Below are 56,893 nucleotides of genomic sequence, written 5' to 3'. Positions count from 1 at the left end.
ACCCGGTGGCCGACAACCGGTCCCCGGTGCTCCCGAAGAGCCACCGGATCGCCACCGAGATCGACATCAAGAAGGTGCGCGCCTACACCGCCGAGGACGGCACGTTCAGGTTCGACGTCAAGCTCGCTGACGTCACCGAGGAGTTCCCGGACTTCCCGGAGTTCCCGTTCCGGGCCGACGGCAAGTTCGTCGGCGCCGACCGTGCCGAACCGCTGATCGGGCCCGGGACCGGCATCCGCCCGTTCTGGGTGAAGCTGACCCTGTGGCAGGGCGGCGAGCGCACCTTCCGGTACTCCTTCGGCTCCTTCGGCTGGCGAGTGATGGAGGCGCGGCAGCCGGACGGCAGCTGGGCGCCGGTCGAGGGCCCGGGCACGTACTCGGGCATGGTGACCGACCCCGAGCGGAACATCTTCACGATCACGTTGTCGCGTGAGGTGCCGAGCGCGAGGAACTTCGACTTCCGACTCAAGTCCTGGGGGGCCGTCGACGAGCTGGACAACCCCTACTACGACCGCACGAAGCGCTTCGGCCGGGTCAAGGCCCGCTGAGCGAGCACCTCGAGCACGACGTCGGGCTGGTCGGTGATCACACCGTCGCAGCCGGCGTCGAGGACGGCCCCGGCCTCCGCGGCGAGACCGCGCGATCGGCCGGGGCCGTCCGGCGCTCCGGCACTCCTGAACCGGGTGGGCAGGAACCGGTCCTCCGCCCGCAGGGTCCACACGTGGACCGTCAGCCACTGACGGTGCGCGTCCCGGACCAGGCTCGAGGGTCCTCGCGCTTCCCCGGTCGACGAGCGCGGCAGCACCAACGACGTGTGCGCGGCGACCCCGTCGGCGTACTCGTCGATCTCGGCCAGACCGGCCGGGGTGCACAGGTCCGCGTAGGTGCGGTGATCGCCGTCGGCGACCAGGTCGGCCGGGCGCCGGTCGGCCTCGTCGAGCAGCTGGACGACCTGGACCGTGGTGCGTCGGGCCAGCCGACGCAGGACCCCCGGCTCGAACGACATCACCGTGACCCGCGACCGCGCGTGGTCCAGGCCGTGCCGGCCGAGATCCCTCAGGAGCGGCTCCTCCAGCGGTAGCCCGGACGCCGCGAAGTGGGCGGCGTGCTTGAGCTCGAGCATGACCCCCAGCGTCCGCCCGGACCGGGTCGACTCGGCGTGCACCATCGCCAGCACCTCGTTGAGGGTGGGGATCCCGAACCGGCCGTCGTACGCCGCACTGCCCGGCCGCAGGTCCGGGAACCGCTCCCGGGCGGTGAGCGTCTTGATCTCGGCGAGCGTGAAGTCCTCGGCGAACCAGCCCTCGAGGGTGACGCCGTCGACCCGGCGGGCGGTGCGCCGATCGGCGTACTCCGGGTGGTCGGCCACGTCCGTGGTCGCGCTGAGCTCGCTCCCGTGCCGGGCGACCAGCACGCCGTCGCGGGTCGGGACCAGGTCGAGCTCGATGTCGTCGGCGCCGAGGCGGGCCGCGAGGCGGTACCCCTCGAGCGTGTGCTCGGGCCGGTACCCGCTCGCGCCGCGGTGCGCGACGACGGCCGGGGTGACGACGAGGCTGGGGTGCGGCCGGTGCGGGGCGTCGAGCTCGGTCATGCCCCATCGTGGTCAGGTGGAGGTGTCCACCCGGTGACGTCCGGGTGGCCGGGCGTCGAGGGCTCGGCGTCGGGTTCGCGGGGATCGGTCCGGCGGCGCGCACCGACTGGCCGAAGAGCCGCAATTGCGGCCGTTCGACATGTTCTTGCGCCGAAAACATGTCAGACGGCCGCAATTGCGGCCCTTTGACACCATGGCCGGCATGACCCAGCTCGTCTTCTCCCCCGCCCTGGACCGCCCCGACCTGCTGGCCGCGCCGGTGGCCGAGCTGCTCGGCACCTGGCCGCATGCCGGCGAGGTGCAGGTCGCCGAGATCGACCCGGGTCACGCGGACACCGCGGCGATGACCGAGGCGTACGGCCTGCCCCTGACCGACAGCGCGAACTGCGTGGTCGTCAGCGGCAGGCGGGCCGGCGAGGAGCGGCTCGCGGCGTGCCTGGTCCGCGCCGACACCCGCGCGGACGTCAACAACCTGGTCAAGCGGACCCTCGACGTCCGCAAGGCGTCCTTCCACCCGATGGAGCGTGCGGTCGAGGAGACCGGCATGGAGTACGGCGGCATCACGCCGCTCGGCCTCCCCGAGGGATGGCGGCTGCTCGTCGACGAGCGGGTGCTCGGGATCGCGCGCGCGATCGTCGGCAGCGGCGTACGTCGGTCCAAGCTGTTCCTGCCCGGCGCCCGGCTCGCCGATCTCCCGGGCGCCGAGGTCGTCCCGGGTCTCGCCCACCCGTCGTGACTGTCGGCTCCTGACCCCTCGACCGTCGCTCGTGTCGAGAGAGCAGGGCGCCGAGGCCGACACAAGCGACGGGTCGGCGATAAGGGTTGGCGGATACACGTGTCTGCTCCGTAGCGTGGGGCGGTGCGCACCCTTCCCCTCACCGATCCCGGGACGGCCGACCACCGCTCACCCGGCCGGTTCCTGTGGTGGATGGCGCGCGGCCAGTGGCACACGCTGCTGGCGGGGATGGGCTTCGGCATCGTCTGGATGGGCTCCCAGGCCGTGCTTCCCGCGGTCATCGGGCGGGCGATCGACCGTGGCGTCGCGGCCCAGGACACCGGCGAGCTGGTCCGCTGGTCGGGCATCCTGCTCGCGATCGGGCTGGTCCAAGCCGCGAGCGGGATCATGCGGCACCGGTTCGCGGTCACGAACTGGCTGACCGCGGCCTACCGCACCGTGCAGCTGATCGGCCGGCAGGTCGTGCGCCTGGGCGGCACCCTGCCCCGCAAGGTCTCCACCGGCGAGGTGGTCGCGATCGGCACCACCGACCTGGCCAGCATCGGCCAGGTGATGGACGTCAGCGCCCGCTTCGCCGGGGCCGTCTTCTCGTTCGTGCTGGTCGCGGTGATCCTGCTGCAGACCAGCGTCCCGCTGGGCCTGGTCGTCCTGCTCGGCGTCCCGCTGCTGATGCTGCTCATCGGCCCGCTGCTGGCGCCGCTGCAACGACGCAGCGCCGCCCAGCGCGCCCTCATGGGCGGGCTGGCGAACACCGCCAGCGACATCGTCGCGGGGCTGCGGGTGCTGCGCGGCGTCGGCGGCGAGGCGGTCTTCCTCGACCGCTACCGCCGCGAGTCCCAGGAGACCCGCCGGGCCGGGGTCGCCGTCGCCCGGCTGCAGTCGGTGCTCGACGCGCTGCAGGTCTTCCTGCCGGGCGTCTTCGTGGTGATCGTGGTCTGGATCGGCGCCCGGTACGCCGTCTCCGGCCGGATCAGCCCCGGCGAGCTGGTCGCGTTCTACGGCTACGCGGCGTTCCTCATGATGCCGCTGCGGACGGCCACCGAGTACGCCAACAAGCTGATCCGCGGCCGGGTCGCGGCGCGCCGGGTCTGCGCGGTGCTGGCCCTCGAGCCCGAGCTGCGCGACGTACCCGACCCGGCCCCGTCGCCACCCCGGGGCTCCGAGCTGTACGACGTGCGGTCCGGGCTCCGGGTCCGCCCCGGCGTGATGACCGCCGTCGTCGCCGACGACCCCGACCAGGTCGCCCACCTCGCGGACCGGCTGGGCCTGTTCGCGGCCGAGCCCGACGACGACGTCCGCCTCGGCGGGGTGCCGCTGACCCGGCTGGACCCGACCGAGGTACGTCGTCGGATCGTGGTCTCCGACACCGGGTCCACCCTGTTCTCCGGTCGCCTCCGGGACCGGCTCGACGTCGCGGGCGCCTCCGACGAGCGGGTGCTCGCGGCGCTGCGCACCGCCAGCGCCGAGGACGTGCTCGACGCGCTCGACGGAGGGCTGGACGGCGAGGTCGCCGAGCGGGGCCGCTCGTTCTCCGGTGGGCAGCGACAGCGGCTGGTCCTGGCCCGGGTGCTGGCCGCCGACCCCGAGATCCTGGTGCTGGTCGACCCGACCAGTGCCGTGGACGCGCACACCGAGGCCCGGATCGCGGGGTCGCTGCGGGGCCACCGGGTCGGCCGGACCACGCTGGTCGCCACGACGAGCCCCCTGGTCCTCGACGCGGTCGACGAGGTGGCGTTCATGCAGGCGGGTCGGGTGGTGGCGACCGGGAGCCACCACGAGCTGCTCGCGGGCGACCCCGGCTACCGCCGCGTGGTCGTGCGCGAGGCCGAGCCCGAGGGGCCCCTCCCGGCCGGGCGCGGCGAGACGGAAGCCGCCCGATGAGGCAGGTGCTGCCGGTCGCCGGGACCCGCGCGGTCCGCGCCTACGCCGTCTCGATCGCCCGCAACCACCCACGGATGCTGTGGACGGCGCTGTCGCTGCACGCCCTCGCCGCGCTGGCCGCGCTCGCCGCGCCCCGGCTCATCGGCGAGCTGGTGGAGGCCGTGGAGACCGGCACCACGGTCGGTCACGTCGACGACGTGATGCTGCTCCTGGCCGGGTTCCTGCTCGTGCAGACCGTGCTGACCCGGCAGGCGCGCTACGTCTCGCAGTCGCTGGGCGAGGAGGTGCTCGCCGAGCTGCGGGAGGACTTCGTCGACAGCACGCTGGCGCTGCCGGTCGGCGTGGTCGAGTCCGCGGGCTCCGGAGACCTGCTGACCAGGACCTCGCGCGACGTCGACCAGCTCGGCTGGTCGGTGCGCTGGGCCCTGCCGGAGTGGACGATCGCCGTGGTGACGGCCGTGCTCACCTTCGCCGGTGCCCTCTCGGTGGGCTGGTGGGTGGCACTGCCCTGCCTGCTCGGCGTCCCGCCCCTGGTCCTCGGCCTGCGCTGGTACCTCGCCCGCGCCAAGGACGGCTACCTGCGCGAGAACGCGTCGTACTCGCAGATCAGCGCCACTCTCACCGAGACCACCGAGGGTGCGCGCACGGTGGAGTCGCTGGGCCTGGCCGGCGAGCGGGTCGCCGCTCTGGACCGGGACTGCGCGGACTCCTACGTCGCGGAGCGCTACACGCTGCGCCTGCGCACGGTGTTCTTCCCGAGCGTCGAGATCGGCTACCTGCTGCCGACGGTGGCCACCCTGCTGTTCGGCGGCTGGCTCTACACCCGCGGGCAGGTCAGCCTCGGCGAGGTCACCGCCGCCACGCTCTACGTCCAGATGCTCATCGACCCGGTCGACCGGATCGTCTCGATCCTCGACGAGCTCCAGGTCGGCGCGGCGTCCCTGGCCCGCCTGCTCGGCGTCGGCCAGGTGCCCGACGACCGGGTCGCGACCGGGGCGGTCCCTCAGGGCGAGAAGCTCGACGCGCGCGACGTCGTCTTCTCCTACGTCGAGGGGCGGCCGGTGCTGCACGGGATCGACCTCTCGGTCGGCGTCGGGGAGCGGATCGCCATGGTCGGCCCGTCCGGTGCCGGCAAGTCGACGCTGGGACGCCTCCTGGCGGGGATCCACCCGCCGGACGGGGGGTCGGTCACCGTGGGCGGTGTCGGCCTGACCGAGCTGCCGCTGGACGACCTGCGCGGGCACGTCGCGCTGGTCACCCAGGAGCACCACGTGTTCGTCGGGACCCTGCGGGAGAACCTCGCCCTGGCGGCGCCCCCGGGCGCCGGCGACGACGCCATCTGGTCCGCCCTGGCCGCGGTCGACGCCGACGCCTGGGCCCGGGCCCTGCCACGACGTCTCGACGAGGTGGTCGGGTCGGGCGGTCGGGCCCTGACGGCGGCCCAGGCGCAGCAGGTGGCGCTCGCCCGGCTGGTCCTCGCCGACCCGCACACCCTGGTGCTCGACGAGGCGACGTCGCTCATCGACCCGCGAGCGGCCCGGCACCTGGAGCGGTCCCTGGCGGCGGTGCTGGAGGGGCGCACCGTGGTCGCGATCGCGCACCGGCTGTTCTCGGCCCACGACGCGGACCGGGTCGCGGTGGTGGAGGACGGCCTGGTGACCGAGTTCGGGACCCACGACGAGCTGGTCGCCGCCGGCGGCTCCTACGCCGCCCTCTGGCACTCCTGGAACGGCGACCCGTCGCCACTGTCCACCTGAGAGCCCTCGACCCGTCGCTTGTGTCGGGCCAGCCTCCGACACAAGCGACGGGTCGGCGGTCAGAGGCCGGAGATGCGGATGCCGGAGCGGACCTTGTAGGCCTTGTTGATCGAGATCAGGACCGCGGTGAGGGGCTCCAGCTGGCGGGCCATGCGCAGCGCGCCGGCGTCGACCCCGATCCGCGAGGTGACCGCGCGGGCCAGCTCCTGGGCGACCGCCTTGCCCTCGGCGGAGTCGCCGCACACCAGCACGTCCTCGTGGTCGAGGTACTCCACCTCCGACCAGAGCGAGACCGCCGAGACGTGGTGGAAGGCGCCGATCACGGTCGCCCCGGGCACCAGCGTGGCGGCCGACTCGGCCGCCGAGCCGTCGATGTCGAGCCCGTAGGGGCCGGTCTTGTCGAAGCCCAGCGGATTGACGCAGGAGATCACCACCTTGCCGACCAGCCGCTCGGCCAGCGAGGCGACCAGCTGGTCGTGGCCGGCGTACGGCACCGCCAGCACCACGACCTCGGCGCCGTCGGCGGCCTCGTCGTTCGTGGCCCCGGTCACCGCGGGCGAGCCGCCCTCGTCGGCGACTCGCTGCGCGATCTGCTCGGCGACGTCGACCGCCTTCTCGCTGGCCCGGGAACCGACCACGACCTCGTGGCCGTGCCGGGCCCAGCGGTAGGCCAGTCCCTTGCCCTGCGGGCCGGTCCCGCCGATCACTGCGATGCGGTACGTCGTCACGGTGGAGCCCTTCTTCCGGTGGCCGGACCCATGCTTGCGATGGTGACAGCGATCCTGTCACAGTTGCCGGGTCGCGAGCCGTCCGGCCGCCGGATGCCGAGATCGTGAGGATCCACTCCATGAAGCTCTCCATGTCGCTGATGTACAACGGCAACCCGCGCGAGGCCGCCGACCAGGTCGGGCAGCTCGAGCGCGCCGGGCTGGACACGATCTGGGTCGCCGAGGCCTACGGCTTCGACTCCCCCACGCTCATGGGCTACCTGGCGGCCAAGACCGAGACCATCGAGATCGGCTCGGCGATCCTCAACGTCTACTCCCGCACCCCCGGTGCGCTGCTGCAGACGGCGGCGGGGCTCGACAACGTCTCCGGCGGCCGGGCGATCCTGGGGCTCGGCGCCTCCGGCCCCCAGGTGATCGAGGGCTTCCACGGCGTGCCGTACTCCAAGCCGCTCGCCCGCACCCGCGAGGTCGTCGACCTGATCCGGCGCGGCCTCCAGCGCGAGCCGCTCACCAGCGACGGGATCTTCAAGCTCCCGCTCAGCAAGGAGGACGGCGCCGTGACCGGCCTCGGCAAGCCGCTGAAGATCCTCACCCACCCGGAGCGCTCCTCCATCCCCGTCTACATCGCCGCGCTCGGCGAGAAGAGCGTCCAGCAGACGGCCGAGTACGCCGACGGCTGGATCCCGCACCTGTTCCACCCCGAGCGGGCGGACCGCGTCTGGGGCTCGGCGCTCACCGCCGGCAACGCCGACCGCCAGGAGGGCCTGGCCCCGCTCGAGATCGTCGCCGGCGGCATGCTCGCCATCGGCGAGGGCCCGGAGACCAAGGCGCTGCTCGACCACGCCCGGCCCCTGTTCGCGCTGTACGTCGGCGGCATGGGCGCCAAGGGCAAGAACTTCTACAACGACGTCGCGGTGGCCTACGGCTACGAGGCCGCGGCCGAGGAGATCCAGGACCTCTACCTGTCGGGGAAGAAGAAGGAGGCCGAGGCCCTGATCCCGACCGAGTGGCTCGAGGCGGCGAACCTGGTCGGCCCCGCGTCGTACGTCGCGGAGCGGATCGAGGCGTTCCGCGCGGCCGGCGTGACGAACCTGCAGGTCATGCCCGCCGACAACGACCCGGCCGGGCAGGTCGCGCAGATCGCACAGGTCAAGGAGCTCCTCGGCTGAGCCGGCACCGGACCGCCGCACCGGACGGTCCCGCACCCGCCTAGCCTTGACGACGATGACCGAGCCGATCACCCCCCACCAGGTACGACGCTCGCTGGCCCGCGCCGAACGGGGTGCGGCGGTGGACGTGTCCGAGGCGACCGCGCTGCTGGCGGCTCGCGGCGAGCAGCTCGACGCCTTGTGTGCGGTGGCGGCGCGGGTGCGCGACGCGGGGCTGGTGGCGGCCGGTCGGCCGGGGGTGGTGACGTACTCGCCGAAGGTGTTCGTGCCGGTGACCCGGCTGTGCCGGGACCGGTGCCACTACTGCACGTTCGTGGAGACCCCCGGGCAGGCGGAGCGTGAGGGGCGGGCGCCGTTCCTGTCCCCCGACGAGATCCTGGCGATCGCCGCCGACGGTGCCGCGCTGGGCTGCCTGGAGGCGCTGTTCACCCTGGGCGACCGGCCCGAGGACCGCTGGCCGGAGGCGCGGGAGTGGCTGGAGTCGCGAGGCTACGACTCGACGCTGGCCTACGTCCGGGCGATGGCGGTGCGGGTGCTGGAGGAGACCGGCCTGCTGCCGCACCTGAACCCCGGCGTGATGTCGTGGGAGGAGATGACCCGGCTCAAGCCGGTCGCCCCGTCGCTGGGGATGATGCTCGAGACCACCTCGGCCCGGCTGTTCGAGACCCGTGGCGAGGCGCACTTCGGCTCCCCCGACAAGGACCCGGCGGTGCGGCTGCGGGTGCTCGAGGACGCCGGGCGGCTCTCGGTGCCGTTCACCTCCGGGCTGCTGGTGGGGATCGGCGAGACGCTGACCGAGCGGGCCGAGACGATCTTCGCGCTCCGCGGGAACGCCCGCCGCTACGGCGCGCTGCAGGAGGTCATCGTCCAGAACTTCCGGGCCAAGCCGGAGACCGCGATGCGGCACGCCCACGACCTGGGGCTGGAGGAGTACCGGGCCGCGATCGCGGTGACCCGGATCGTCCTCGGCCCGCGGATGCGGGTCCAGGCGCCGCCCAACCTGGTCGACTCCTCCGAGGGCTCGACCGAGTGCGCGGCCCTGCTGGGGGCCGGGGTCGACGACTGGGGTGGGGTCTCCCCGCTGACGCCGGACCACGTGAACCCGGAGCGTCCCTGGCCGTCCCTGGAGCGGCTCCGCGCGCTCACCGAGGCCCGTGGGCTCGAGCTGCGTCCGAGGCTGACCGTGCATCCCGAGTACGTGCTCCGCGGGGAGCCGTGGCTGGACCCGCGGATCCGTGCCCATGTCGACGCGCTGGCCGGACCCGACGGCCTCGCGCGCCCCGGCGTACGCCCGGTGGGGCGGGTGTGGCAGGAGCCGGACGGCGGCGTCGCCGCGGTCGGCCGCACCGACCTGCACACCAGCATCGACACCGCCGGGCGGAGCGCCGACCGGCGCGAGGACTTCGAGACCGTGTACGGCGACTGGGACGAGGTGCGGGCCGCGGCCGAGACGGATGTCGAGGCGGGCGTCGATTCGGATGTCGAGGACAAGGGTCCCGGGACGCTCGCCGGCGCCGGCGCCTCGACCACCGGGGAGGGCCGGGCCGCGCTGGCCGCGGCCGAGGCCGACCCCGGGAGCCTCGCCGACGAGCACGCGCTGACGCTGATGACCGCCGAGGGCGACCTGCTGGACGAGGTGGTCGCGCTGGCCGACGCCCTGCGCCGGCAGAGCGTCGGCGACGAGGTCACCTACGTGGTCAACCGGAACATCAACTTCACCAACGTCTGCTACGTGGGCTGCCGGTTCTGCGCGTTCGCCCAGCGGCGCAGCGACGCCGATGCCTTCTCGCTGTCGCTGGCGCAGGTCGCCGACCGGGCCGCGGAGGCATGGCAGCTCGGTGCCACCGAGGTGTGCATGCAGGGCGGGATCGACCCCGAGCTGCCGGGGACGGCGTACTTCGACCTGGTCTCCGCGGTCAGGGCGCGGGTCCCGCAGATGCACGTCCACGCCTTCTCGCCGATGGAGATCGTCAACGGCGCCTCCCGCACGGGTCTGTCGTTCGAGGACTTCCTGATCAAGGCCCGTGAGTCCGGGCTGGGCACGATCCCCGGCACCGCCGCGGAGATCCTCGACGACGACGTCCGCTGGATCCTCACCAAGGGCAAGCTGCCCACCGCGACCTGGCTCGAGGTGGTCGGCACCGCGCACCGGGTCGGGCTGCGCTCGAGCGCGACGATGATGTACGGCCACGTCGACAACCCGCGCCACTGGGTGCAGCACCTGCGGGTGATCGCCCGCCAGCAGGACGAGACCGGCGGCTTCACCGAGTTCGTGCCGCTCCCGTTCGTGCACACCTCCTCGCCGATCTACCTCGCCGGCCTCGCCCGGCCCGGCCCGACCCTGCGCGACAACCTCGCGGTCCACGCGATGGCCCGGATCATGCTGCACGGCCGCATCGACCACATCCAGACCTCGTGGGTCAAGCTCGGCGTCGAGGGCACCCGGGCCATGCTGGCCGCCGGCGCCGACGACCTCGGCGGCACCCTGATGGAGGAGACGATCTCGCGGATGGCCGGCTCCGAGCACGGCTCAGCCAAGACCGTGGAGGAACTGGTGGCGATCGGCGCCGGGATCAACCGCCCCGTGCGGCAGCGGACCACGACGTACGACGTGCCGGCGCCGCGGGTGCCCTGACGGCGGCGTTCCTATGGTGCCCTGACGGGCGGGGCCCACAGTGCCCTGACGGGCGGGGCCTACCGCCGCGCGTGGACGGACCCGCGCGCGGCCGGAGCCGAGCCGGGCTCGGCCGGTGCCGCCGCGAGGGTGGCCACCGGGAGCAGGAACCAGTGCCGTCGCAGGCACTGGATCCGGGCGTGCTCGACCGGTCCGTCGGTGCTCTCCAGCACCGCCCGCCACTGGACCTCCGCCGGGTCGTGGCACTCGGGGCACACGGTCATGTCCACGGCTCCTCCTGCCGTCCGGGCCCCGGCCGGTCCGGGGCGTACGGGTGAGGAGGGCACGGCGGCCGCGCCAGATACCCGCCGTTCTCGTGGCTCCCGGGGCGGTCATCGGGGGCACAATGGGAGCACGGCACTACCGGGTCGGTGACCGTGGCGGGTCTCCGACGGTGCAGGAGACACCGTGGACGACACCAGGACGTTCCTCGACCTGAGTCGGAGGCTGAGCACCAGGCCGGACCGACCCGACTTCCTGGCCGCCGCCGGGCGGGAGCTGACGGCCCTGTTCGGGGCGGACGCCGTGCTGTGGACCGAGATCGACTTCGGCGCCGGGCGGGTCGAGGCCAGCCGGGACGGCCTGGTGGACCCGTTGCTGGCGGTCGGCCTGGCCAGGCACGGCCGGGCGCACCCGAGCATCCTCAGCTACCTGGCTGAGCCGAGCGACCTGCGCCCACGCCGGGTCAGCGACCTCGTGCCGGACCGGGTCTGGCGCAGCACGGCGGTGTACGACGAGGTGTTCCGGGCCGTGGGCGGCCGGTTCCAGCTGAGCCTGGTGGTCGACCTGGTGGCACCGGTGCGCGGGAACGGATGGACGCTGCTGCGCGACACCGGAGAGTTCAGCGACCGCGAGCTGGAGCTGGCGCGTCGGCTGCTGCCGGTGCTGACCACCCTCGAGCTGATGTACCGCCGGCTGCCACGGCGGCCCGTCGGCGGCGACGGAGCCCTGACCCGCCGCGAGGTCGAGGTGCTCCGGCTGGTCTCGACCGGGCTGAAGGCCGACGTGGTCGGTCGCCTGCTCGGCATCGCCCCGAGCACGGTGCGCAAGCACCTGGAGCACGCCTACGAGAAGCTGCAGGCCCACGACCGGGTCTCGGCGCTCAACCGGGCCCGGGCCTACGGCCTGGTGCCCGGGTGACGACCCGGCGTACGTGGTTCTGCGTATGGCGGCGCCGGCGGCCGGCTGGTGGGCTGGGGACGGCCCTCGCGCCGTCCGTCGTCACCCGGAGAGGGGCGCCCCATGCCGCAGCCCAGTGTCCCGCAGCCCAGTGTCCCGTCGCCCCGCCGTCCCGGCCGGCCCACCGGCGCGCGTCGACCCCGCCCGCTCGTGCTGCTCGCCGCCGCCGCACTCCTCCTGGGGCTGAGCGGGACCGCGGCGGCCGCGCCGCAGACGGCGTCGGGGCCGACGTCGACTGGGGTGACGCCGGCCCCCACCCTGGAGTGGGGGCCGTGCCCCCCGGACGAGGAGACCCCCGACCCCGACGCGTTCGACTGCGCCACGATGACGCTTCCCCTGAGCCATGCGGCTCCCGCCGCCGGGACGGTCGAGGTCGCCCTCAAACGGCACCGGGCCCGTGACCCGGGTCGCCGTGCCAGGACGATCTTCATCAACCCCGGCGGGCCGGGCGGCTCGGGGGTGGACGTGGTGCCGTTCGTCCCGTTCTTCCTCTCGCCCCGGGTGCTGGACCGCTTCCACGTGGTCGGCTTCGACCCGCGCGGGGTCGCCCGCAGCGATCCGCTGCTCTGCTTCGACAGCGCCGAGCAGGCGCGGGACCTGCTCGACCCGGTGGGCACGTTCCCCGTGACGCACGCCGACGAGCGCCGGTACTTCAGCACGCACGCCCGGATCGCACGGCTGTGCGCACGCAACGGCGGCCCCGTCATGCGGCACATGTCGACCGCGAACGTGGCGCGGGACCTCGACGCGATGCGGTCCGCGGTCGGGGACCGGCGGCTGACCTACTTCGCGGGCTCCTACGGCTCCCAGCTGGGCGTCACCTATGCCACGCTCTTCCCCGACCGGGTCCGCGCGCTGGTCCTGGACGCGATGCCGGACCCGGCACTGTGGACGACCGGTCGGACCCCGGTCGAGGGCCGGCGGATCCCGTTCTCCACGCGCTTGGGCAGCCACGTCAGCACGCTCGCGACCCTGCAGGAGTTCTTCCGGCTCTGCCACGAGGCCGGGCCCGGCTCCTGCGCCTTCGCGGGCGCCGACCCGGACGGCAGGTACCGCCGACTGGCCGCTCGACTCCGGACGGAGCCGACCACGATCCCGACGCCGGACGGCCCGACCTCCTTCGGGTACGCCGAGTTGGTCTGGCTGACCCGGAACTCGATGTACGACCCGTTCTCGTGGCCGTCCCTGGCGGAGGTCCTGTCCGAGTTGTCGGCGGAGACGCCCTCCGAAGCGGCGCTCCGGGGGGCCTACGCGAGACTCCGGGCGCGACTCGCCGGCCCCGAGCCGGGCCAGTCGCAGACGATCGAGGGCTTCGCCGGGGTCGCCTGCACCGACGGGGTCAACCCCCGCTCGCTGGCGGCGTGGTCGTCCGCCGGGCGTCGGGCGGACCGGCAGGCGGAGTACTTCGGCCGGGCGTGGACGTGGTTCGGCATCTCCTGTGCCAGCTGGCCGGCCCGGGACCCGGACGCCCACCTCGGCCCGTGGGGATCCACCACGGCGGCTCCGATCCTGCTCGTGGGCAACACCTTCGACCCGGCGACGCCGTACTCCGGGGCGGAGCGGGTCGCCGACCTCTTCCCCCGGTCGCGGCTCCTCACGCTGGCCGGGCACGGACACACCGCCCTCGGGCTGAGCTCGTGCGTGGACGGCCACACCGACCGCTACCTGCGCACCCGCCGGCTGCCCGCACCGGGGACTGTCTGCCGGCCGGACTTCGGCCCCTTCGACGAGCTGCCCGAGCTCGCGGCGCGGGCCGAGGTCCAGCAGCAGGGGCGGATGGTCGCCCGGCGTGCGGTGCTGGGCGCGGTCGACTGACTAGCGGCCCTCGTCCGCGTCGGCCAGCCACTCGGCGTACGTCTGGATCCCCCGCGTCGCCGGACCGGACGGCAGCAGGGCACCCGATGCCATCGCCCGTCCGGCCCGGCCGGGCACCGGGACGCCGACCACCCGTCTGGGCCGACCACGGCGCGCAGCCAGCTGTCGGGCCAGGTCGACGAGCTCGTGCACCTCCGGCCCGGCCAGCTCGGGCGCCGCCCCGAGGGGTGGCCCGGTGGCGATCCGGGCCAGATCCTCCCCGACCTCGCGGGCCGCCACCGGCTGGATCCGCATGCGCGGCAGCAGCGCCACGCTCGACGGGCCGCGGTCCAGCAGCTGACCTGGGAACTCGTGGAACTGGGTGGCGCGCAGGATCGACCACGGGACGTCACCGGTGCGGACCAGCTCCTCCTGCTTGCGCTTGCCCGCGTAGTAGCCGGTGTCGACCCGGTCGACGCCCACGATCGAGAGCACGACGTGGTGCCGGACCGCGTGCCGGGTCTCGGCGGCGAGCAGCCGGCTGGTCACCTCGGTGAAGAAGTCCACGGCGGCCCGGCGGTTCAGCGTCGGGACGTTGCTGGTGTCGACGACGACCTCCACCCGCGCCAGGGCGGCGTCGAGGCCCTGCCCGTCGGCGAGGTCGACGCCGTGGGAGCGGGCGAGCACCACCACGTCGTGCCCGGCGTCGGCGAGCGCCCGCACCGTGTGCCGGCCGGCGACTCCGGTGCCTCCGGCGACGGCGATGCGCATGGCTACCTCCTCCTGCCCGAGCCGACACTGACGACGGGTCGGGCGTCCTCAGGCCGACACAAGCGACGGGTCAGCGGACGTCGACCCAGACCTGTCGGTGGTCGGAGGTCGGGACGAACGGGAAGGTGCCGGTGAGCCGGAACAGCTCGTCGTCGCGGGTCGGCCAGAAGATCCCGCTGCCGACGATCCGCAGCGACCTCGACGGCAGCACGTAGTCGGCGCGCAGGTTGCCCGGTCCGATGCCGACCCGGTCGTCGAAGTCGGCGGTGTCGAAGGCCGGGTCGGAGACGTGGGTCTCGTTGGAGCCGCCCTGCAGCTCGGCGGCCTCGGGGCCGCCCTCCGAGGTCGGCGTGCTCCGGTCGTTGACGCGCGGATTGTCCAGCAGCTGCTGGATCGAGCCGGGGACGGAGTCGCCGTCGAAGGGGTCGGAGTTCTGGTCCCCCGCGATCACGAACCGGGCTCCCGGTCGCAGCCCACCGTGCCGGCCCTCGTCGTCATAGATGTACGCCGACCGGCGGCCGGGTCGCACGTAGTCGGCCCAGAACCGGATCTCGTCGTGGTTGCGGGTGCCGTTGCGGTCCTCGGGGCCGTCGAAGACCGGCGGCGTCGGGTGCGAGACCAGGAAGTGGACGGTGCGGCGGCCGATCCGGATCGGGACGTCCCAGTGCGACTTCGAGGACAGCCGGACGTCCTCGAGCTCCGCCGCGGAGTACCAGTCGGCCGGCTCCGGGGTGGCCGGGTCGTCGGGCAGCATCGCCCCGGGCATGTCGGCCCACCGGAACAGCCGGAAGGTCCGCACCCGGTCGGTGTCGATCGGGAACTTCGAGTAGACGACCATCCCGAACTGGCCCTCGAAGAAGCCGAAGCCGAACGCGTCGTTGCCGCCGCCGATCGTCCCGTCGTTGTCCAGGTCGTGCCCGCTCGGCACGCCGGTGTTGGAGGGGGCGACGTAGGCGTAGGGGTAACGGACCGGGTCGGCGCCGTTCTGCGAGACCTCGAGGTAGTTGTCCCGGAACAGGTCCACGGCCTCGGGGTCGTAGTCGAACTCGTTGACCAGCAGCACGTCCGGATCGACCCGCTGGATCGTCTCGGCGACGTTGCGGGCCTGCTGGTTCTCCCCGGTGGAGAGGTCGCGCGCGAGGTCGCCGGCGTTGCTGCGGTTCAGCGAGGCGTTGAAGGTCGAGAACCGGACGGTGCCGGGTTTCCCGTGGCCGTGGTGACCCTCCGCGGTGCCCGGATGCCGGCCGGAATCGTGACGGCCGGAATCGTGATGGCCGGTGCCGGCGTCGGCGGGGGCCAGCCCGACCAGCGGGGCGAGGAGCAGGGACGAGACGATCGCGAGCAGCGGCGTACGGCGCACGGGGACCTCCGAGGTGGGACGACCTCCGTCACGCTACCCCCGCGCCCGCGTCCCGGCACCCCCAGATTCGCCCACCCGTCGCCAGTGTCGACCCCAGTGCCGCCGACCCGTCGCTCGTGTCCGCGCCCGCGTCGACACGAGCGACGGGTCGCTCAGGCGGGGGCGGTGCCGGCGACGTACTGGGCGACCCCGCGCAGCTCCCGGGTGACCTCGGTGAAGCCGGCCGCGCGCAGCCGGTCGGTGAACTCGTCGGGACCGAACATCCGCAGGCCGGACAGACCCAGGGCCCGGGCCTGCACGGGCCGGACCAGGGCGTGCGGCGAGCTGCGGCTGGCCATCAGCGCCAGCCGGCCGCCGGGCCGCAGCACCCGCACCAGCTCGGCGAAGGCGGCCCACGGGTCGGGGATCAGGTAGAGCGCGGCGTAGCAGCCGACCGCGTCGAACGAGCCGTCCGGGAACGGCAGGTCGGTCGCGTCACCCCGCAGGTACGCCGCCCGGGGGTGCGCGTTGTCACGACGGGCCCGGTCCAGCATCGGCGCGGACAGGTCCACCCCGACCGCCAGCCCGGCGGGCGCGACCGCCTCGGCGAAGGTGGCCGTGAAGTTCCCGGGGCCGCAGGCGAGGTCGAGCACGACCTGCCCGGGCGCCAGCCGCAGCGCCGCGCTGGCCAGCTCCTTCTCGTGACGCAGGTGGTCGAGGTCGAAGCCGAGCAGTGCCCAGCCGAGCGCCGGCCGCCAGGCCCGCTCGTAGACCCCCGCCAGCACCGGGTGCCGCATGAGCCGTTGCACCAGCAGGTCGTCACGGGGGAGCACGCTCCGAGCCTAGGGCGGCAGCGGCCGGCGCTGGGGCGGCATGGGAGGATTCCCCGCGGAGGGGAGTATTCCTTCGCGGTGGCGCCGTCATCACGGCCGGGTCGAGGCCCGCCCGGTGTCCCCGGTCCGCGAGCAGGTGGCGGGCGGAAGAGACCTCCGGACTGTCCGGTCGGACGCACGAGCGTGCCGACACCTCGCGTCACTCCGGAGGAGCAAGCAGAGCGTGAATGCGATCATGGGCGACTCGGTCGCCTCCCCCACCATCTGGGTGATCACCGTCGTCGTGACGGTCGGCGTCCTGCTGGTCGACCTCCTGATCATCGGCCGCCGCCCGCACGAGCCGTCGATGAAGGAGGTCAGCACCCACCTGGCGTTCTTCGTCGGCCTGGCGGTGCTGTTCGGCCTGGCCCTGCTCCTGTTCGCCCAGCCGCACGAGCTCTCCCCCTCGCCCGGGCCGGAGTTCTTCGCGGGCTGGCTGACCGAGTACTCGCTCTCGATCGACAACCTGTTCATCTTCATCATCATCATGGCCAAGTTCGGGGTCCCCCGGCAGTACCAGCAGACCGCCCTGATGATCGGCATCGTGCTGGCCCTCATCATGCGGGCGATCTTCATCGTGATCGGCGCCGCGGCGATCAACCAGTACAGCTGGGTCTTCTACATCTTCGGCCTGTTCCTGCTCTACACGGCGGTCAAGCTCGCGAAGGAGGGCAGCGAGGACGACGAGGAGTACGAGGAGAACCGGCTGGTGAAGTTCGTCGAGACCCACCTCCCGGCGACCAGCGAGTGGCACGGCACGAAGATCTTCACGCGGGAGAACGGCAAGCGCGTCATCACCCCGATGTTCCTGGTGATCCTCACCCTCGGCACGACCGACCTGCTCTTCGCGCTGGACTCGATCCCCGCGATCTACGGCCTCACCAAGGACCCGTACCTCGTCTTCACGGCGAACATCTTCGCGCTCATGGGCCTGCGCCAGCTCTACTTCCTCATCGGCGGGCTGCTCCAGCGCCTGATCTACCTCTCCTACGGCCTCTCGTTCCTGCTCGGCTTCATCGGCGTGAAGCTGATCCTGCACGCCATGCACGAGAACGAGCTGCCGTTCATCAACGGCGGCGAGCACATCACGTGGGCCCCGGAGATCCCGATCTGGCTCTCGCTGGTGGTGATCATCGGCACGCTCGCGGTGACCGCGGTGGCCAGCCTGGCCGTGTCGCGGCGGCTGACCCGGGCCGAGGTCGAGGAGCGCTCCGGGCCGCGGCGCGACTTCGGCCAGGACTGAGACTCACCCGTCGGAGGGCCGCTCGACCACCCACCACGCGGCGTACGCCGGGATCCGGACCACGCCGTCGGCCCCGGTGGTCACGGGGTGTCCGCCGAGGGCGTCGTACGGCGCGTGCAGGCCGGCCTCGTGCAGGCGTGACACCGGGAACGGTCGCGACTCCGAGGTGACGTTGTAGAGCCCGACCATGGTGCCGCCGGGATGCCGGCGGACGGTGGCCAGCACGCCCGGGTCGGTCTCCTCGAGCACCTGGCTGGGGACCGAGGCGTGCAGCTGCGGGAGCCCGGCCCGCACCGAGGCGAGGTGGGCCAACGCCGCGAACATCCGGCCCGGGACCGTGCGCAGGTCGTGACGGGCCGACGCGCGGTCCTCGTCCAGCGGGGGCCGGTGCGCCCACCGGTTGTCGGCCTCGTGGCCCGGCTCCTCCGCCCAGGCGGGGTCGTTGGGCTGCGCCAGCTCGTCTCCGCTCCACACGACCGGGATCCCGCCCCAGCCGGCGACGAGGGCGTGCACCAGGAACAGGCGGGCCAGGCCGACGTCGGTCCCCGGCGCCTCGCCGTCCGGGAGCCCGCACAGGGCGGCCGCGGTGCCGCTGGTCCGTCGGTCGCCGGTCTCCGGGTTGTCCTGGAAGACCAGCCCCCGGGCCCAGGACCCCGGGAACTCGCCGGCGTACCAGTCCGCGAGGAAGCGACGGTGGCCGAAGCCGGTGAGCCCGACGGCCTCGGCGTCCCGGTCGTCGATCGCCCAGCCGATGTCGTCGTGGCAGCGGACGTAGGTGATCCAGGTCCCCGCCGCCGGCGTCGGCGGGAGGGAGGCCAGGGCGTGCCGGGCCAGCCCGGTCTCCCCCGTCGCGAGCATCGACCACGCCTGCACCATCAGCGTGTTGTGGTAGGCCAGGTCACTGACCCGACCTGCGTGCCGTCCGGCACCGAGGTACTGCACCAGGTCGCGGGGGCCGACGATCGCCTCGGCCTTGAAGGCCAGGGCCGGGCAGGCGATCCGGGCCAGGGCCCGCAGCGCCTGGATGATCGCGTGCACCTCGGGCTGGTTCTGGGAGCTGGTGCCCATCCGCTTCCACAGGAAGGCGATGGCGTCGAGGCGGAGCACCTCGACCCCGAGGTTCGCCAGGAACAGCACGATGTCGGCGAACTCCTCGAGCACCGCCGGGTTGCTCCAGTCGAGGTCCCACTGCCAGGAGTTGAAGGTCGTCCAGACCCAGCCGGCCGCCTCCTCGTCCCAGGTGAAGCTGCCCGGCGCGAAGTCGGGGAACACCTCGGGCAGGTGCTCCTCGTAGGCGTCCGGCAGCTCGCGGTCGGGGTGGATGTGGAAGTAGTCGCGGTAGCGCGGCTCACCGGCCCGGGCCCGGACCGCCCAGTCGTGCTCGCGGGCGACGTGGTTGAGCACCAGGTCGAGGACCAGGCTGATCCCCCTCCCCCGCAGCGTCCCCGCCAGCGCGCGCAGGTCGTCGACGGTGCCGAGGTCGGGGCGCACGGAGCGGTAGTCCTGGACGGCGTACCCGCCGTCGTTGTCTCCCGCCCGCGGCTGCAGCAGCGGCATCAGGTGCAGGTAGGTGACGCCGAGGTCGGTGAGGTGGTCCAGGCGTCGGGCGACGCCGGGCAGGTCACCGGCGAACCGGTCGGCGTAGCAGGCGTAGCCGAACATCCGGGGGTGCTGGAGCCAGTCCGGCTCGAGCAGCCGGCGCTCGTCGAGCTCGTGCAGCTCCTCCGGCCGGTCCCGGTAGCCGCCGGCGGCCGCCGCGGCCAGCCGGCCGGCGAGGGCCTCCGGGTCGGGGTAGACCGCCGCCAGCCCGCCCAGCAGGTCGTCGTACCAGCGGTCGAGCCGCAGCCGGAACGAGGTACGCCGTTGGGGGGTGAGCTCAGCCAGGATCGCCGAGGTCGCCTCGTGCACGTCGGTCGGGGCAGCCACCCGGCCATTCAACCCCACGTGCCGGCTCCGGGCCGGGCTCATCCGGCCCGGAACGCCCGCAGCGCGGCCGAGGTGGCGGCCAGCGCGTCCGCGAGCTCCGGGAGCAGCCCTCGCGCGACCTCCAGCCGGCCCGCCCGGCCGGCCGACTCGAGGGCGTCACCCAGCTGGGCGGCCCGGGTCGCCCCCAGGTTCAGGGCACTGCCCTTGAAGCCGTGGGCGGCGGCGGCGAGCCGCTCCGGGTCGCCGGCGTCCACGGCGCCCCGGAGGTCGTGCAGCCACGTGTCGACGCCGGCGACGAAGTTGTCGACGGCCCGACCGACCAGGACCTCGGCGCCCTCGCCCATGTCCTGCAGGTCCTCCAGCCGGCTGGTGTCCAGCACGTCGGGCCGGTCGTCGGGCCGGTCGTCGGGCCGGTCGTCGGGCCGGTCGTCGGTCCGTGTCGGCCCCGAGGCAGGGTCGGAGCGGGCCCCGGCGCCGGGTGCGGTCCCCAGGCGGTCACGGAGCACCGTGTCCAACCTCCGGAAGTCGACGGGCTTGGTGAGGAAGTCGTCCATGCCGGCCGCCAGGCAGCGCTCCCGCTCCCCCTCGACCGCCGACGCGGTCATCGCCACGACGGGCACCCGCCCGGTCGCAGGGTCGGCGTCGGCCTCCGCGGCTCGGATCCGGCGGGTGGCCGCGAACCCGTCCAGCACCGGCATCCGCAGGTCCATCAGGACCACGTCGTAGTCGCCGCTCCGCGCGAGACGCACGGCCTGCTCGCCGTCGACGGCGATGTCCACGGCGTAGCCGAGCGCCTCCAGCATGCCGCGGGCCACGAGCTGGTTGATGTCGTTGTCCTCGGCCACCAGGATCCGGCCGGCGCTCCCGGGCGCACCGCGCTCCTCGGGATGGACGAGTGCCGCCTCCTGGGCCGCCGCCGTGGCGGGAAGGAAGGCGGCGGTGAAGAAGAACGTGCTGCCCTCCCCCGGCGCGCTGCACAGCCGCAGCTCTCCACCCAGCGCCTGGACCAGCTCGGCCGAGATGGCCAGCCCGAGGCCGGTGCCCCCGAAGACCCGGGTGGTCGAGGTGTCCGCCTGCTGGAACCGGTCGAAGATCCGAGCGTGCTGCTCGGGCGGGATGCCGATCCCGGTGTCGACGACCTCGACCCGGAGGCCGATCCGGTCCCCGGACTCCCCGGCACCGACCTCGGGTGCGCTCGAGACCCGGACCGTCACGCTGCCCGTCGGGGTGAACTTGACCGCGTTCGAGACCAGGTTGGCCACGACCTGGGCCAACCGGCCCGGGTCCCCGGACAGCCGGTCCGGCACGTCGTCGTCCACGTGGAGGTCGAGGGTGATCCGCTTGTCCCGGGCGGCGTGGCTGCTGAGCGCGCAGGCCTGCTCGAAGACCGCGGCGACGTCGAAGTCGACCTGGTCCAGCTCGAGCTGCCCGGCCTCGATCTTGGAGAAGTCGAGGAGGTCGTTGAGCATGCCGAGCAGTGAGCGGCCCGCCGAGCGGACGCCCTCGGCCAGCCGACGCTGCCGCTCGTCGAGGTCGGTGCGCAGCAACAGCTCGTTGAGACCGATGACCCCGTTCATCGGGGTCCGGATCTCGTGGCTCATCGTGGCCAGGAAGTCGGACTTGAGCCGCGACGCCTGCATCGCGGCGTCGCGGGCGGCGGCGACCTCTCGCGCCACCCGCTCCCGGTCGGCGACCCGCGCCAGCTGGTCCCCGGCCTGGCCGACCAGCGACCGGAGCATCTGCTGCCGCTCGAAGGGGCTGCGCGCGGTGATGACCACCGCCGCCACCGGTCCCTCCTCGGCTGGGACCAGGAAGCCGATCGACGGTGCGTCGGGCGCCTCGTGCTCCTCCATCACCACGTCGCCGGCCTCGACGGCCCGCCGCGCGAGCCGCAGCTCGGAGTCGGTGACACCGGCCTCGGCCCCGTCCCCGGCCACGGCGCTCGGCTCCAGGACCGGGTCGCCGGTGTCCGCACCGCTCACGGAGAAGGCCACGGCCCGCTGCCAGTCCTCGTGGGCGAGCAGCAGGTCGGCGGTGCGGGCGAATGCCTCCTCCAGGGTGGCCGCCTCGTTGGCGGCGGCCGCGATCACCTGCATCAGCGAGTTGAGGACGACGCTGTCGAGCAGCGCCAGCTCCGCCTCCTTCAGCTCGGTGATGTCCTGGACCGTGCCGGTCATCCGGACGGCCGTGCCGTCGGATGCCCGCTCGGGGACCGAGCCCCGTCCGCGCAGCCACCCCTCCGAGCCGTCCACCCGACGGAACCGGGCGTCGAACTCGATCGTGCCCGTCGCCTGCCCGACCCGGAGGGCCTCGGCCACGGCCGGTCGGTCCTGCGGCAGCACCCTCTCCAGGAGGGTCTCGAAGGGCGGCGAGACCGTCGAGGGGTCCACGCCCAGCAGTGCGTACATCCCCGCCGACCAGGTCGTCTCGCCCGTGACCAGGTTGCGCTCGGAGCTGCCCAGCCGGGCCACCGTCTGCGCCTCGTCCAGGCGCTCCCGGCTGCGGGCCAGGTCCTCGACCAGGGCCAGCCGCTCCTCGTCCCGGGTGAGCCGGTGGACGTAGCCGGTGACCTCGCCGCCGTCGGCACGCAGCACCCCCTCCGAGATGATCGCGCGCACCGGAGAACCGTCCTTGCGGCGGTAGACGCAGGCGACCTCGGCCTCGTTGGGGCCGGTGATGGGCAGCGCCTCGAGGTGGGCGGTGAACTGGGCGCGACCGGGGGTGTCCAGCACGTCGTGCACGGTGAGCTCCCGCATCTCGGCCATGCTCCGGCCGAGCAGGTCGGCCAGGCTCCGGTTGGCGTAGAGCGTGCGGCCCTTCTCGTCGAAGACCCAGATCCCGTCCCGCAGGTCGTCGAGGACCTGCTGCTGGTAGGACCATCCGGCGTCGCTGTCGGGTGGGCCGGTGTTCGGCCCCCCGACAGCGCCATGCTCCATGGCTACACCGTATATGCCGGTCCGACCCGTGGGCCGCGACTCAGCCGCGACCGCTGGAGGTTCTCGCCTTCCTCGACACCGAGTCGATCATGACGGCCAGCAGCAGGACGGCTCCGGTGGTCATGAACCGGACCGAGGAGTCGACGTTGATCTGGTTCAGACCCGAGTCGATGGACTGCAGGACGATGATCCCCAGCATCGCGGCGTACGCCGTGCCGCGGCCGCCGAACAGGCTGGCCCCGCCGATCACGGCCGCCGCGATCGCGGTCAGCTCGAGCCCGGTCGTGCCGCTGTTCTGCGAGACGCTGCCGAGCACCCCGGCCGCCATGAGGCCGCCCAGGGCGGCCAGCGACGAGCACAGCACGAACACCGTGACGTAGGTCCGGTCCACCTTGATGCCGGAGCGGCGGGCCGCCTCCTCGTTGCCGCCGACGGCGAACACGTGCCGGCCCCAGCGGGTCTTCCTCAGGACCAGGTCCGTCACGACGACCAGCACCGTGAACAGGGCCCAGACGTTGGGCCAGCCGCGGTCCACGTTGAGGTAGTAGGTGAGGAACACCAGCCCGCCGGCGAGGAGGCCGGCCTTCACCAGCGGCAGGGGCAGCCAGCTGTTCGCGAGCCCGGCCTTGGCACGGCGGGACCGGTTGAGCAGCTCCGCCCCCAGGTAGGCCGCCGCGATAAGCAGCACCAGCAGGTAGGAGAGCCCGGCGGGGACGTAGCCGAACTTCGCGAACTGCACGAGCGAGGAGCTGGCCGGGATCGTGATCGTCCCCTTGTCGCCGAGCACGTAGAAGAGCGCCCCTTGGAACGCCAGCAGCCCGGCGAGGGAGAACACGAAGCTCGGTACGCCGATCCGCGTGCGCAGGAGCCCGAAGAAGAGTCCGATCGTCGCACCGACGGCGATGCCGGCCGCCATACCGACGAGGACCGGCTGGCCGTTGTCGACCACCACGACGGCCATCACCGCGGAGGCGAAGCCGGACAGGGAGCCGACCGACAGGTCGATCTCCCCGAGCAGCAGGACCAGCACGATGCCGAGGGAGATGATCCCGGTCGGCGCCGCGAACCGGGCGATGCTCACCAGGTTGAACGACGACAGGAAGCGCGGCTCGATGGCGTAGAAGACGGTGCAGATGATGATCAGGCCGATGATCACCGGCAGGCTGCCCAGCTCGCCGCCCCTGAGCCGGTGGACGAACTGGCTGGCCACCGCGGAGAAGCTCTGCTGGTTGATCAGCCGCTCGTCCTGGAGGTCGGCCAGCGCCGGGCCGGACTGCTCGGCCGGCGCCTCGGTCGTGGGCGTCTCAGACATTGCCGTCACCGTCCTTGCGGCTCATGCGGGCCGACACCACGTTGTCCGAGGCGCCGGTGATGGCGGCGACCAGCTGCTCGGTGGTGGCGTCCTCGACCCGGAACTCCGCCGCGTTGCGGCCCAGCCGGAGGACGCAGATCCGGTCGGCGACCGCCTGCACGTCGGCCATGTTGTGGCTGACCAGGATCACGCCGAGGCCCTGCTCGCGCAGCCGCTCGACCAGGTTGAGCACCTCGGCGGTCTGGGCGACGCCCAGGGCCGCGGTCGGCTCGTCGAGGAGCACGACCTTGGGCTTGCCCACCAGTGAGCGGGCGATGGCCACCGTCTGCCGCTGCCCGCCGGAGAGGCCGGCGATCGGGATCCGCACCGACGGGATCTTGGCCGAGAGGCTGCGCAGCAGCCGCCAGGCCTCGGTCTCCATCTGGATCTCGTTCAGCAGGTAGGAGCGGTGGTGCTCCTGCCCGAGGAACAGGTTGGCGACCACGTCGAGGTTGTCGCACAGGGCCAGGTCCTGGAAGACGGTGGCGATGCCCAGGTGCTGGGCCTGCCGCGGACCCCCGACGCTGACCTGAGCCCCGTCCAGGGAGATCTGCCCCTGGTCCGGCTGGTAGACGCCGCAGATGATCTTCACGAGCGTGGACTTGCCGGCGCCGTTGTCACCCACGAGGGCGACCACCTCACCCGGGGCCACGTCGAGATGGACGTCGGTGAGCGCCTGGACGGCGCCGAACCTCTTCGTGACCCCGGTCAGGGACAGCACGCTGTCCCTGACCGGCGTCTCGTGCGCGAGCGCTGAACTCATTCCGGCGACCTCACTCGACGCCGGCGGAGGCGCAGGCGTCGGCGTACTCCTTGGTGCAGATGTCCTCCACGGAGTAGAAACCGTCGGCGACGACGGTGTCCATCACGTTGTCCTGCGTGACCACGATCGGGTCGAAGATGAACGACGCGACGCCCTCGAAGTCCTCGGTGCCGGTCACCTCCTCGCCGCGGGCGATCTTCACGGCGACCTCGGCGGCCGTCTCGGCCTCGATCTTGATCGGCTTGTAGATCGTCATGGACTGCTCCCCGGCGACGATCCGCTGGATCGCGGCGAGCTCGGCGTCCTGCCCGGTGACCGGCGGCAGGCTGTCGCGCGCCACGCCGGCACCGGTGAGCGCCGAGATGACGCCGCCGGCCTGGCCGTCGTTGGCCGCGTAGACCCCGTTGATCCGGGACGTGGGGTACTTCGCGAGCTGGTCGGTGGTCCACTGCTGGGCGTTGTCGGGGCTCCAGTCCGGGTTGTCGTACTCGGCCAGGATCGTCAGCCCCGAGGAGTCGAGCACGCTGTGCGCGCCCTCCTTGAACTGGGCCGCGTTCGGGTCGCTGGGTGCGCCGTTGAGCATGAGGACGTCACCCTTGTCGCCGGTCTGCTCGACCAGGGCCTCGGCCTGCATCTTGCCGACGGTGAAGTTGTCGAAGGACATGTAGTAGTCGGCGCCCTCGATGAACCGGTCGTAGGCGATCACGGTCGCGTCGGACTCCTGGGCCGACTGCACCATGCCGCCGGCGCCGTCGCCGTTCACCGGGTCGAGCACGACGACGTCGGCTCCCTTGCCGATGGCCGAGTCGACCTGGCCGTCCTGCTTGGCCTCGTCCTGGTCGGCGTTGAAGTACTCGATGCTGCACTCCTCGCACAGCTCGGCGACCTTCGCCTCGAAGAGGGGGCGGTCGAAGGCCTCGTAGCGCGTGGTCGCCGACTCGGGCAGCAGGAGCGCGATCACGGGGCCGTCGCCGTCGCCCCCGCTCTGCGCCTCGTTGGCGCCGCAGGCGGCGAGGCTACCGACGCTGAACAGGACCGCGGCGCTGCCGAGCGCCACTCGTCGAAAGGCTGTGGACACGGATTCCTCCTGGGGGTCTGGACCGATGCGTGGCGGTCCGGGGTGACAGGACGAGTGTGGTGAGTCACAGGCTTTGCCGTCAAGAGTTGAACGCAAGAAAGTTCGGAACTGGGGTTCGGGCAAGTTAGTCCACATCACTTGACGGCTACGGGCTTCATGGTCGACAGTTCCTCCATGCCCGTCCGACCAGCCGCCACCTCCGCCCCGGGCTCCACGGCGTCGCTGCGCACCGCCAACCAGGCCCGGGTCGTGAACGTGCTGCGAGGCCGCGCCGCCGAGCTCCCCGCGGACGGCACCCCGGTGACCCAGGCCGAGCTGGCCCGCCTGACCGGGCTGGCGCCGGCCACGGTCTCGAACATCGTGCGTCACCTCGCCTCGGCCGGCCTGGTCGACACCGAGCCCGGCAGCGGCCGGCGCGGCACCACGGTGCGCCTGGCCCGGTCGGCCGGACTCGTGGCCGGGATCGACTTCGGGCACCGGCACGTGGCGGTCGCGCTGGGCGACCTCTCGGGCGCCCTGGTGGCCGAGGACCGGCGCCGACTGCATGCCGAGCACGCGTACGACGAGGGGCTGGAGATCGCCGACGGCATGCTCACCGCTCTCCTCGCCGAGCATGGCCACGGAGTGCCGGTGCGCAACATCGGCCTCGGACTGCCGGCGCCGATCAGCGACGACCTGGTCCGGTCCTCGGCGATCCTGCCCGGCTGGGTCGGGGTGAACGCCCGCGAGGTCACCTCCGGCTGGTTCGACCGGCCGGTGCACACCGAGAACGACGCCAACCTGGGAGCGCTCGCCGAGCACCGGCACGGCGTGGCCCGCGGGCACGCCACCTCGGTCTTCCTGAAGATCTCCTCGGGCGTCGGCGCCGGGCTGATCGTGGACAACCGGCTCTTCCGGGGGGCCGACGGCACCGCCGGTGAGATCGGACACCTCACGCTCGACGAGCAGGGTCCGGTCTGCCGGTGCGGCAGCCGCGGCTGCCTGGAGGCCTACGCCTCCATCGGCACCGTCGAGGCCATGCTGGCCAACCAGCTCCCCGATGCCGGCATCGACCGGATCCTGGCCGCGGCCCGGGACGGCAACGTCTCGGCGGTGCGGACCCTGGAGGACGCCGGGCTGCACGTGGGCTGGGGCCTGGCGGCGGTGGTGAACCTGCTCAACCCCGACCTGATCGTGGTGGGCGGCGAGATGGCCCGGGCCGGCGACCTCCTGCTGCACTCGGTGCGGATCGGGATGCGGCGGCACGCCGTCGACGCGGCGGCCTCCACCCCGGTGGTGGCCAGTGAGCTGGGCGAGCGGGCCTCGCTCATCGGGGCCGTGCTGCTGGCCGCGGACCGCACCGAGATCGCCGTCGGCCCCTAGCCGCACCCGGCAGGGACGGGCCTCACTCCCACTCGATGGTGCCCGGCGGCTTGGACGTCACGTCCAGCGTGACCCGGTTGACCTCGGCCACCTCGTTGGTGATCCGGGTCGAGATCCGCTCCAGCACGTCGTAGGGCAGCCGTGCCCAGTCGGCGGTCATCGCGTCCTCGGAGGTGACCGGGCGGATCACCACCGGGTGACCGTAGGTGCGGCCGTCGCCCTGGACGCCGACCGAGCGGACGTCGGCCAGCAGCACCACCGGCATCTGCCAGATGTCGCGGTCCAGGCCGGCGCGGGTGAGCTCCTCGCGGGCGATCGCGTCCGCCTCGCGGAGGATCTCCAGCCGGTCGTGGGTCACCTCGCCGATGATCCGGATGCCGAGCCCGGGGCCGGGGAACGGTTGGCGCCAGACGATGTCGGCCGGCAGCCCGAGCTGCTCCCCCACCAGCCGGACCTCGTCCTTGAAGAGCGTGCGCAGCGGCTCGACCAGCTCGAACTCGAGGTCCTCGGGCAGCCCGCCCACGTTGTGGTGGGACTTGATGTTGGAGGTGCCGGCACCGCCGCCCGACTCGACCACGTCGGGGTAGAGCGTCCCCTGGACCAGGAAGGCGACCTTCACGCCCTCGGCGGCCGCGGCGCCGAGCACCTCGGCCTCGGCGGCCTCGAAGACCCGGATGAACTCGCGGCCGATCACCTTGCGCTTCTCCTCCGGGTCGCTGACCCCGGCCAGAGCGTCGAGGAACCGCTTCTGGGCGTCGACGACGTGCAGGTCCACCCCGGTGGCGGCGACGAAGTCGCGCTCGACCTGCTCGGCCTCGCCCTTGCGGAGCAGGCCGTGGTCGACGAACACGCAGGTGAGCCGGTCCCCGATGGCGCGCTGGACGATCGCGGCGGCCACGGCGGAGTCGACGCCGCCGGACAGGCCGCAGATCGCCCGGCCGTCGTCGCCGATCTGGGCCACGATGCCGGCGATCTGCTCCTCCACGATGTTGACCATCGTCCAGGTCTGCCGGCAGCCGGCGATCTGGTGCAGGAAGTGCTCGAGCACCCGCTGGCCGTGCTCGGTGTGCATCACCTCGGGGTGCCACTGCACCCCGGCCATCCGGGTGTCGAGTCGCTCGAAGGCGGCCACCGGCGTGGTCGCGGTCGCGGCGAGCACCGAGAACCCCTCCGGCGCCCGGGTCACCGAGTCGCCGTGCGACATCCAGACCGTGTGGGCGGCGGGGACGTCGGCCAGCAGCGTCCCGGGATCGGAGACGGTGACCGGGGTCCGGCCGTACTCGCGGGCACCGGTGTGGGCGACCTCGCCGCCCAGTCCGCTGGCCATCAGCTGGAAGCCGTAGCACATGCCGAACACCGGGACGCCCGCGTGGAAGATCGCGGGGTCGATGCCGGGGGCACCGTCGGCGTACACCGAGGACGGACCGCCGGAGAGGATGATCGCCTTCGGCCGCCGGGCGACCAGGTCGGCCACGGGCGTGGTGTGCGGCACGATCTCGGAGTAGACCCTCGCCTCGCGCACCCGTCGGGCGATCAGCTGGGCGTACTGCGCGCCGAAGTCGACGACGAGGACGAGATCGTGCTCCGGGGCGGCTGGCGGCACGGGCGGCGCGGGAGGCATCCGGGGCCTTTCGGGGGCGGGGTACGGCGTTGGCGCAGTCTATCGACGCCCGTCCGCGCGGCCGACCCAGGCCGAGCCCGTCCGGAAATGCATCAGGGCCCGGCCGGGGAGGGAGGGTGGCCGGGCCCTGATCGTCCATGCATCTGCAGGACAGTGCTTGGACACGGGGCCCGGCATGGGAGGGAGCATGATTCGCCGGACCCGACGGCTCAACGACCCCCGGGAGCCCGGGTTACGGCCAGTCACACGAATCCCGGAAGTTTTCTCCGGCCCCTCAACGCACCTCGACGATCGGGAGCCTCAGGGCACCGGGCGCGGACTCGGGCACCACGGGACGCACCGGACGGACCGGCTCGACGCGTCGGTAGTCGGACCCGAGGTCGGGGCGCGGATCCGGCTCGCCCTTGTTGGGCCAGAACGCCATCGCCCGCTCCGCCTGGGCGGTGATCGTCAGTGAGGGGTTGACCCCCAGGTTGGCCGAGATCGCCGACCCGTCGACCACGTGCAGGCCGGGGTGGCCGTACATCCGCTGGTAGGGGTCGACCACGCCGGTCTCCGGCGAGTCCCCGATCGTGCAGCCGCCGATGAAGTGCGCGGTCAGCGGCATGTCGAACGGCTCCCCGATCGAGCCGCCGGGGGTGCCGCCCATGGTGTCGGCCATGCGCCGGACCGCCTCGTTGGCGACCGGGATCCAGGTCGGGTTCGGCGTGCCGTGCCCCTGCTCGGAGGTCATCCGGAACCGGCCGAGGCGCCTCTGCGGGCGGGTCGTGATCGAGTTGTCGAGGGTCTGCATGACCAGGGCGATGACCGTGCGCTCCGACCAGTGCCGGAGGTCGTAGAGGTTCCGCACCTGCGACTTCTGCCGCCACAGCTCGCGGAGCCAGGTCCGCCACCGGGGCCGGTCTCCCCCGCCGTCGGTGAGCACGGTCTGGATCAGCGACATCGCGTTGCTGCCCCGGCCGTAGCGGACCGGCTCGATGTGGGTGTGCTCGTCGGGGTGCCACGACGAGGTGATCGCGATCCCCTCGCTGTAGTCGGTGGAGGTGTCCGGGGCGATCGCGCCGAGGATGGCCTCGGAGTTGGTGCGGGTCAGCACACCGAGCCGGTCGCTGACCCGGGGCAGGTCGCCCTCCAGCTTCAGCCGGTGCAACAGCTTCTGCGTGCCCAGCGCCGCGGCCGAGAAGATGACGTGGTCGGCGGTGAACGTGCGCACCGCCGTACGCCGCGAGAGCTTGGCCTTCGTCCACCGGGCGGTGACCTCGTAGCCTCCTCCCTCGCGCGGGCGGACCCGGGTGACCGTGGTCAGCGGGTGGACGACGGCGCCCGCCTGCTCGGCCAGGTGGAGGTAGTTCTTCACCAGGGTGTTCTTCGCGTTGTGCCGGCACCCGGTCATGCACTCGCCACACGCCCGGCAGGGGTTGCGGTCCGGGCCGGCGCCGCCGAAGTACGGGTCGGCGACCGGCTCCCCGGGCCGGGCGTCGGGGCCGCCGAAGAAGACGCCGACAGGCGTCGGGTGGAAGCTGTCGCCGGCGCCCATGTCGACCGCGACCTTCTCCATGACGTCGTCCGCCGGGGTCCGGAGCGGGTTCTCGACGACGCCGAGCATCCGCTTCGCCTGGTCGTAGTACGGCGCCAGCTCGGCCTTCCAGTCGGTGATGTGCGACCAGGACCGGTCCCGGTAGAAGGCGTCGAGCGGCTCGTAGAGGGTGTTGGCGTAGACCAGCGACCCGCCGCCGACGCCGGCGCCGGCCAGGATCAGGCAGTCGCGGACCATGCCGATGCGCTGGATGCCGTAGAGCCCGGCGTCGGGCAGGTAGAGGAACCGCTTGAGGTCGAACGAGGTGGCCGCGAAGTCGTCGTCCTCGAACCGGGCCCCGGCCTCGAGGACGCCGACCCGGTAGCCCTTCTCGGTGAGCCGGAGCGCGGAGACCGAGCCGCCGAAGCCGGAGCCGATGACGAGGACGTCGTAGTGGGTGCTCACGCCCGGCCCAGCCTGTTCATCAGTCGGGCCGACAGCGACAGCGTCCGGGCGAACCGCTCGTTGGACATCCCTGGCAGCGGGTGGAACCCGTGCCCCCGCTGGGTGCCGACCGACTGGGTCTCGGTGAAGCGGTGGATGCCCTCCTCGCCCTGCCGACGCCCCAGGCCGGACTGCCGCATCCCGCCCATGGGGGCGTCGATGCTGGCGAACGTGGCGCCGTACGCCTCGTTGATGTTGACCGTGCCGCACCTGATCTCGCGGGCGATCGCGCGGGCCCGCCGGCCGTCCTGGCTGTAGATCGCCGCGTTCAGCCCGTAGCTGCCCTCGTTGGCCTTCGCGATCGCCCGGGTCTCGCTGCGGAAGCGCTGGACGGAGATGACCGGGCCGAAGGTCTCCTGCCCGTGGCAGAGCATGTCCTCGGTCACGCCCTCGAGGATCGTCGGCTCGTAGACGTAGCGGCCCAGGTCCGGGCGGGCGCGGCCGCCGGTGAGCACGGTCGCGCCCTTGGCGACGGCGTCCTCGACGTGCGCGGTCACGGTGTCGAGCTGGTCCTGGGAGATCAGCGAGCCCATGTCGATGGCCCAGTCGTGACCGGCCCCGAGCGTCATCGCCTCGGTGCGCGCCACGAACCGCTCGACGAAGCGGTCGTAGATCTCGTCGGCGACCAGCATCCGCTCGGTGGAGACGCAGAGCTGTCCGGCGTTGGAGTACGTCGCCCGGACGGCGCCCTCGGCGGCCCTCTCGATGTCGGCGTCGCGCAGGACGAGGATCGGGTTCTTGCCGCCGAGCTCGAGCGAGCAGCCGATGAGCCGGTCGGCGCAGCCCCGGGCGACCGAGCGACCGGTGGCCGTGGAACCCGTGAAGCAGACGTAATCGGCCTTCTCGACGATCGAGGGGCCGACCCGGGAGCCGGGGCCGGCGACGACCTGCCAGAGGCCTTCCGGGAGGCCGGCCTGCTCGAGGAGTCGGGCGCCGAGCAGGGCGGTGAGCATCGTCTGGGCGTCCGGCTTGATGACCACCGCATTGCCGGCGAGCAGCGCCGGCAGGCCGTCGCACAGCGCCATCGTGAACGGGTAGTTCCACGGGGAGATGATGCCGACGACCCCCTTGGGGACCCGGTTGACGTCGATCCGGGTGGCGCCCGGCAGGACGCCGGACCGGCGCCGGGTGTCGAGGTGCCGGTGCGCGGTCCGTGCGTAGTACCGGGCGGTGAGCGCGACGTGGTACGCCTCGAGGTAGGCGTCCTTGCGGGCCTTGCCGGACTCCCAGACCGCGACGTCGGTGATCTCCTGCTCGTGGTCGAGCACCAGGTCGTGGAGCCGGAGCAGCACCTCGGCCCGCTCGTCGAGGGAGGTGCGGGCCCAGGCCGCCTGCGCCGTCCGGGCGCGGTCGAAGGCCGCGACGACGTCGTCCTCACCCGACTGCGGGACGTCTGCCAGCGGCTCCCCGTTCAGTGGCGAGGTCGAGGCCGTCGTCTGGCCGGAGGTGGCGACCACCCGACCGGTCAGCGAGGCGACGTAGCCGGGCTCCAGCGCGGAGGAGGCGGTCGGGTCGTGCTCGGGGTCGGAGGGGCCGTCGAGGAGGCGACCGGGCGCACCCGAGCGGGTGGTCTGCTGGCTCATGTACCGAGGGTATGTGGCGCAGGTCTCGGAGAACTACCGTTCGGTAACGAATGAGACGCTTTACACACTTCCTCTCGATGTCAAGGGAGGTCCAACGCAGTCACCCTTGTGCTGTCACTCACGCGTGAGTTACTTTGGTCACATCCACAAGGAGGTCGGGGCGTGCCTGACGAGGACACGGTGCGGATCGATGACCAGCTCTGCTTCGCGCTGTACGCCGCCTCCAACGCCGTGGTCCGCGCCTATCGCCCGCTGCTGCACGAGATCGGGCTGACCTATCCGCAGTACCTGACGCTGATGGTGCTGTGGCAGCAGGACGGCCTGGCGGTCAACCAGATCGCCGACCGCCTGCAGCTGCCCGGGAACGCCCTGACGCCGCTGGTCGCCCGTCTCGAGCGCCTCGGCTTCGTCTCGCGGTCGCGGGACGACCTCGACCGACGCATGGTGCATGTCCACCTGACCCGGCAGGGCGCCGACCTCGAGCGGCGGGCCGCGGCAGTCCAGCGGCAGGTGGTGTGCCGGACCGGCCTCGACGAGGTGTCCCTCGTCGCCCTGCGCACACAGCTGCACGACCTCGTCGACGACATGCGCGCGCCCGCCGCATGGCACGGTCCGGACGAAGGAGAGGGAGAAGCATCGTGACGACGACCGACACCCCCGGGGCCACCTCGACCCCCGAGCAGGCCCACATCCCCGACACGCGTCGCCTCGCTGCCGAGGCGGACCCGGCAACAGCCCCCGAGGTGCAGCCGGAGGACGCGACGCTCTACGAGCGCCTCGGCGGCTGCTACGGCATCGCCGGCGCGGTCGACATCCTCGTCGATCGGCTGTTCCAGAACGTGAAGGTGAACGCCAACGACATGGTCCACAAGCATCACGGCAACCCGGCCAATGCCGCCGGCTACAAGTGGCTCGTGACCTCCTGGTCGATCGAGGCCGCCGGCGGTCCGCGGTGCTACATCGGTCACGACATGGACACCGCCCATGAGCACCTGGCCATCGACACAGCGGGATTCGACGCGGTCTCGAAGGAGATCGAGGCCACCCTGGACTTCGTCGGTGTCCCGGACCAGGAACTGCGCGAGTTCATGGAGATCATCGAGAGCTACCGCTCGAAGGTCGTCCAAGCCTGACCCACCCTGCGGAGACCGGGGGTCCGGCACAAGGGTGGTGGGGTCGGACACACCTACCTCATCTCCCGGTCGCTCCTGGCCGCGGCGGCCTTGAGCTTGCGCCAGCCGCCGGCACGATTGTTGGCGATGATCTGGCGCAGCATGGCGGTGAGCGGGGCGACCGGGACCCGGTCACCTTCACGAAAGGCGATCGTGCGCGCCGAGCTGTTCCCATGGCCACCGGTGATGATGCCGTGCGGGTCAGGAACGATCGCCCCGTCGTAGGTGAACAGGTTCACGTGGTCCTTGGCCGCGAGGATCGCGCACACGTTCCCCTCCAGCACGAAATACGGCTGGCCCTTGCGTTTGACGGTCTCCTGCACCTCGGGGTCGGCCGAGTGGATGACGTCCCTCAGGCGGCCGCAGAGGTCGGCTTGCCAGCCCGGAAGGTTCTCCACGTACGCGTCGACTCGCGGATCTGTGCTGTGGCTCATGTCAGGACAGACCGCACCAGTGCGCAGTTCTCATCGACGTTCCGGTCTCAGACCTCTGCGCGCATGACCCAGCGCCACTTGGCGATCCGACGGTCCCGCACGAACCCGAACTGCTCGTACAGCTCCTCCGGGCCGGTGTGCAGGTAGGCGCCGCGTTGCGGCGTGCGGTCGACGGTCTGCTCCGGATAGGCCTCCACCACTCCGCCGCCGGCAGCCCGGATCGCGTCCAGAGCGCCAGCGACGGCCGCACGGGCGACACCACGGCCGCGGTGCCGCCCGCCGGTGAAGATGCACCCGATGCGCCACGTGGGTGGGTCTGGCGCGCCGGCGGCGTACCTGGCTGCGTTCTTGATGTTGGGCAGCTCCGTCGGACTTCCGTACTGGCACCAACCCACGCAGCTGCCGTCCGTGTCGTAGACGAGGATCTGGTGCACGGTGCCTCGATCCACGTGGGCGCGCTTCGCAGCACGATTGCGCTCGGGGGTGGGGTCCGTGCCGAATCCCTCGACATGGAAGCCCATGCACCAGCAGCCACCCCACACCCCGTTGTTGGCCTCCACCAGCGCGGAGAAGTCGTCCCATGTCTCCGGCGACAGCGGCCGGGTCCGATATCCGTCTGACATCGTGCGCTCTCCTCCTTCACGCGCCTGCCGACGTCGGGCCACTGGTCACGGGCGGTCGCCCAGCCGTCGCCGCACGACCCGCCGCCGCAGGGTGGGCGAGGCCACCACCTCGTAGCCGGCCTCGAGGAAGACCTGCAGCAGCCCGACCGACGCCTCGTCCCAGATCACCGACCTGCCCGGTGCCGGCTCGATCGGGTACCCCTCCAGCACGCGGGCGCCGACCTGCTCGCCGTACTCGACGGTGGCGCCGGCGAGCTCGTAGGTCAGCCCCGACCGGCGACTGCCCTTGCGCACCACGAAGCAGGTGACCGACCAGACGCCCTCGAGCTCGGGGTCCATCCGCGTCCACGCCTGCTTCCGGCTCCATAGCCTGGGGTAGTTCTCCCGTGGCTCGACCGCGACCCACCCGGCCGCCTCGCCGTCGACGTACCCGATCAGCCCGGACGTCGGTCCGGTGCTGCCACAGGCGGTCTGCTCCAGCAGCGCGACGTCCCGCTGCTCCTGGGTGGTGTCGCGCCAGATCCAGCCCGGCACCTTCATCGCCTGGCAGCGGCACGTGCGGGCACCGCCCGAGGCGAAGACCGCCTCGACGTCCTCGGTCGATGCCTGGTTGGCCGGGAGCCACGTGAAGTGCGGCATGTCACGACTGTAGTGGCCAGCCGGACGCCAGGACGGCGAACGGGCCCGGGGCACGGAGGCCGCCGGCCGGTCAGGGGCGGGGCGTGGCGATGCGCAGCCGATTGCCGTCCGGGTCGACGAGCTCGCACTCCCGCCCGGCCAGCCCCTCCTCGTCGACGGGGACATCGAACTCACCGGACACCGCGTCGATGTCCCGGACGTAGAGGTGGATCAAGGTGTTCGGCCGGGCATCGCCCTGGTGCTCCGAGAGGTAGAGCCGCACGTCTCCACGCGCCACCGAGACGAACCGCGGAAAGCCGGGCCCGAACTGGTGCTCCCACTCCTGGACGAACGCGAGCCGCCGGTACCAGGCGACCGCCCTCGCCGCGTCCGTGGCACGGAGGACCGGCACCACCTGCTCGTCCATCCGACGACTCTAGCCGGCCCGCGGCCGGCGCACCGTCCCGGCGCGGTCACTCCACCGCGGGGAGGGTCGGGTGCTCGGTGGGATAGATGCCGACCGCGAAGCCGTAGACGTCATGGCCGGACCTCGGCATCCGGTCGAACTCCGCGACCAGCTCGGCCATCCGGTGCCAGAACTCGGAGGCCTGGTCCTCGGAGATGCGCGCGTGCCGGATGAAGCCCCAGAGCCTCCCCTGCTCGAAGGCCTGCCCGGACTCGCGGGCGGCGACCTCGAAGTCGTTGAAGTCGACCGGCATCTCCTCACCGGCGGCCGCCGGCTCCGCCGCCACGTGGAACATGCGCGCGGTGCGCCCGTAGAACCGCTCCTCGATGGCCCGCACCCTCCTCGTCCGCACCACTCGGAGCAGGCCGTTGCGGGCGAGCACGTCCACGTGGTGCGCGACCGTGCTCTTCGGGCGCCCGATCGCGCTCGCCAGCTCGGTGACCGTCGCCGCCCGCTCGTGGAGGAGCTGGAGGATCGTGGTGCGGAGCGGGTGGCCGATGGCCTTGACCTGGGCAGGCCGGGTCAGGGCCATCCGCTCGGCCAGCTCATAGTCCGGGGGGTTGTCCGCCACGACGGATCAGACTAGCATCATGGAATGTTCCATAAGTTTCGATCAATACTCGGGGAAGGTCGCTGACATGGCCGAGGTGCTGCTCTACCACCACATCCAGGGCCTGACCGACGGTGTGCGAGCCTTCGCCGACGACCTGCGGCAGGCCGGGCACACCGTGCACACGCCCGACCTGTTCGACGGCCACACCTTCGACAGCATCGAGGCCGGCTTCGGCTTCGCGCGCGAGAGCGGCCTCGACGCGATCCGCGAGCGCGGCATCGCCGCGGCCGACGACCTCTCCCCCGACCTCGTCTACGTCGGCTTCTCCTTCGGCGTGACGATCGCCCAGGACCTCGCGCAGACACGGCCCGGCGCCCGAGGGGCGCTGCTGATGTACTCCTGCCTCCCGGTCACGGAGTTCGGCGACGCCTGGCCGACGGGGGTGCCGGTGCAGATCCACGGCAAGGACGGGGACGAGTTCTTCGACGAGGACCTGCCCGCCGCACGCGAGCTCGCCGAGTCCACCGCGGCCGCCGAGCTGTTCGTCTACCCCGGCGACCAGCACCTCTTCGCCGACTCCTCGCTCCCGGCCTACGACCCCCAGGCGGCCGCGCTGCTCAGGGACCGGGTGCGGGCCTTCCTCGCCTCCGTCTGAGTGACCCGGCGCCGCGGTGGGGCCGGGTCGGCGCAGGCTGGGAGCCAGCCGTACGCCGACCCGGGACAGGTCGCCGCCTCAGCCGAGGTTCCCCTTCGGCCGGAGCACGAACAGGCCGCGCTCCGACGTGCTCACCGCGACCGAGCGTGAGTCGTAGTAGGGGTAGTTGCTCCACGTGCCACCGTCGAACGACGTGCTGTCGTTCTCCGGGTACGTGTCGAAGTAGCCGAGCTCGGGGAGAGCGCCGGCGCCCACCTTGGTGGAGTCGAAGATCCGCAGGCCGCTGGTGTAGTTCGACGCGTAGACCCGCTTCCCCTCGGTGTACTGGTTGTGGCCGATGGACGGGTTGCCGTTGTCCGTCGTCGCCGACACCGAGATGTCGTCCAGGTCGCGCACGTCGAAGATCCGCGTCGTCGTGCTGACGCCGTGGAACAGCTCGTCGAGCTCGTCGTTGTGCAGGAAGTACTTCTGGTCCGGCGTCAGCCAACCCTGGTGGCTGTAGCCGTCCGTGTCGTACTCGAAGCTGCTGAGACTGACCGGATCCGACTTGTCGGTCACGTCCGTGACCGTCACCGTGTTGATGATCCCCTCGGGAGTGAAGTCGTTGAACGTCGCCGCCGAGTTGACGCAGATCTCCTTGCCCCGGTGGGCGACATCCGGACCGTCGTACACCACGCACTGGGTGTCGTGGATGTAGCCGTCGCCGGCCCAGCAGCCGGCGAAGACCGGAGCGGCCGGGTCGCTCAGATCGACCATGTGCAGCCCGCCCTCACAGGCGGCGTCGCCGCGCTCGTCGGGGTGCGCGCCGACGACGTAGGCGAAGCCGGTGTCCTCGTTGATGTTCAGGTTGTGGCTGCCGCCGATGCCCTGGTAGTCGAAGTCCTCGGTGAACGTGACCGGGTCGCCGGTGACGCCGCGCAGCCGGGTGAGGTCGAAGACCTGCATCCCGTGCCCGGGGTCCTCGGAGACGACGTAGGCGTGGTTCGCGTAGACCTTGATGTCGCGCCAGATGAAGGCGCCGGTGGTGTGCGTCGGCAGGATGCCGACCACGTCGGGGCGCTTGGCGTCGGTGATGTCGACGAACACCGTGCCCTCGGCGCCTCCCATGAGGGCGTACTCCTTGCCCGTGGCGGGGTCGACCCAACCCCACAGGTCGTTGCCGAAGGTGAGTCCGAGGTCGGCGAGCGACAGGTGACTCATCATGTCGACCTTCTTGCAGGGATACGTCTCGGCCGCCATCCCGTTGACGCACGGGGCGAAGCCCTTCGGGGCGTTGCTGTCCGGTTGGGCGTTCGACGCCTTGACGCCCAGGAACTCCCGGTGCTGCATCTCCAAGGAGGGCGGGGCGACGAAACCCTTGCCGTCGTCGTGGGCGAAGGCCGCACCACTCGCCAGGACCAGCGAGAGGGAGGCGACAAGCGCCACGAGGAATCGTGGTTTCATGTCTGACCTTTCGTCGGGGCGAGCCGCACGTGCGGTCCCGCTCGAGAAAGGTGCCGTCGGCGGTGACCAGCGCTCGCCATCGGTTCCCTTCAACCTAGGCCGCCCGGCCGGCGGTGTGAACCCCGTCACATCGACTTCTCCACGTGGCGTGCGCGGCGTCCGGACCGGCAGCCAGGTCGACTTATCAGGCGTTCACCTCCGTCCGCGGCCGGATCACTCGCCGACGGACGGGGGCCAGCGATGGGCACGCCAGTCGTCCCATGTGGCGAATCCCTCCGGCGGGTCGTCGATCGGCTCGCTGCCGTCGAGCTCCCCGGGCGTCGGGACGGTGATGGTCCCGGCCCACGTGGCGAGCTCCTCGTCGGACATCTGCCACGTCGTGTGCGGTGCCTCCGCCTGGCGCCGCTCCAGCCGTCTGCGTTGCTCGGCCGGCGTGAGCTCGAAGTAGCGCAGCTCCACCGCCGCTCCGAGGTCGGCCGCGGCCCGCCGCAGAGCGGTGCGCTCGTCGCGGCCCCAGAGCCCGAAGTCGATGACGACGTCCACCCCGAGCCCGAGAGCTCGCAGACCAATCTCGATGAGCCTGCCCTCGATGACATCGGAGGCCGACGGCGGGTTCTCGGCCCCGTAGAGGGCCTTCATCCACTCATCCTTCGTCAGGCGGAGCGCGCCGTGCTCGGCCTCGATGCTCCGGGCACCCGTGGTCTTGCCGGTTCCCGGGAGTCCCACGGTCAGGAACAGCGTCGGTCGCCTCATCGGCACGCCCCACCGAGCGATCGGCACGTCATCGACGGGCGCCCCGTGGCGCGTAGAAGTGCTGGTAGTCCGGCTCGGCCCAGCGCCCACCCCACTGCCAGCCGACGGCAGCGAATGCCCGGGTCACCGGGTCACCCGCGTGGATCACACCCCACCCAGGGTCCGCGGTCTCGGATCGCCCGGCCCCGGCGAACCGGCGACCGGCCGGCGGGGCGACCGGCGCGCCGTCGCGCAGGTACGGGTTCTGGACGGGGTTGATGTCGATCGCGAGGCCGTAGGCGTGGTCGGACCAGCGCCGCGTCCCGGCGACGCGACGACAGTTGTAGGCGGAGGTGTTGTTGGCGGCCATCGACCGGGCGTCCCTGCCGCCGTACTCGCTCACGAGCCGCATCCGGCGGATCGGGTAGCCGGCTCGGAACAGCGTCCGGAACACGTCGACGACGGCCTTCGCCTGCCTCGCCGCCACCACCAGCTCGCCGGTCTGGACCCGGCCGTCGAACCCGACGTGGCTCACCCGGAGGTGGCGCAGGTCCTCGTGGTCGAGGGGGCACCGAGCACCGTGGGAGGAGCGCATCCGCTGCCTCAGAGCCGGGCCGATCCGGCGGATCGACGACTCGAAGCGGGCCGCCTCCTGTCCGGGCGCGGCGGCGACCTCGGCGCAGGTGCGGCTCGCTCGGTGCTGGGCCCGGGCGCGGCGGGCGGCGGCCCCGGTGAGGCGCTCGGGCGTCCCGTCCGGCCGGATCAGCGCCGGGACCCACCGGTCCTGGACGACCCGGCCGTCCACGACCCGGAGCCTCAGCACCCCCGTCCGGGGGGCGCGGTCGTGGTACCAGACGAAGTTGCCCAGCCCGTAGTTGACGTAGCTGCCGCCCGGCAGCCACCCGGAGCCCAGCAGCCGGTGCGCGTGACTGCCGACGATCACGTCGGCCCCCGCCCGGGTCAGCGCCCTCGCCATCGTCCGCTGCAGAGGCGTCGGGCAGGCGTCGTACTCGCGGCCCCAGTGGAGGTGGACGACCACCACGTCGGCGGTCCGTGCGAGCCGCCGCACCTGGTTCAGCAGCACCCGCGGGCGCGGTCTGCGGGCGGCGGCGGTCCCGGGCTCGTGGTCGGTGGCCCCCCACAGCGTGCTGGCACCCTCACGGGTGGACGCGTCGGCCGCGACGACGGCGATCTCGGTGCCGCGGACGGTGGTCCGGTACGGCGCGAAGGCCTCCCGCCGGTTCCGGCCGATCCCGATCACGGCGACCGGGCTGCCGGACTCGGCGCGCAGGGTGTCCCGGACCCCGCGGAGCCCGTAGTCGGCGCCGTGGTTGTTGGCCATCGAGACGGCGTCCACTCCGGCGGCCGCCAGCAGGTCCAGCGCGGCGGGTGAGGTGCGGAAGTGGTAGCGCTCCTTCGGCACCTCGAGCCCCTTGCGCGCAGGGCTGCCGCGGGTGGTCACCGCCGACTCCAGGTTCACCACCGTGACGTCGGCTCCGGCCAGCACCCGGTCGATCGGACCGAGACCTGCCCCGGGGTCGGCCAGGAGCCGGGCCAGGTGAAGCTCGAAGTGCACGTCGCCGGCGAAGGCCAGGGTGACGGCTCCACCGGCGGGCGGCGGCTGGTCCGAGGCTCCGGTCAGCACCGCGGGCGCCCCTGCCACTCCGGCGCCGGGCGGGCCGGAGGAGCCGGCGCAGGCGGCCCCCGCCAGCGCGGCACACAGCGCCACGCCTGCCGTCGCCCTCCTGGTCTGCAGCACAGCCGGCCTCCCCGATCGCCCGCCCCCTCAAGGCTAGTCCCTGACCCCGCCCGAGGGCGTGGTGAGCGGCGGGCGTCCCCTCGCGGGGCTGAGCCGCCGCGGCCCGGACCAGACCGGGCCTGACCGGGCCTGACCGGGCTCAGACGATGTCGGCCGCCCGCACCCGAGCCTCGTCGGCCTCCTGGTCGGTGAGCTTCTCCTGGCTCTGCCGCTCGGCCTCGACCCGACGCAGGTAGTGGTCGACCTCCTCGGCCGTGCGTCGCTCGTCCCAGCCGAGGACCCCCGCCATCAGCGCTGCGGCCGGGCCGGCCGCGGCGCAGCCCCGGTCGAAGGTCTCGATCGAGATCCGGGTCCGCCGGGTGAGCACGTCGTCGAGGTGCCGCGCCCCCTCGTGGCTGACGGCGTAGACGACCTCGGCCGCCAGGTAGTCCTCACAGCCGGTCAGCGGCTGACCGAGCTCGGGACGGTCCGCGATCAGCGCCAGCACCTCGTCGACCAGGTCGCCGTACCGGCCCAAGAGGTGGTCGATGCGGGCCACGTGCAGGCCACTGCGCCGCGCCAGCGCCACCCGCTGGTTGCCCCGGGCCTCGAAGCCCTCGGCGCCCACCAGCGGCACCCGGTCGGTGATGCACTCGCGCACCGCGCCCCCCGTGGTGGACAGCGAGTGCGCGGCGGCGTCGATCGCGTCCTTCGCCATCACCCGGTACGTCGTGAGCTTGCCGCCGGCGATCAGGACCAGGCCGGGCACCGGCGTGACCACGGTGTGCTCGCGGCTGATCCGGCTGGTGGGCTCGGACTCCCCGGTCAGCAGGGGGCGGAGCCCGGCGTACACGCCCTCCACGTCGTCGTGGTCGAGCGGCTCCCGGAGGATCGCGTTGACGTTGTCGAGGACGTACTCGATGTCGCGGCGGCTGGCCGCGGGGTGGGCCTTGTCGAGGTCCCAGGGGGTGTCGGTGGTGCCGATGATCCAGTGCCGACCCCACGGGATGACGAAGAGCACCGAGGTGGCGGTCCGGGTGATGAAGCCGGCCTCGGAGCGGATCCGGTCGCGCGGGACGACCAGGTGGATGCCCTTGCTGGCTTGGACGTTGAGTGCACCGCGGCCGCCGACGAGCTCCTGGATCTCGTCGGTCCACACCCCGGCGGCGTTGATCACCACCCGGGCACGGACCTCGATCTCCCGACCGTCCTCGAGGTCGCGGACCCGGGCGCCCACGACGCGCTCGCCCTCACGCAGGAAGCCGACCACCTTCGTGCGGGTCGTGACGTGGGCCCCGTGACTGCGCGCGGTCCGGGCGATCGTGGCCACCAGTCGGGCGTCGTCGACCGAGCAGTCGTAGTAGCGGATCGCACCGGTGAGCTCGTCGGTGCGCAGGTCCGGCGCCATCCTGGCCACCTGCCGGCGGAACAGGTGCCGGTGCTTCGGCACCCCCATGTCGTAGGTCCCGGCCATGGCCATGGCGTCGTACAGCGCCAGCCCGGCACCGACGTAGGGGCGCTCCCAGGTGTGGTGCAGCGGGTAGAGGAACGGCACCGGGCGGACGAGGTGCGGGGCGAGCCGGGTGAACAGCAGCCCCCGCTCCTGGAGGGCCTCCCGGACCAGGCCGAAGTCGAGCATCTCGAGGTAGCGCAGGCCACCGTGGACGAGCTTGCTGCTGCGGCTGCTGGTGCCACTGGCCAGGTCACGCTGCTCCACCAGGGCCGTGCTCAGGCCCCGCGTGACCGCGTCCAGTGCGGTGCCGGCGCCCACGATGCCGCCGCCGACGACCAGCACGTCGAGGTCCGCGTCACCGCCCGAGGTGGCGGCCAGGGCCGCGAGGGCGTCGGTGCGGGCATCCGGGCCGAGTGCGCTGGACGGGCTCATGGCTCCAGTGTGTCAGCGCCGCTGCGGACGGTCAGCCCGTGGCTGCTTGATGGCCGGTCAGCAGCGCAGGACCCGACCCAGGTCGGCAGTGCGGTCGGCGAGCATCGGGTGCGCGGCCCGGGTGGCCTCGACGACGGCGGGGTCGATGTCGGCGACGACGACGCCCTCCTCGTCCCCGAGCCTGCCGAGCGGCCGTCCCTCCGGGTCGTGGACCGCGGACCCGCCGCTGAAGTCGCCCGATCCGCAGCGGCCGGTGAGCCCGGCGAGGACGGCGTACATGCCGTTGTCGAGGGCCCGGGCGGCGGTGTAGAGGTCGCGCCGGTGCTCCGCGCCCCGGAAGAAGGCCGCCGGGTTGAGGTAGGCGTGGGCACCTGCGTCCGCGGCGGCCCGCGCGTGCTCGGGGAACGAGCCGTCGTAGCAGATGCTCAGCCCGAGGACGACGCCGTCGACGCTCAGCGTGGCCCCGTGGTCGCCGCGGTCGAAGAAGTCGGTCTCGTCCGGGCCGGAGAGGTGCTGCTTGTCGTACGGCGCGGTCACGGTGCCGTCGGGCGTCACCAGCAGCAGCGACAAAGTCCGCACCGGCCCCCGAGCCAGCGGCGTACCGACCAGCAGCCAGGCCCGACGGGTCAGCGCCACCTCGCGCAGCGGGTCGAGCCAGGCGCCCTCGAGGTCGTCGGCCGCCGGCAGCGGGCCACCGAACGCGGCCCGGTCGTAGCCGGTGAGGAACGCCTCGGGCAGCAGCACCACCCGGGCGCCCCGGTCGGTCGCCCGGCCGGCCATCCGCGCGGCGGTGGCGACGTTCGCGACCAGGTCGCCACTGACGGAGACGGCCTGGGCCGCCGCCACCCGGAGCACCCCGGGCGAGGTCACTCGACGACGACCTCGACCCGCTGGAACTCCTTCAGGTCGGTGTAGCCGGTGGTCGCCAGCGACCGGCGCAGGGCACCGATCAGGTTCATCGTGCCGTCGGCGACCCGCGAGGGACCGAAGAGGATCTCCTCCAGCGTGCCGACCGAGCCGAACTCGACGCGCTCGCCACGGGGCAGGTCGGCGTGGTGCGCCTCGGCGCCCCAGTGGAAACCGTGACCGGGCGCGTCGCTGGCGCGCGCGAACGGCGAGCCGACCATGACCGCGTCCGCGCCGCACGCGACGGCCTTGGCGATGTCGCCGGACCGGCCGATGGAGCCGTCCGCGATCACGTGCACGTAGCGGCCGCCCGACTCGTCGAGGTAGTCGCGCCTGGCCGCGGCCACGTCCGCGACGGCGGAGGCCATCGGCACCGCCACCCCGAGCACCGTGCGGGTGGTGTGCGCCGCTCCCCCGCCGAAGCCGACCAGCACACCCGCGGCGCCGGTGCGCATCAGGTGCAGGGCGGCCTGGTACGTCGCGCAGCCGCCGACGACGACCGGCACGTCGAGCTCGTAGATGAACTCCTTGAGGTTCAGCGGCTCGGCCTGGGAGGAGACGTGCTCCGCGGAGACCGTGGTCCCCCGGATCACGAACATGTCGACGCCGGCGTCGACGACGACCTTGGCGAACTCCTTCGTGCGCTGCGGGGAGAGGGAGCCGGCGACGGTGACCCCGGCGGCGCGGACCTCCTCGAGCCGCGCCGAGATGAGCTCGGCCTGCACCGGGGCCTCGTAGATCTCCTGCATCCGGCGGGTCGCCTGGACCCCGCGCAGCTCCGAGACCTCCTCCAGCAGCGGAAGCGGGTCCTGGTAGCGGGTCCACAAGCCCTCGAGGTTGAGCACGCCCAGGCCGCCGAGCCTGCCGAACGCGATGGCCGTCGACGGCGACATCACCGAGTCCATCGGCGCCGCCAGCACCGGCAGCTCGAAGCGGTAGGCGTCGATCTGCCAGGCGACGCTCACCTCCTCCGGGTCGCGCGTGCGCCGGGAGGGCACGATCGCGACATCGTCGAAGGAGTAGGCGCGGCGGGCGCGCTTGGCACGGCCGATCTCGATCTCGGTCATCTCATCGCCCTGCGTAGTTGGGGGCCTCGACGGTCATCTGGATGTCGTGCGGGTGGCTCTCCTTGAGCGAGGCGGAGGTGATCCGGACGAACCGACCCCTCTCCTGCAGCTCCGGGACGGTGCGGGCGCCGATGTAGAACATCGACTGGGTGAGGCCACCGACCAGCTGGTGCGCGACCGCGGCGAGGGGACCGCGGTAGGCGACCTGGCCCTCGATCCCCTCAGGGACGATCTTGTCGTCGCTGGACACCTCGGCCTGGAAGTAGCGGTCCTTGGAGTAGGACTTCTTGCCGCGGCTCGACATCGCGCCGAGCGAGCCCATGCCGCGGTAGGCCTTGTACTGCTTGCCGTTGACGAAGACCAGCTCCCCGGGGGACTCCTCGCACCCGGCGAGCAGCGAGCCGACCATGACCGACTCCGCGCCGGCCACGATCGCCTTGGCGATGTCACCGGAGTGCTGCAGCCCGCCGTCGGCGATCACCGGGACGCCCGCCGGCCGGCACGCCAGGGAGGCCTCGTGGACGGCCGTGATCTGGGGTACGCCGCAGCCGGTGACCACGCGCGTCGTACAGATCGAGCCGGGGCCGAAGCCGACCTTGACCGCGTCGGCACCGGCGTCGACGAACGCCTGGGCGCCCTCGCGGGTGGCGACGTTGCCGCCGATGACCTGCACGTGCCGGGTGGCGGGATCGGTCTTCAGCCGGTGCACCATCTCCAGCAGCAGCCGGACGTGGCCGTGCGCGGTGTCCGCCACGATCACGTCGACGCCGGCCTCGACCAGCGTGGTGGCCCGCTCCCAGGCGTCGCCGAAGTAGCCGACGGCGGCGCCGACCATCAGCCGCCCGTCCGCGTCCTGGGAGGTGTGCGGGTACTGCTCGTTCTTGACGAAGTCCTTGACCGTGATCAGCCCCGCGAGCCGACCCCGGTCGTCGACCAGCGGGAGCCGCTCGCGCTTGTGCTTGCGCAGCAGCAGCGTGGCCTCATCGCGGGAGATGCCCACGTGCCCGGTGACCAGGGGCATCGGCGTCATCATCTCGTCGACCTTGGTGGTCGCCCACTCCGCGACCGGGGTGAACCGCAGGTCGCGGTTGGTGATGATGCCCAGCAGCCGGGACTCGCCGTCGACGACCGGGAGACCGGAGACGCGGTACTGGCCGCAGATCTGGTCGAGCTCCTCCAGGGTCGCGTCCGGCCCGATCGTCACCGGGTTGGAGATGATGCCGGTCTGGGTCCGCTTGACCAGGTCGACCTGGTAGGCCTGGTCGGTGAGCGAGAGGTTGCGGTGCAGGACGCCGAGGCCGCCCTCCCGGGCCATGGCGATCGCCATGCGGGACTCGGTGACGGTGTCCATCGCGGCACTGACCAGCGGGACCTTCAGCGAGATCTCCCGCGTCAGGCGCGAGGTCGGGTCGATCTCCGACGGTGCCAGGTCCGACTCGCCCGGCAGCAGCAGCACGTCGTCGTAGGTCAGGCCGAGGGCGGCGAACTTGTCTGGTAGCTCCACCCTCCCATCCTATCGACGGCCGTCCCCCGCGGCGGCGCCCCTCCGGGTCACACCCGCAACGGCTTGAGCTCGTGGACCGGGATCCGCACCACCAGCCGGTCGGCGGCCATCCGGATCCGGCTGCGCAGGCCCGCCGCCAGGACCATCGGGAGCACTGCCTGGTTGCCGGCATCGGTGGTCAGCACGATCTCCGCGCCGCCGAGGCCGCTGGCCAGCCGGGCGACGTCGGTGAGCAGCCGGGTGCCGATGCCGCGGCGCTGCCAGACCGGGTCGACACGCAGCGTGACCTCGTGCACGCCGGGCTCCGCGGTGCCGGCTCGGAGCTCGGCCCGGCCCACGACCCTGCCCCCGGCGACCGCGGACACCGACGACCCCTCGACGACGTAGTCCGGCACGGCCCCGGCACCCGCCCGGCCTGCCGCCGGCTCCCGGAGTACGCCGTCGCGAGCCCGCGCCAGCACGTCCGTCACCAGCTCGGCCAGGGCCGCACCCCGTGCGTGCTCGGTCGCCGTGAAGGGCGCGGCCCGGCGCAGCTGCACGAGGACGTCGTCCACGCGCAGCTCCATCGAGTCCTGCCCGTCGTCGGACGCCACGGCGCGGTCCGGCTCTCCGTCGAGGAGCCGCGCGACGACCTCGGGGAACCCCGCCGGTTCCGCGAGGATCCTGCGGGCCGCCTGGACGTAGCGGGTGGGCTGGTCGGCCAGCGCCCCCTCGGTGCACGGCACCGCACGCACACCTCGCCCCCCGGAGCCCTCCACCAGCAGCACCAGCTCACGCTCACCCCACCCCGTCGGCACCTGCAGCACCAGCTCGTCGGTCACCGCCTCCACGCCCGGGAAGACCTGCAGGCCGAGGATGTTGACCCCGGCCGCGCCGCAGTGGCCGGCCAGCACCGCCAGCGCCCCCGGCCGGTCCGGCAACGTCGTCCGCACCCTCCACAACATCCGACTCCCCCTCGCCAGGGCCCGCACCGGGCCCGCTCGTCGCGTCCTGAAGGATCCTGACTGGTGCACGTTGCACGCCGGCTGCGCGGATGTTTCCGGCCGGCAAATTCCCGGTCGTGGACGGGGATCGGTGGTGGACAATGACCGCCGTGACCCTCCCACTGCGCGACCCCACCACACGGGTCGTCGCGGCGGCGGCGGTGGCGGCGTTCCTGCTCCGCTTCCCGGGGTCGCTCTGGCCGGTCCGACCCGACGAGGCCGGCTTCACCCTGGTCGCCCGGGCCTGGTCGCCGCAGCCGGACAGTCTCTACGGGCCCTACTTCGTCGACCGGCCACCCCTGCTGATCGGCCTGGTCCGGCTCTGCGACGACCTCGGCGGCCCGCTGCTGCTGCGGTTCGTGGCCGCGCTCGGCTGCCTGGTGGCCGTGATCAGCGCCGCGGGGGTCGCCCGGCTGGTGGCCGGCCCCCGCACCGCCGGCTGGACGGCCGTCGCCACCGCCGCCGTCGTCGCGAACACCATGATCGACTCGGTCGCGGCCAAGGGCGAGGTGCTGGGCATCCCGGTCATCCTCACGAGCATCTGGTTCTCGCTACTGGCACTGGAGAGACGCTCACCCGGCTGGGCGGCGGCCGCCGGCCTGCTGGCCGCGACCGTGCTCGGCCTGAAGCAGAACCTGGTCGGCGGGCTGGTGTTCGGCGGCGTCCTGCTGGTGGCGGCGCTGCTGACCCGCGCCCTCAGCGGCCGGGAGTTCGCCAGGCTGGGAGCCGCGGCGGCCGCCGGAGCCGCCGTACCCGTGCTCGGGACGGTGCTGTGGACCGTCCTCGCCGGGGTCGACCTGGATGTCCTCTGGTACGCCGTCCTCGGCTTCCGCAGCGACGCCACCGGCGTCCTGGTCACCGGCGAGACGGGCGCCCCCGCCCACCGCGCAGCCGCGTTGGCCGGGGTCGTCCTGATCTGCGGGATCGCCCTGATCATCGGCGGCTTCCTCGCGCACCTCCCGGGCGAGTGGTCCGCGAACCCCCCGGTGGCCGCGGCCACCCTCGCCCTGATCCTGACCGACGGGATCGGGCTGGTGCTCAGCGGCAGCTTCTGGCGCCCCTACGCCTTCGCGCTGGTCCCGGCCACCGCCCTGTGCGCCGCCCTGCTGCTGCGCCGCAGGTCGAAACGGGGGCTGGCGATGCGCTCGGTGATCGTGGTCGCGGCGGTGTCCTCGCTGCTGTCCGTGGTGGGCTGGACGGCGCTGACCCTGACCGGCTCCCAGCCGCCGGGAGCGGTCTACACCGGCGAGGCGGTCGCCGACGCGGCCGAGCCGGGCGACACCCTCGTGGTCTTCGGCGGCCGGGCCGACCTGCAGTTCGCCTCCGGGCTCGACTCGCCCTACGAGTACGTCTGGAGCCTGCCGATGCGCACCCTCGACCCGGAGTACGCCGAGCTGCGGGCGTTGGTCTCAGGGGACCGGGCCCCGACCTGGTTGGTCGAGTGGGTCGACTTCACCACCTGGGACGAGCCGGCCGGCTCCGCGCTCGCCGACGTGGTGCAGCAGCACTACCGGGTCGGCGGCTTCGCGTGCGACGGCCGGCCGATCTGGGTGCAGGTCGACGCGGTGCGGCCGTTCGTCACCGTGGACTGCGACCGGCCGCCGGTCGGGCCGGGCCTCTGACCGTCGGCGCCTCGGCCCGCCCTCGTCCCGGGTCGACGACCTGCCGGGTGAAAGACGTCGAGCCGCCGCGACTCGGGAGTCGCGGCGGCTCGAGGCGTCGTACCAGGTGGATCAGTGGCCGTGCCCGTGGCCGTGACCGGCCGCCGGGGCGTCGTCCTCCTCCTCGGGCTTGTCCACCACGAGGGTCTCGGTCGTCAGCAGCATGCCGGCGATCGAGGTCGCGTTCACGAGAGCGGAGCGGGTCACCTTGACCGGGTCCAGGACGCCCTGGGCCACGAGGTCGCCGTACTCGCCGGTCGCGGCGTTGAAGCCGTTGCCGACGCCGAGCTCGCGCACCTTGGTGGTGACCACGTAGCCGTTGTCGCCGCCGTTCTCGGCGATCCAGCGCAGCGGCTCGTCCGCGGCCTTGCGGACCACGCGGACGCCGGTCGCCTCGTCGCCGGTGAGGCCGAGGTCGCCGTCGAGGGAGGCGACCGCGTGGATGAGGGCGGAGCCGCCACCGGCGACGATGCCCTCCTCGATCGCGGCCCGGGTCGCCGAGACGGCGTCCTCGATCCGGTGCTTCTTCTCCTTGAGCTCCACCTCGGTGGCGGCCCCGACCTTGATCACGCACACCCCGCCGGCCAGCTTCGCGAGCCGCTCCTGGAGCTTCTCGCGGTCCCAGTCGGAGTCGGTGTTCTCGATCTCGGCCTTGATCTGGTTCACCCGGCCGTCGACCTCGGCCTTGTCGCCGGCGCCGTCGACGATCGTGGTGTTGTCCTTGGTCACCACGACCCGACGGGCCTGACCGAGCACGTCGAGCCCGACCTGGTCCAGCTTGAGGCCGACCTCGGGGGCGATCACCTGGCCGCCGGTGAGGGTGGCGATGTCCTGCATCATGGCCTTGCGCCGGTCACCGAACGCCGGCGACTTGACGGCCACCACGTTGAAGGTGCCTCGGATCTTGTTGACCACCAGCGTGGACAGCGCCTCGCCCTCGACGTCCTCGGCGAGGATGAAGAGCGGCTTGCCCGCCGCGATGACCTTCTCCAGCAGCGGGAGCATCTCGTTGATCGCCGAGATCTTGCCCTGGTGCAGCAGGATGTACGGCTCGTCGATCACCGACTCCATGCGCTCGGGGTCGGTCACGAAGTACTGCGAGATGTAGCCCTTGTCGAACTGCATCCCCTCGGTGAACTCCAGCTCGGTGCCCATGGTGTTGGACTCCTCGACGGTGATCACGCCGTCCTTGCCGACCTTGTCGAAGGCCTCGGCGAGCAGGTCGCCGATGTGGCTGTCACGGCTGGAGATCGTGGCGACCGAGGCCATGTCCTCGCGGGTCTCGATGTCCCGGGCGGCGTCGCGCAGCGCCGTACCGACGGCGTCGGCGGCGGCGTCCATGCCGCGCTTGAGCCCCATCGGGTTGGCGCCCGCGGCGACCGCGCGCAGGCCCTCGTGGACCATGGCCTGGGCCAGGACCGTGGCGGTGGTGGTGCCGTCACCGGCGACGTCGTTCGTCTTGGTGGCGACCTCCTTGGTCAGCTGGGCACCCAGGTTCTCGAACGGGTCGTCCAGCTCGATCTCCCGGGCGACGGTCACGCCGTCGTTGGTGATCGTGGGTGCGCCCCACTTCTTGTCCAGGACCACGTAGCGGCCCTTGGGGCCGAGCGTCACCTTGACGGCGTTCGCGAGCGCGTCGACACCGCGCTCGAGCGCCCGCCGGGCATGCTCGTCGAACTCAAGAATCTTCGGCATTGGTTCTCCTCCAAAGGGAGATAGTCCACGAAGTTCGAGCCGTCAATCCGCGCACGGAGCGGCTCGAACTTCGTGGACTATCGGGGAATTCAGGAAACGACGGCGAGAACGTCGCGGGCGGAGAGGATGAGGTACTCCTCGCCGGCGTACTTGACCTCGGTGCCGCCGTACTTCGAGTAGATCACCTTGTCGCCGATGCTGACGTCGAGCGGGACCCGGTTGCCGTTGTCGTCGATGCGGCCCGGGCCGATCGCCAGGACCTCGCCCTCCTGGGGCTTCTCCTTGGCGGTGTCCGGGATGACCAGGCCGGAAGCCGTGGTCTGCTCCGCGTCGAGGGGCTTCACGACGATGCGGTCCTCGAGGGGCTTGATGTTGACCGACACGATGTCGACCTCCACTTTCTCCATGTGACTGACGGGTCCGGAGGGGTGGCCCTCCGGGGAAGTTCGAGCCTGCGGTGAGGTACGCCGTCGCGGGGGTCGCACCTCGTGCAAGCGCTGGCACCCTCAGGGTGAGAGTGCCAGAACAGACGCTAGCACTCCGGCCGGATGAGTGCCAGAGGCGGGCCTGGGGGTGCCGTGGCTCGCCTGGGGTCCGGGCCGGGCCTCGGCACCGAGCCGGTCGGGGCTCGACGGGGCTCGACGGACCGCCACGGCGTCCCCTGCGAGGATGCGGCCATGGACCTCGAGGCGTTCCGCTGGCTGCTCGGCGACGACGGGCAGCGCCTGCTGGCCCGTGCCGAGGAGGAGTACGCCGCGGCCGAGGGGGACCCGGTGCGGGCCGTGGCCGCCGTGCGCAGGCTGGAGCCGGACGGCGACCGGACCGCGGCGGCGCTGACCCAGGCCGGCCTGCGCGCGCGGGCGGTCGAGAAGTTCGGCGACGACGCCTGGGTCATGTACTTCACCCCGGACGCGCTCGAGCAGGCCACCCGCTCCCGGGTCGCCACGCACCGCGCCGCCCGGCTGGCCGCCGCCGCCCCGGCCAGCGTCGTCGACCTCGGCTGCGGCCTGGGCGGCGACCTGATCGCCTTCGCCCGGGCCGGGCTGACCGCGGCCGGCGTCGACCTGGACCCGGTCCGGGTCGCGGTCGCGGAGGCGAACCTCGCGGCGCTCGGGCTCGCGGGGGCGGTGCAGGTGGCCGACGCCACCCAGCTCGACGTCTCCGGCTTCGGGGCGGTCTTCGCCGACCCGGCTCGCCGCGGCGGCCGGGGTCGGGTCTTCGACGCCGAGGGCTGGACGCCGCCGTGGTCGTTCGTGCGCTCGCTGCTCACCCGGGCCGCGGTGGTCAAGGTCGCGCCGGGCATCCCCCACGACCTGGTGCCGGACGGGGTCGAGGCCGAGTGGGTCTCGGAGGGCGGCGAGGTGAAGGAGGCGGCCCTGTGGTCGTCGTACCTCGCCACCTGTGCCCGCCGCGCCACCGTGATCGGCCGGGGCGGGCTGGCGACGCTGACCGAGGAGGACGACCCGTACGTCGGCGAGCCGCGGCCGGTGCGCCCGCTCGGCCGGTTCCTCTTCGAGCCGGACGGGGCGGTGATCCGGGCCGGGCTGGTCACGGCCGTGGCCGCGGGGGTGCACGGCGGGCTGGTCGACGAGCACATCGCCTACGTCACCGGCGACGAGGCGTTCCGCAGCCCGTTCGCCCGCGGCTACGAGGTGCTCGAGACGCTGCCCTACCGGGAGCGGCCGCTGCGGGCAGCGCTGCACGCCCGGGGCGTGGGCCGGCTCACGATCAAGAAGCGGGGCGTGGACGTGGTGCCCGAGCAGCTGCGCAAGCGGCTCGACCTGCGCGGTGAGAACGAGGCGACGCTGGTGCTGACCCGGATCGCCGGCGACGGCGCCGCGCTCCTGGTCAGGCCGCTCTGAGCCAGGCCGCTCTGAGTCAGGCCGCTCTGAGTCAGGCCGATCCGAGGACGCCCGGACGGGCGGGACGACGGGCCCGGGTCAGCAGCCGGCCCTGACCCCCGGCACCTCGACCGGCAGCCGACCGGGCGCGCGGGCCCGTCCGAGCAGCACCTGCACCAGTGCGGACATGGCACCCGGGGTGCTGCCGAACGTGGCGATCCGCACCGGCGCCCGGCTCCGCCCCAGGACGTACGGCGTCGCGAGGGCGACCGCGACCCCGCGGCGCACCGGGTCGGCACCGCGCCCGAGCAGGGTGACGTTCGTGCCCGCGCCGAGGGGAAGACCGGCGGCCCGGGCGGCAGCCCGGAACGTCGCCACCTGGGCCGGGTCGGAGCCTCGGACCCGGACCCCGTCGCCGACCAGTCGGCCCGAGCAGGGGCCGGCCACGACCGTGACCGCCGCCGCGGAGAGCCGGCGGGAGGCGGCCGCGCCGCTGCCCGGCGCCGTGGGCCTCGGGCGGACCCGGTCGGCGTGGCCGAGCGTCGCCAGCATCCGGGTCGCCGCCTCCTCCAGGCGCTCGCGCGGGAGCCGCCCGGACCGCACGGCGCCGACGATGCCGGCTCGGGCGGCGGCCGGCGACCTCGGCATCAGCACCACGTCGGCGCCGGCCCGCAGTGCCCGGGTGCCGACGGCCCGGCTGCGGACCCGGTCCCGGACGGCTGCCATGTCGAGGGCGTCGGTGACCACCAGTCCGTCGAAGCCCAGCCGGCCCCGGAGCAGGCCGGTCAGCACCGGCCCGGACAGCGACGACGGCACCCCCGGGTCCACCGCGGCGACGTCGAGGTGGCCCACCATCACCGCCGGCAGCCCGGCGTCGACGGCCGCGGCGAAGGGTCGCAGGTCCACCTGCCGCAGGCGGGCCAGGCTGCGCCGCTGGACCGGCAGCACCCGGTGGCTGTCCGCGGGCACCGAGCCGTGGCCGGGGAAGTGCTTGACGACCGGGACCACCCCCGCCGCGGCCAGTCCGCGCGCGGCGGCCAGGGCGTGCCGCGAGACCAGGTCGGGGTCCGACCCGGGCGAGCGGGAGCCGATCGTCGGGTCGCCCGGACCGCTGGTGACGTCGGCCACCGGCGCGAAGACGACGTCGAACCCCAGCCCGGCCAGTTCGCCGCCGCTGGCGCGGGCCGCGGCGCGGGTGAGGCCGGGGTCGTCGGCGGCGCCCGCGGCCATGAAGGCGGGGAAGCGGGTCGCCCCGCCCCGCACCCGCTCGACAAGTCCGCCCTCCTGGTCGACGCCGATCAGCAGGGGCCGCCCGACCGCACGGCGCAGCGTCCGGTTGGCGGCGGCCGCCGCGGACGGAGCCGAGACATTGTCGCTGAAGGCGATCACCCCGCCCAGGTGCAGCCGCCTGACGAGGTCGACAGGCGCCCCACGGCCGGCGTACCGGGCGACGATCACCTGACCCGCCAGCTGGGGCAGGGTCATGGCCTGCACCCGGGCCCTGGCCCGGTCCGCGTCCTCGGGGGTCGGCGACAGGGCCGGCGTGGGCGGCGCGACGGGGCGGCGTACGAGCACCGGGCGCGGCGCCCGACGCTGCGGGGTGGCGGCCGCCGGCGGCTCCGCGGAGGTTGCGGACCGCTCGTCCGACGGCGCCGCGGTCGGATCCGTCCCGGCCGGTGCCGAGCACGCTGCCAGGAGCAGCGCGAGCGCAGCAGCGGCTGCGACCAGCGGGCGGGAGGGCATCCCTCCATGAAAGCAGGCGGGCGGAAGCCTCCTGCCGCTAGCCGTCGGAGTCGAGCCCCGCCTGCTCCTCGCCGATCGTGGTGCTCGGCCCGTGGCCGGTGTGGACCACCGTCTCCGGCGGCAGCCGGAACAGCGCGGACCGGATGGAGGCGCGGATGACGTCGGCGTCGCTGAACGACCGGCCGGTCGCACCCGGGCCGCCCGAGAACAGCGTGTCGCCGGTGAAGACGCAGTCGAGGTCGTGCACGTAGACGCACACCGCACCCGGCGCGTGACCCGGGGTGTGCAGGACCTTCAGGGACGCCCCGGCCACCTTGATGCTCTGGCCGTCCTCCAGGTCGACGTCCCACAGCTCGTCGGTGTGGGTCAGCTCCCAGAGGGGCCTGTCGTCGGGGTGCAGCAGGATCGGGGCGCGTACGGCGTCCCGCAGGGCCGGAGCGACCCGGCAGTGGTCGTCGTGGGCGTGGGTGAGCAGGATCGCCTTGACCGTCCGGCCACCCACCGCCTCCAGGATCGCGTCGACGTCGTGCGGGGCGTCGATGACCACGCACTCGTCGTCGTCGCCCACGACCCAGAGGTTGTTGTCGACCTCGTGGGTCTCGCCGTCGAGGGAGAAGGTGCCGGAGACCACGGCGTGGTCGATGCGCAGCGCCATCAGAGCACCACCACCGAGCGCAGGACGTCGCCGTGGTGCATCCGCTCGAAGGCCGCCTCCACGGCGTCCAGGTCGATCTCCTCGGTGACGAACGCGTCGAGGTCGAGGCGGCCCTGCTGGTAGAGGTCCACCAGCATCGGGAAGTCGCGGCTGGGCAGGCAGTCGCCGTACCAGCTGGACTTGAGCGACCCGCCACGGCCGAAGACGTCGATGAGCGGCAGGTCGGGCACCTTCATGTCCGGGGTCGGGACGCCGACCAGGACCACGGTGCCGGCCAGGTCGCGGGCGTAGAACGCCTGCTTCCACGTCTCGGGGCGGCCGACCGCGTCGATGACGACGTCCGCGCCGTGGCCGCCGGTGAGCTCCTGGATCGCGGCCACCGGGTCGGTGGAGCTGCTGTTGACGGTGTGGGTGGCGCCGAGGTTCGAGGCCCACTCGAGCTTCCGGTCGTCGAGGTCGACGGCGATGATCCTGCTGGCACCGGCCAGCGCGGCGCCCGCGACCGCAGCCGCCCCGACCCCGCCGCAGCCGATGACCGCGACCGACTGGCCGCGGGTGACGCCGCCGGTGTTGATCGCCGCGCCGAGCCCCGCCATCACGCCGCAGCCGAGCAGCCCGACCGCGGCCGGCCGCGCCGAGGGGTCGACCTTCGTGCACTGGCCGGAGTGGACGAGGGTCTTCTCCGCGAAGGCGCCGATGCCCAGGGCGGGGCTCAGCTCGGTGCCGTCCTCCAGGGTCATCCTCTGCTCGGCGTTGAAGGTCGCGAAGCAGTACCACGGCTCCCCGCGCTCGCACGCCCGGCAGGTGCCGCAGACGGCCCGCCAGTTCAGCACCACGAAGTCGCCCGGCTCGACCGTGGCGCCCTGCCCCACGGCCTCGACGACCCCGGCCGCCTCGTGGCCGAGCAGGAACGGGAACTCGTCGTTGATCCCGCCCTCGCGGTAGTGCAGGTCGGTGTGGCAGACCCCGCACGCCTGGATCCGCACGACGGCCTCGCCGGGACCCGGGTCGGGGACGTTGATCGTCTCCACCGAGACCGGCTCCCCCTTGGCCCTGGCCACCACGGCGCGTACCTGCTGCATGCGGTCCTCCTTGCTCGGCGTACGACGTTCCTCATCCAAGCAGACGGCCCCGAACCCCCAGGCCGGCCGGGGACCGGGCATGCAACCTCGTCGGCGCGGATCGCGTCTTGGGTACGGAAGGATGGTGGGCCGATGCACACGGCAACTCACTCTGGGGCGCTCATGGCGGAGACGACGTCGACGAAGGACGCCGAGTTCGGCGCCTGGATGACCGCGCGGCAGCCGGCCCTCCTGCGCACGGCGTACCTGCTCACCGGCGACCACCACAGCGCCGAGGACCTGGTCCAGACGACGCTCGCCAAGGTGTACCTCTCCTGGGACAAGGTCCAGAAGCGCGAGGTCATCGACGGCTACGCCCGGCGGGTGCTGGTCAACGAGAACAACTCGGTGTGGCGACGGGCCTGGAAGCGGCGCGAGCTGGTCAGCGACCAGCTGCCCGAGCGGACCGGCAGGCACGACTCCTACGACGAGGGAGGCAGCGCCGACCTCTGGGCACACGTGGCCACCCTGCCGCGCAAGCAGCGGGCCGTGATCGTGCTCCGGTACTACGAGGAGCTCAGCGAGGCCGAGACCGCGGAGGTCCTCGGCATCTCCGTCGGCACCGTGAAGTCCCAGGCCAGCCGGGCGCTGGCCACCCTGAGAGCCACCGCCCACGACCGTCTCGGCCTCGGGGAGGAGGAGCGATGAACCACGATCACGACGACCTGGCTGCACAGCTCGGACGACAGATGCGCCACGAGGTGGAGGGGCTCGACCGGGCCCCGCTGAGCCTCGCCGACGTCAAGGGCCGGGCGACCCGGATCCGCCGCCGTCGTGCCGCCCTCACCGGGGCCGGCACCGCGGCCGTGCTCGCGATCGTGGTGCCGATGGCGATGCTCGCCGGGCAGTTCACGAACGCCGGCGACGACGTCGGGCCGGCCACGGACCCCCCGTCGGTCAGCCCCGGCCCCACGGAGCCGCCCGACCAGGGGCCGGTGGTGGGGGTCGGCGAGTCGCTCGACACCGCGGACCTGCCCATCGGCGACGTGCCGGCCGTGACCTGGCTGGAGAACGGCAGCGTGCT

General features: G+C 72.9%; 49 protein-coding genes (2 of these 49 cut by a window edge). 17 read left to right on the top strand and 32 right to left on the bottom strand.

The genetic code is table 11. The annotated features are described in order from the left end of the window. On the top strand, positions 1–548 hold the 3' portion of the coding sequence (locus IE331_RS03060) for a hypothetical protein (protein ID WP_192140360.1). 130 nt of this gene lie to the left of the window's left edge; 548 of the gene's 678 nt are visible here — the last part of the coding sequence; the start codon falls outside the window, past its left edge; the stop codon is at positions 546–548. On the opposite strand, the gene IE331_RS03055 is transcribed toward IE331_RS03060, so the two are convergent. Then, positions 506–1,591 carry a glycerophosphodiester phosphodiesterase family protein gene (locus IE331_RS03055; RefSeq protein WP_192140358.1) on the bottom strand — a complete coding sequence of 362 codons (1,086 nt, stop codon included), beginning with the start codon at positions 1,589–1,591 and terminating at the stop codon, positions 506–508. The genes IE331_RS03060 and IE331_RS03055 overlap by 43 nt on opposite strands. Positions 1,592–1,793: 202 nt before the next feature. Between IE331_RS03055 and IE331_RS03050 the strand changes: the two genes are divergently transcribed. The 3 genes from IE331_RS03050 (at position 1,794) to IE331_RS03040 (ending at position 5,965) form a co-directional block, all read left to right on the top strand. Next, positions 1,794–2,327: a YbaK/EbsC family protein gene (locus IE331_RS03050; RefSeq protein ID WP_225579337.1), complete on the top strand. Its 534-nt coding sequence runs from the start codon at positions 1,794–1,796 to the stop codon at positions 2,325–2,327. Positions 2,328–2,450: 123 nt separating this feature from the next. Continuing rightward, positions 2,451–4,208, top strand: coding sequence for an ABC transporter ATP-binding protein (locus IE331_RS03045; RefSeq protein WP_201930965.1), 1,758 nt, complete (start codon positions 2,451–2,453; stop codon positions 4,206–4,208). Next, on the top strand, positions 4,205–5,965 hold the full coding sequence (locus IE331_RS03040; protein WP_192140354.1) for an ABC transporter ATP-binding protein: 1,761 nt from the start codon (positions 4,205–4,207) through the stop codon (positions 5,963–5,965). Before IE331_RS03045 ends, IE331_RS03040 begins: the two co-directional genes overlap by 4 nt. Positions 5,966–6,024: 59 nt before the next feature. Here the strand turns inward: IE331_RS03040 and npdG are convergent, their stop codons facing one another. After that, on the bottom strand, positions 6,025–6,693 hold the full coding sequence (gene npdG / locus IE331_RS03035; RefSeq protein ID WP_192140352.1) for an NADPH-dependent F420 reductase: 669 nt from the start codon (positions 6,691–6,693) through the stop codon (positions 6,025–6,027). A gap of 119 nt (positions 6,694–6,812) precedes the next feature. Between npdG and IE331_RS03030 the strand changes: the two genes are divergently transcribed. Beyond that, entirely contained in the window at positions 6,813–7,862 is a 1,050-nt protein-coding gene (locus tag IE331_RS03030) for an LLM class F420-dependent oxidoreductase (RefSeq protein WP_192140350.1), read from the top strand. Between the two features lie 55 nt (positions 7,863–7,917). Then, complete coding sequence (locus IE331_RS03025; protein WP_192140348.1) at positions 7,918–10,497, top strand: bifunctional FO biosynthesis protein CofGH; 2,580 nt, start codon at positions 7,918–7,920, stop codon at positions 10,495–10,497. 59 nt (positions 10,498–10,556) lie between these two features. Here IE331_RS03025 and IE331_RS03020 read toward each other — a convergent pair whose 3' ends face one another. After that, positions 10,557–10,760, bottom strand: coding sequence for a hypothetical protein (locus tag IE331_RS03020; protein ID WP_192140346.1), 204 nt, complete (start codon positions 10,758–10,760; stop codon positions 10,557–10,559). 184 nt (positions 10,761–10,944) lie between these two features. Between IE331_RS03020 and IE331_RS16885 the strand changes: the two genes are divergently transcribed. Together IE331_RS16885 and IE331_RS03010 are read left to right on the top strand one after the other, a co-directional pair. Further along, entirely contained in the window at positions 10,945–11,676 is a 732-nt protein-coding gene (locus IE331_RS16885; RefSeq protein ID WP_192140344.1) for a response regulator transcription factor, read from the top strand. Positions 11,677–11,778: 102 nt separating this feature from the next. Continuing rightward, entirely contained in the window at positions 11,779–13,530 is a 1,752-nt protein-coding gene (locus IE331_RS03010) for an alpha/beta hydrolase (RefSeq protein WP_192140343.1), read from the top strand. Here the strand turns inward: IE331_RS03010 and IE331_RS03005 are convergent, their stop codons facing one another. From IE331_RS03005 to IE331_RS02995, 3 genes are all read right to left on the bottom strand, one after another. Beyond that, the gene (locus IE331_RS03005) at positions 13,531–14,280 is read right to left on the bottom strand and encodes an SDR family oxidoreductase (RefSeq protein ID WP_192140342.1); all 750 of its coding nucleotides are present in this window, start codon (positions 14,278–14,280) and stop codon (positions 13,531–13,533) included. It lies immediately after the preceding gene. A gap of 70 nt (positions 14,281–14,350) precedes the next feature. Then, positions 14,351–15,640, bottom strand: coding sequence for an endonuclease/exonuclease/phosphatase family protein (locus IE331_RS03000; protein ID WP_201930963.1), 1,290 nt, complete (start codon positions 15,638–15,640; stop codon positions 14,351–14,353). A gap of 152 nt (positions 15,641–15,792) precedes the next feature. Continuing rightward, positions 15,793–16,452 carry a class I SAM-dependent methyltransferase gene (locus IE331_RS02995; protein ID WP_192140341.1) on the bottom strand — a complete coding sequence of 220 codons (660 nt, stop codon included), beginning with the start codon at positions 16,450–16,452 and terminating at the stop codon, positions 15,793–15,795. A gap of 235 nt (positions 16,453–16,687) precedes the next feature. On the opposite strand from IE331_RS02995, the gene IE331_RS02990 reads away from it, so the two are divergent. Further along, positions 16,688–17,734 (top strand): TerC family protein, encoded by a 1,047-nt coding sequence (locus tag IE331_RS02990; protein WP_192140340.1) that lies wholly within the window; start codon positions 16,688–16,690, stop codon positions 17,732–17,734. Between the two features lie 3 nt (positions 17,735–17,737). On the opposite strand, the gene IE331_RS02985 is transcribed toward IE331_RS02990, so the two are convergent. The 5 genes from IE331_RS02985 to IE331_RS02965 are packed head-to-tail and all read right to left on the bottom strand — an operon-like array spanning position 17,738 to position 25,788. After that, positions 17,738–19,660, bottom strand: coding sequence for an alpha-amylase family protein (locus tag IE331_RS02985; protein ID WP_201930962.1), 1,923 nt, complete (start codon positions 19,658–19,660; stop codon positions 17,738–17,740). Between the two features lie 38 nt (positions 19,661–19,698). Further along, on the bottom strand, positions 19,699–22,596 hold the full coding sequence (locus IE331_RS02980) for a PAS domain-containing hybrid sensor histidine kinase/response regulator (protein WP_192140337.1): 2,898 nt from the start codon (positions 22,594–22,596) through the stop codon (positions 19,699–19,701). A gap of 40 nt (positions 22,597–22,636) precedes the next feature. Continuing rightward, positions 22,637–23,908, bottom strand: coding sequence for a sugar ABC transporter permease (locus tag IE331_RS02975; protein ID WP_192140335.1), 1,272 nt, complete (start codon positions 23,906–23,908; stop codon positions 22,637–22,639). Next, positions 23,901–24,710 carry an ATP-binding cassette domain-containing protein gene (locus IE331_RS02970; RefSeq protein ID WP_192140333.1) on the bottom strand — a complete coding sequence of 270 codons (810 nt, stop codon included), beginning with the start codon at positions 24,708–24,710 and terminating at the stop codon, positions 23,901–23,903. The genes IE331_RS02975 and IE331_RS02970 overlap by 8 nt, the downstream gene beginning before the upstream one ends. Positions 24,711–24,720: 10 nt before the next feature. Beyond that, a complete protein-coding gene (locus IE331_RS02965) occupies positions 24,721–25,788 on the bottom strand; it encodes a sugar ABC transporter substrate-binding protein (RefSeq protein ID WP_201930960.1) in 1,068 nt (355 codons plus the stop codon). Between the two features lie 174 nt (positions 25,789–25,962). Here IE331_RS02965 and IE331_RS02960 point away from each other — a divergent pair, with 174 nt between their 5' ends. Beyond that, positions 25,963–27,150: an ROK family transcriptional regulator gene (locus tag IE331_RS02960; RefSeq protein WP_192140329.1), complete on the top strand. Its 1,188-nt coding sequence runs from the start codon at positions 25,963–25,965 to the stop codon at positions 27,148–27,150. A 22-nt stretch (positions 27,151–27,172) separates the two neighbouring features. On the opposite strand, the gene guaA is transcribed toward IE331_RS02960, so the two are convergent. The 3 genes from guaA to IE331_RS02945 all read right to left on the bottom strand — a co-directional run bounded on the left by guaA (position 27,173) and on the right by IE331_RS02945 (position 32,374). Then, complete coding sequence (guaA, locus tag IE331_RS02955; RefSeq protein ID WP_318646755.1) at positions 27,173–28,753, bottom strand: glutamine-hydrolyzing GMP synthase; 1,581 nt, start codon at positions 28,751–28,753, stop codon at positions 27,173–27,175. Between the two features lie 292 nt (positions 28,754–29,045). Continuing rightward, a complete protein-coding gene (locus IE331_RS02950) occupies positions 29,046–30,752 on the bottom strand; it encodes a GMC oxidoreductase (protein ID WP_192140326.1) in 1,707 nt (568 codons plus the stop codon). After that, a complete protein-coding gene (locus IE331_RS02945) occupies positions 30,749–32,374 on the bottom strand; it encodes a succinic semialdehyde dehydrogenase (RefSeq protein WP_192140325.1) in 1,626 nt (541 codons plus the stop codon). The genes IE331_RS02950 and IE331_RS02945 overlap by 4 nt, the downstream gene beginning before the upstream one ends. Positions 32,375–32,536: 162 nt before the next feature. On the opposite strand from IE331_RS02945, the gene IE331_RS02940 reads away from it, so the two are divergent. Together IE331_RS02940 and IE331_RS02935 are read left to right on the top strand one after the other, a co-directional pair. Next, a complete protein-coding gene (locus IE331_RS02940; RefSeq protein WP_192140323.1) occupies positions 32,537–33,016 on the top strand; it encodes a MarR family winged helix-turn-helix transcriptional regulator in 480 nt (159 codons plus the stop codon). Then, complete coding sequence (locus tag IE331_RS02935; protein ID WP_201930957.1) at positions 33,013–33,507, top strand: group I truncated hemoglobin; 495 nt, start codon at positions 33,013–33,015, stop codon at positions 33,505–33,507. The genes IE331_RS02940 and IE331_RS02935 overlap by 4 nt, the downstream gene beginning before the upstream one ends. 53 nt (positions 33,508–33,560) lie before the next feature. Here IE331_RS02935 and IE331_RS02930 read toward each other — a convergent pair whose 3' ends face one another. From IE331_RS02930 to IE331_RS02910, 5 genes are all read right to left on the bottom strand, one after another. After that, the gene (locus IE331_RS02930) at positions 33,561–33,980 is read right to left on the bottom strand and encodes a DUF1801 domain-containing protein (RefSeq protein WP_192140319.1); all 420 of its coding nucleotides are present in this window, start codon (positions 33,978–33,980) and stop codon (positions 33,561–33,563) included. A gap of 47 nt (positions 33,981–34,027) precedes the next feature. After that, positions 34,028–34,603 (bottom strand): GNAT family N-acetyltransferase, encoded by a 576-nt coding sequence (locus tag IE331_RS02925; protein WP_192140317.1) that lies wholly within the window; start codon positions 34,601–34,603, stop codon positions 34,028–34,030. A gap of 45 nt (positions 34,604–34,648) precedes the next feature. Beyond that, on the bottom strand, positions 34,649–35,242 hold the full coding sequence (locus IE331_RS02920; protein WP_192140315.1) for a GNAT family N-acetyltransferase: 594 nt from the start codon (positions 35,240–35,242) through the stop codon (positions 34,649–34,651). A 70-nt stretch (positions 35,243–35,312) separates the two neighbouring features. After that, entirely contained in the window at positions 35,313–35,648 is a 336-nt protein-coding gene (locus IE331_RS02915) for a glyoxalase superfamily protein (protein WP_192140313.1), read from the bottom strand. A gap of 46 nt (positions 35,649–35,694) precedes the next feature. Then, positions 35,695–36,258, bottom strand: a complete 564-nt coding sequence (locus IE331_RS02910; RefSeq protein WP_201930955.1) for an ArsR/SmtB family transcription factor — start codon at positions 36,256–36,258, stop codon at positions 35,695–35,697. A 67-nt stretch (positions 36,259–36,325) separates the two neighbouring features. Between IE331_RS02910 and IE331_RS02905 the strand changes: the two genes are divergently transcribed. Next, positions 36,326–36,895, top strand: a complete 570-nt coding sequence (locus tag IE331_RS02905) for a dienelactone hydrolase family protein (RefSeq protein ID WP_192140311.1) — start codon at positions 36,326–36,328, stop codon at positions 36,893–36,895. Positions 36,896–36,973: 78 nt separating this feature from the next. Here IE331_RS02905 and IE331_RS02900 read toward each other — a convergent pair whose 3' ends face one another. From IE331_RS02900 to IE331_RS02865, 8 genes are all read right to left on the bottom strand, one after another. Continuing rightward, complete coding sequence (locus tag IE331_RS02900; RefSeq protein ID WP_192140309.1) at positions 36,974–38,338, bottom strand: choice-of-anchor B family protein; 1,365 nt, start codon at positions 38,336–38,338, stop codon at positions 36,974–36,976. A 213-nt stretch (positions 38,339–38,551) separates the two neighbouring features. Continuing rightward, positions 38,552–39,091, bottom strand: coding sequence for an AAA family ATPase (locus IE331_RS02895; protein WP_192140307.1), 540 nt, complete (start codon positions 39,089–39,091; stop codon positions 38,552–38,554). 28 nt (positions 39,092–39,119) lie between these two features. After that, positions 39,120–40,829 carry a CapA family protein gene (locus tag IE331_RS02890; RefSeq protein ID WP_192140305.1) on the bottom strand — a complete coding sequence of 570 codons (1,710 nt, stop codon included), beginning with the start codon at positions 40,827–40,829 and terminating at the stop codon, positions 39,120–39,122. A 139-nt stretch (positions 40,830–40,968) separates the two neighbouring features. Beyond that, positions 40,969–42,693 carry a glycerol-3-phosphate dehydrogenase/oxidase gene (locus IE331_RS02885; protein ID WP_192140303.1) on the bottom strand — a complete coding sequence of 575 codons (1,725 nt, stop codon included), beginning with the start codon at positions 42,691–42,693 and terminating at the stop codon, positions 40,969–40,971. 57 nt (positions 42,694–42,750) lie between these two features. Continuing rightward, positions 42,751–43,563 carry a carbon-nitrogen hydrolase family protein gene (locus IE331_RS02880; RefSeq protein WP_192140301.1) on the bottom strand — a complete coding sequence of 271 codons (813 nt, stop codon included), beginning with the start codon at positions 43,561–43,563 and terminating at the stop codon, positions 42,751–42,753. Further along, positions 43,560–44,666, bottom strand: coding sequence for a GuaB3 family IMP dehydrogenase-related protein (locus IE331_RS02875; protein WP_192140299.1), 1,107 nt, complete (start codon positions 44,664–44,666; stop codon positions 43,560–43,562). The genes IE331_RS02880 and IE331_RS02875 overlap by 4 nt, the downstream gene beginning before the upstream one ends. A gap of 1 nt (position 44,667) precedes the next feature. Continuing rightward, positions 44,668–46,170, bottom strand: coding sequence for an IMP dehydrogenase (gene guaB, locus IE331_RS02870; RefSeq protein WP_192140297.1), 1,503 nt, complete (start codon positions 46,168–46,170; stop codon positions 44,668–44,670). A 47-nt stretch (positions 46,171–46,217) separates the two neighbouring features. Continuing rightward, positions 46,218–47,102, bottom strand: coding sequence for a GNAT family N-acetyltransferase (locus tag IE331_RS02865; protein WP_201930953.1), 885 nt, complete (start codon positions 47,100–47,102; stop codon positions 46,218–46,220). Positions 47,103–47,263: 161 nt separating this feature from the next. On the opposite strand from IE331_RS02865, the gene IE331_RS02860 reads away from it, so the two are divergent. Next, positions 47,264–48,775, top strand: a complete 1,512-nt coding sequence (locus IE331_RS02860) for a glycosyltransferase family 39 protein (protein WP_192140294.1) — start codon at positions 47,264–47,266, stop codon at positions 48,773–48,775. Positions 48,776–48,886: 111 nt separating this feature from the next. Here IE331_RS02860 and groL read toward each other — a convergent pair whose 3' ends face one another. Further along, the gene (gene groL / locus IE331_RS02855) at positions 48,887–50,509 is read right to left on the bottom strand and encodes a chaperonin GroEL (RefSeq protein WP_192140292.1); all 1,623 of its coding nucleotides are present in this window, start codon (positions 50,507–50,509) and stop codon (positions 48,887–48,889) included. Between the two features lie 89 nt (positions 50,510–50,598). Further along, positions 50,599–50,892, bottom strand: a complete 294-nt coding sequence (gene groES, locus IE331_RS02850; protein WP_192141656.1) for a co-chaperone GroES — start codon at positions 50,890–50,892, stop codon at positions 50,599–50,601. Positions 50,893–51,186: 294 nt separating this feature from the next. On the opposite strand from groES, the gene IE331_RS02845 reads away from it, so the two are divergent. Continuing rightward, positions 51,187–52,371 carry a class I SAM-dependent methyltransferase gene (locus tag IE331_RS02845; RefSeq protein WP_192140290.1) on the top strand — a complete coding sequence of 395 codons (1,185 nt, stop codon included), beginning with the start codon at positions 51,187–51,189 and terminating at the stop codon, positions 52,369–52,371. Between the two features lie 78 nt (positions 52,372–52,449). On the opposite strand, the gene IE331_RS02840 is transcribed toward IE331_RS02845, so the two are convergent. From IE331_RS02840 to IE331_RS02830, 3 genes are read right to left on the bottom strand one after another with little or no spacing between them, the layout of a single operon-like run. Continuing rightward, positions 52,450–54,093 (bottom strand): glycoside hydrolase family 3 protein, encoded by a 1,644-nt coding sequence (locus IE331_RS02840; protein ID WP_201930949.1) that lies wholly within the window; start codon positions 54,091–54,093, stop codon positions 52,450–52,452. A 37-nt stretch (positions 54,094–54,130) separates the two neighbouring features. Continuing rightward, on the bottom strand, positions 54,131–54,748 hold the full coding sequence (locus IE331_RS02835) for an MBL fold metallo-hydrolase (RefSeq protein WP_192140288.1): 618 nt from the start codon (positions 54,746–54,748) through the stop codon (positions 54,131–54,133). After that, positions 54,748–55,830 carry an S-(hydroxymethyl)mycothiol dehydrogenase gene (locus tag IE331_RS02830; protein WP_192140286.1) on the bottom strand — a complete coding sequence of 361 codons (1,083 nt, stop codon included), beginning with the start codon at positions 55,828–55,830 and terminating at the stop codon, positions 54,748–54,750. Before IE331_RS02830 ends, IE331_RS02835 begins: the two co-directional genes overlap by 1 nt. A 162-nt stretch (positions 55,831–55,992) precedes the next feature. Here IE331_RS02830 and IE331_RS02825 point away from each other — a divergent pair, with 162 nt between their 5' ends. Next, the gene (locus IE331_RS02825) at positions 55,993–56,517 is read left to right on the top strand and encodes a SigE family RNA polymerase sigma factor (RefSeq protein WP_192140284.1); all 525 of its coding nucleotides are present in this window, start codon (positions 55,993–55,995) and stop codon (positions 56,515–56,517) included. Further along, positions 56,514–56,893: the beginning of a hypothetical protein gene (locus IE331_RS02820; protein ID WP_192140282.1), read on the top strand. It continues 856 nt past the right edge of the window; only the first 380 of its 1,236 coding nucleotides appear in the window; the start codon lies at positions 56,514–56,516; its stop codon lies beyond the right edge, outside the window. The genes IE331_RS02825 and IE331_RS02820 overlap by 4 nt, the downstream gene beginning before the upstream one ends.

Origin of the sequence: Nocardioides donggukensis (assembly GCF_014842875.1) — a bacterium.
Lineage (GTDB): Bacteria > Actinomycetota > Actinomycetes > Propionibacteriales > Nocardioidaceae > Nocardioides > Nocardioides donggukensis.
The sequence above is the reverse complement of the archived record's forward strand: the minus strand, read 5'-3'. Positions and strand labels throughout refer to the sequence as shown.

What these genes read in the sequence shown, in the direction of transcription:
- IE331_RS03055 (WP_192140358.1), bottom strand. Translation starts at nt 1,591, where the DNA reads ATGACCGAGCTCGACGCCCCGCACCGGCCGCACCCCAGCCTCGTCGTC.
- IE331_RS03050 (WP_225579337.1), top strand. Translation starts at nt 1,794, where the DNA reads ATGACCCAGCTCGTCTTCTCCCCCGCCCTGGACCGCCCCGACCTGCTG.
- IE331_RS03040 (WP_192140354.1), top strand. Translation starts at nt 4,205, where the DNA reads ATGAGGCAGGTGCTGCCGGTCGCCGGGACCCGCGCGGTCCGCGCCTAC.
- IE331_RS03030 (WP_192140350.1), top strand. Translation starts at nt 6,813, where the DNA reads ATGAAGCTCTCCATGTCGCTGATGTACAACGGCAACCCGCGCGAGGCC.
- IE331_RS03025 (WP_192140348.1), top strand. Translation starts at nt 7,918, where the DNA reads ATGACCGAGCCGATCACCCCCCACCAGGTACGACGCTCGCTGGCCCGC.
- IE331_RS03020 (WP_192140346.1), bottom strand. Translation starts at nt 10,760, where the DNA reads ATGACCGTGTGCCCCGAGTGCCACGACCCGGCGGAGGTCCAGTGGCGG.
- IE331_RS03010 (WP_192140343.1), top strand. Translation starts at nt 11,779, where the DNA reads ATGCCGCAGCCCAGTGTCCCGCAGCCCAGTGTCCCGTCGCCCCGCCGT.
- IE331_RS03005 (WP_192140342.1), bottom strand. Translation starts at nt 14,280, where the DNA reads ATGCGCATCGCCGTCGCCGGAGGCACCGGAGTCGCCGGCCGGCACACG.
- IE331_RS02990 (WP_192140340.1), top strand. Translation starts at nt 16,688, where the DNA reads ATGGGCGACTCGGTCGCCTCCCCCACCATCTGGGTGATCACCGTCGTC.
- IE331_RS02980 (WP_192140337.1), bottom strand. Translation starts at nt 22,596, where the DNA reads ATGGAGCATGGCGCTGTCGGGGGGCCGAACACCGGCCCACCCGACAGC.
- IE331_RS02975 (WP_192140335.1), bottom strand. Translation starts at nt 23,908, where the DNA reads ATGTCTGAGACGCCCACGACCGAGGCGCCGGCCGAGCAGTCCGGCCCG.
- IE331_RS02970 (WP_192140333.1), bottom strand. Translation starts at nt 24,710, where the DNA reads ATGAGTTCAGCGCTCGCGCACGAGACGCCGGTCAGGGACAGCGTGCTG.
- IE331_RS02960 (WP_192140329.1), top strand. Translation starts at nt 25,963, where the DNA reads ATGCCCGTCCGACCAGCCGCCACCTCCGCCCCGGGCTCCACGGCGTCG.
- IE331_RS02945 (WP_192140325.1), bottom strand. Translation starts at nt 32,374, where the DNA reads ATGAGCCAGCAGACCACCCGCTCGGGTGCGCCCGGTCGCCTCCTCGAC.
- IE331_RS02930 (WP_192140319.1), bottom strand. Translation starts at nt 33,980, where the DNA reads ATGAGCCACAGCACAGATCCGCGAGTCGACGCGTACGTGGAGAACCTT.
- IE331_RS02925 (WP_192140317.1), bottom strand. Translation starts at nt 34,603, where the DNA reads ATGTCAGACGGATATCGGACCCGGCCGCTGTCGCCGGAGACATGGGAC.
- IE331_RS02920 (WP_192140315.1), bottom strand. Translation starts at nt 35,242, where the DNA reads ATGCCGCACTTCACGTGGCTCCCGGCCAACCAGGCATCGACCGAGGAC.
- IE331_RS02915 (WP_192140313.1), bottom strand. Translation starts at nt 35,648, where the DNA reads ATGGACGAGCAGGTGGTGCCGGTCCTCCGTGCCACGGACGCGGCGAGG.
- IE331_RS02905 (WP_192140311.1), top strand. Translation starts at nt 36,326, where the DNA reads ATGGCCGAGGTGCTGCTCTACCACCACATCCAGGGCCTGACCGACGGT.
- IE331_RS02900 (WP_192140309.1), bottom strand. Translation starts at nt 38,338, where the DNA reads ATGAAACCACGATTCCTCGTGGCGCTTGTCGCCTCCCTCTCGCTGGTC.
- IE331_RS02895 (WP_192140307.1), bottom strand. Translation starts at nt 39,091, where the DNA reads ATGAGGCGACCGACGCTGTTCCTGACCGTGGGACTCCCGGGAACCGGC.
- IE331_RS02885 (WP_192140303.1), bottom strand. Translation starts at nt 42,693, where the DNA reads ATGAGCCCGTCCAGCGCACTCGGCCCGGATGCCCGCACCGACGCCCTC.
- IE331_RS02875 (WP_192140299.1), bottom strand. Translation starts at nt 44,666, where the DNA reads ATGACCGAGATCGAGATCGGCCGTGCCAAGCGCGCCCGCCGCGCCTAC.
- groL (WP_192140292.1), bottom strand. Translation starts at nt 50,509, where the DNA reads ATGCCGAAGATTCTTGAGTTCGACGAGCATGCCCGGCGGGCGCTCGAG.
- IE331_RS02845 (WP_192140290.1), top strand. Translation starts at nt 51,187, where the DNA reads ATGGACCTCGAGGCGTTCCGCTGGCTGCTCGGCGACGACGGGCAGCGC.
- IE331_RS02840 (WP_201930949.1), bottom strand. Translation starts at nt 54,093, where the DNA reads ATGCCCTCCCGCCCGCTGGTCGCAGCCGCTGCTGCGCTCGCGCTGCTC.
- IE331_RS02835 (WP_192140288.1), bottom strand. Translation starts at nt 54,748, where the DNA reads ATGGCGCTGCGCATCGACCACGCCGTGGTCTCCGGCACCTTCTCCCTC.
- IE331_RS02830 (WP_192140286.1), bottom strand. Translation starts at nt 55,830, where the DNA reads ATGCAGCAGGTACGCGCCGTGGTGGCCAGGGCCAAGGGGGAGCCGGTC.
- IE331_RS02825 (WP_192140284.1), top strand. Translation starts at nt 55,993, where the DNA reads ATGGCGGAGACGACGTCGACGAAGGACGCCGAGTTCGGCGCCTGGATG.